Annotated in this window: 60 protein-coding genes, 1 tRNA gene and 2 pseudogenes (2 of these 63 running past the window's edge); 37 read left to right on the forward strand and 26 right to left on the reverse strand. The window is 63.9% G+C overall.

What is annotated here, in order from left to right:
* A protein-coding gene (locus IVB07_RS16010; RefSeq protein ID WP_247767740.1) for a hypothetical protein crosses the window boundary here: on the forward strand, positions 1-21 show its 3' end. Its footprint begins 147 nt before the window's first position; 21 of the gene's 168 nt are visible here — the last part of the coding sequence; its start codon lies off the left edge, out of view; the stop codon is at positions 19-21.
* Positions 18-509 carry a carboxymuconolactone decarboxylase family protein gene (locus IVB07_RS16015; RefSeq protein WP_247767741.1) on the forward strand — a complete coding sequence of 164 codons (492 nt, stop codon included), beginning with the start codon at positions 18-20 and terminating at the stop codon, positions 507-509. The genes IVB07_RS16010 and IVB07_RS16015 overlap by 4 nt, the downstream gene beginning before the upstream one ends.
* 146 nt (positions 510-655) lie before the next feature.
* Here IVB07_RS16015 and IVB07_RS16020 read toward each other — a convergent pair whose 3' ends face one another.
* From IVB07_RS16020 to IVB07_RS16030, 3 genes are all read right to left on the reverse strand, one after another.
* Positions 656-1,651, reverse strand: coding sequence for a dienelactone hydrolase family protein (locus IVB07_RS16020; protein WP_247392945.1), 996 nt, complete (start codon positions 1,649-1,651; stop codon positions 656-658).
* A 79-nt stretch (positions 1,652-1,730) separates the two neighbouring features.
* On the reverse strand, positions 1,731-2,324 hold the full coding sequence (locus IVB07_RS16025) for a hypothetical protein (protein WP_247392992.1): 594 nt from the start codon (positions 2,322-2,324) through the stop codon (positions 1,731-1,733).
* 140 nt (positions 2,325-2,464) lie between these two features.
* Complete coding sequence (locus tag IVB07_RS16030; RefSeq protein ID WP_247362385.1) at positions 2,465-2,869, reverse strand: DUF4260 domain-containing protein; 405 nt, start codon at positions 2,867-2,869, stop codon at positions 2,465-2,467.
* Between the two features lie 149 nt (positions 2,870-3,018).
* Here IVB07_RS16030 and IVB07_RS16035 point away from each other — a divergent pair, with 149 nt between their 5' ends.
* Both IVB07_RS16035 and IVB07_RS16040 read left to right on the forward strand, forming a co-directional pair.
* Positions 3,019-4,551, forward strand: a complete 1,533-nt coding sequence (locus tag IVB07_RS16035) for an acyl-CoA carboxylase subunit beta (RefSeq protein ID WP_247767742.1) — start codon at positions 3,019-3,021, stop codon at positions 4,549-4,551.
* A 124-nt stretch (positions 4,552-4,675) separates the two neighbouring features.
* Positions 4,676-5,023 (forward strand): hypothetical protein, encoded by a 348-nt coding sequence (locus IVB07_RS16040; RefSeq protein ID WP_247336092.1) that lies wholly within the window; start codon positions 4,676-4,678, stop codon positions 5,021-5,023.
* Positions 5,024-5,033: 10 nt separating this feature from the next.
* On the opposite strand, the gene IVB07_RS16045 is transcribed toward IVB07_RS16040, so the two are convergent.
* Both IVB07_RS16045 and IVB07_RS16050 read right to left on the reverse strand, forming a co-directional pair.
* Positions 5,034-5,186: a hypothetical protein gene (locus tag IVB07_RS16045; protein WP_018456483.1), complete on the reverse strand. Its 153-nt coding sequence runs from the start codon at positions 5,184-5,186 to the stop codon at positions 5,034-5,036.
* A 96-nt stretch (positions 5,187-5,282) separates the two neighbouring features.
* Positions 5,283-5,930: a glutathione S-transferase family protein gene (locus IVB07_RS16050; protein ID WP_247362387.1), complete on the reverse strand. Its 648-nt coding sequence runs from the start codon at positions 5,928-5,930 to the stop codon at positions 5,283-5,285.
* Positions 5,931-6,058: 128 nt separating this feature from the next.
* Here IVB07_RS16050 and IVB07_RS16055 point away from each other — a divergent pair, with 128 nt between their 5' ends.
* Together IVB07_RS16055 and IVB07_RS16060 are read left to right on the forward strand one after the other, a co-directional pair.
* Entirely contained in the window at positions 6,059-6,373 is a 315-nt protein-coding gene (locus IVB07_RS16055) for a hypothetical protein (RefSeq protein WP_247362390.1), read from the forward strand.
* Between the two features lie 129 nt (positions 6,374-6,502).
* A complete protein-coding gene (locus tag IVB07_RS16060; RefSeq protein ID WP_247767743.1) occupies positions 6,503-6,781 on the forward strand; it encodes a twin-arginine translocation signal domain-containing protein in 279 nt (92 codons plus the stop codon).
* 147 nt (positions 6,782-6,928) lie between these two features.
* Here the strand turns inward: IVB07_RS16060 and IVB07_RS16065 are convergent, their stop codons facing one another.
* The 3 genes from IVB07_RS16065 to IVB07_RS16075 all read right to left on the reverse strand — a co-directional run bounded on the left by IVB07_RS16065 (position 6,929) and on the right by IVB07_RS16075 (position 9,288).
* Positions 6,929-7,180: a hypothetical protein gene (locus tag IVB07_RS16065; RefSeq protein WP_247362394.1), complete on the reverse strand. Its 252-nt coding sequence runs from the start codon at positions 7,178-7,180 to the stop codon at positions 6,929-6,931.
* Positions 7,181-7,383: 203 nt separating this feature from the next.
* Positions 7,384-8,391, reverse strand: a complete 1,008-nt coding sequence (locus tag IVB07_RS16070) for an alpha/beta hydrolase (RefSeq protein WP_275995258.1) — start codon at positions 8,389-8,391, stop codon at positions 7,384-7,386.
* Positions 8,392-8,589: 198 nt separating this feature from the next.
* Positions 8,590-9,288, reverse strand: a complete 699-nt coding sequence (locus IVB07_RS16075) for a winged helix-turn-helix domain-containing protein (RefSeq protein WP_247362396.1) — start codon at positions 9,286-9,288, stop codon at positions 8,590-8,592.
* Positions 9,289-9,481: 193 nt separating this feature from the next.
* On the opposite strand from IVB07_RS16075, the gene IVB07_RS16080 reads away from it, so the two are divergent.
* Genes IVB07_RS16080 through IVB07_RS16090 form a run of 3 tightly spaced genes read left to right on the forward strand, consistent with a single transcriptional unit; the run spans position 9,482 to position 11,039 of the window.
* Positions 9,482-9,790, forward strand: coding sequence for an NIPSNAP family protein (locus IVB07_RS16080; protein WP_007603076.1), 309 nt, complete (start codon positions 9,482-9,484; stop codon positions 9,788-9,790).
* Between the two features lie 37 nt (positions 9,791-9,827).
* Positions 9,828-10,178, forward strand: a complete 351-nt coding sequence (locus IVB07_RS16085) for an antibiotic biosynthesis monooxygenase (protein WP_247767744.1) — start codon at positions 9,828-9,830, stop codon at positions 10,176-10,178.
* 51 nt (positions 10,179-10,229) lie between these two features.
* A complete protein-coding gene (locus IVB07_RS16090; protein WP_247362399.1) occupies positions 10,230-11,039 on the forward strand; it encodes an isocitrate lyase/phosphoenolpyruvate mutase family protein in 810 nt (269 codons plus the stop codon).
* Positions 11,040-11,096: 57 nt separating this feature from the next.
* Here IVB07_RS16090 and IVB07_RS16095 read toward each other — a convergent pair whose 3' ends face one another.
* Entirely contained in the window at positions 11,097-11,489 is a 393-nt protein-coding gene (locus IVB07_RS16095) for a hypothetical protein (RefSeq protein WP_027567464.1), read from the reverse strand.
* A 163-nt stretch (positions 11,490-11,652) separates the two neighbouring features.
* Here IVB07_RS16095 and IVB07_RS16100 point away from each other — a divergent pair, with 163 nt between their 5' ends.
* The gene (locus IVB07_RS16100) at positions 11,653-12,303 is read left to right on the forward strand and encodes a trimeric intracellular cation channel family protein (protein ID WP_247362400.1); all 651 of its coding nucleotides are present in this window, start codon (positions 11,653-11,655) and stop codon (positions 12,301-12,303) included.
* Position 12,304: 1 nt separating this feature from the next.
* Here IVB07_RS16100 and IVB07_RS16105 read toward each other — a convergent pair whose 3' ends face one another.
* Positions 12,305-13,531 carry a c-type cytochrome gene (locus IVB07_RS16105; RefSeq protein WP_247362403.1) on the reverse strand — a complete coding sequence of 409 codons (1,227 nt, stop codon included), beginning with the start codon at positions 13,529-13,531 and terminating at the stop codon, positions 12,305-12,307.
* Positions 13,532-13,810: 279 nt separating this feature from the next.
* Between IVB07_RS16105 and IVB07_RS16110 the strand changes: the two genes are divergently transcribed.
* The 9 genes from IVB07_RS16110 to IVB07_RS16150 all read left to right on the forward strand — a co-directional run bounded on the left by IVB07_RS16110 (position 13,811) and on the right by IVB07_RS16150 (position 26,969).
* A complete protein-coding gene (locus IVB07_RS16110; protein ID WP_247362406.1) occupies positions 13,811-17,302 on the forward strand; it encodes an indolepyruvate ferredoxin oxidoreductase family protein in 3,492 nt (1,163 codons plus the stop codon).
* Between the two features lie 402 nt (positions 17,303-17,704).
* The gene (locus tag IVB07_RS16115; RefSeq protein WP_085360843.1) at positions 17,705-18,862 is read left to right on the forward strand and encodes a thiolase domain-containing protein; all 1,158 of its coding nucleotides are present in this window, start codon (positions 17,705-17,707) and stop codon (positions 18,860-18,862) included.
* Entirely contained in the window at positions 18,862-19,251 is a 390-nt protein-coding gene (locus IVB07_RS16120) for an OB-fold domain-containing protein (protein ID WP_018456495.1), read from the forward strand. Before IVB07_RS16115 ends, IVB07_RS16120 begins: the two co-directional genes overlap by 1 nt.
* A 207-nt stretch (positions 19,252-19,458) precedes the next feature.
* Positions 19,459-20,319, forward strand: coding sequence for a MaoC family dehydratase (locus tag IVB07_RS16125; RefSeq protein ID WP_247362408.1), 861 nt, complete (start codon positions 19,459-19,461; stop codon positions 20,317-20,319).
* Positions 20,320-20,469: 150 nt separating this feature from the next.
* Entirely contained in the window at positions 20,470-21,348 is an 879-nt protein-coding gene (locus IVB07_RS16130; protein WP_247362410.1) for an SDR family oxidoreductase, read from the forward strand.
* A gap of 28 nt (positions 21,349-21,376) precedes the next feature.
* Complete coding sequence (locus IVB07_RS16135) at positions 21,377-22,330, forward strand: dihydrodipicolinate synthase family protein (protein WP_085384246.1); 954 nt, start codon at positions 21,377-21,379, stop codon at positions 22,328-22,330.
* A gap of 4 nt (positions 22,331-22,334) precedes the next feature.
* The gene (locus tag IVB07_RS16140) at positions 22,335-23,150 is read left to right on the forward strand and encodes an NUDIX hydrolase (protein WP_247362412.1); all 816 of its coding nucleotides are present in this window, start codon (positions 22,335-22,337) and stop codon (positions 23,148-23,150) included.
* Between the two features lie 80 nt (positions 23,151-23,230).
* The gene (locus IVB07_RS16145; protein WP_247362414.1) at positions 23,231-24,157 is read left to right on the forward strand and encodes an EamA family transporter; all 927 of its coding nucleotides are present in this window, start codon (positions 23,231-23,233) and stop codon (positions 24,155-24,157) included.
* Between the two features lie 124 nt (positions 24,158-24,281).
* Complete coding sequence (locus tag IVB07_RS16150; RefSeq protein ID WP_247362416.1) at positions 24,282-26,969, forward strand: PAS domain S-box protein; 2,688 nt, start codon at positions 24,282-24,284, stop codon at positions 26,967-26,969.
* 98 nt (positions 26,970-27,067) lie between these two features.
* Here the strand turns inward: IVB07_RS16150 and IVB07_RS16155 are convergent, their stop codons facing one another.
* The gene (locus tag IVB07_RS16155; protein WP_018455289.1) at positions 27,068-27,418 is read right to left on the reverse strand and encodes a GrlR family regulatory protein; all 351 of its coding nucleotides are present in this window, start codon (positions 27,416-27,418) and stop codon (positions 27,068-27,070) included.
* A gap of 256 nt (positions 27,419-27,674) precedes the next feature.
* On the opposite strand from IVB07_RS16155, the pseudogene IVB07_RS16160 reads away from it, so the two are divergent.
* Positions 27,675-28,023, forward strand: a pseudogene (locus IVB07_RS16160) (hypothetical protein).
* A 73-nt stretch (positions 28,024-28,096) separates the two neighbouring features.
* Here the strand turns inward: IVB07_RS16160 and IVB07_RS16165 are convergent.
* Positions 28,097-28,480: a VOC family protein gene (locus tag IVB07_RS16165; RefSeq protein WP_085351313.1), complete on the reverse strand. Its 384-nt coding sequence runs from the start codon at positions 28,478-28,480 to the stop codon at positions 28,097-28,099.
* A 178-nt stretch (positions 28,481-28,658) separates the two neighbouring features.
* Here IVB07_RS16165 and IVB07_RS16170 point away from each other — a divergent pair, with 178 nt between their 5' ends.
* From IVB07_RS16170 to IVB07_RS16180, 3 genes are all read left to right on the forward strand, one after another.
* A complete protein-coding gene (locus IVB07_RS16170; RefSeq protein ID WP_247362418.1) occupies positions 28,659-29,228 on the forward strand; it encodes a hypothetical protein in 570 nt (189 codons plus the stop codon).
* A 159-nt stretch (positions 29,229-29,387) separates the two neighbouring features.
* On the forward strand, positions 29,388-29,933 hold the full coding sequence (locus tag IVB07_RS16175; RefSeq protein WP_247362420.1) for a hypothetical protein: 546 nt from the start codon (positions 29,388-29,390) through the stop codon (positions 29,931-29,933).
* Between the two features lie 150 nt (positions 29,934-30,083).
* Positions 30,084-30,160: transfer RNA gene (locus tag IVB07_RS16180), tRNA-Arg, on the forward strand.
* Between the two features lie 48 nt (positions 30,161-30,208).
* On the opposite strand, the gene IVB07_RS16185 is transcribed toward IVB07_RS16180, so the two are convergent.
* The 3 genes from IVB07_RS16185 to IVB07_RS16195 form a co-directional block, all read right to left on the reverse strand.
* Positions 30,209-30,361 carry a hypothetical protein gene (locus IVB07_RS16185; RefSeq protein WP_247362422.1) on the reverse strand — a complete coding sequence of 51 codons (153 nt, stop codon included), beginning with the start codon at positions 30,359-30,361 and terminating at the stop codon, positions 30,209-30,211.
* A 154-nt stretch (positions 30,362-30,515) separates the two neighbouring features.
* Positions 30,516-31,481, reverse strand: a complete 966-nt coding sequence (locus tag IVB07_RS16190) for an AraC family transcriptional regulator (protein WP_247362424.1) — start codon at positions 31,479-31,481, stop codon at positions 30,516-30,518.
* Positions 31,482-31,918: 437 nt separating this feature from the next.
* On the reverse strand, positions 31,919-32,191 hold the full coding sequence (locus tag IVB07_RS16195) for a hypothetical protein (RefSeq protein ID WP_247362426.1): 273 nt from the start codon (positions 32,189-32,191) through the stop codon (positions 31,919-31,921).
* Between the two features lie 312 nt (positions 32,192-32,503).
* Between IVB07_RS16195 and IVB07_RS16200 the strand changes: the two genes are divergently transcribed.
* A complete protein-coding gene (locus tag IVB07_RS16200; RefSeq protein ID WP_247362429.1) occupies positions 32,504-32,965 on the forward strand; it encodes a host attachment protein in 462 nt (153 codons plus the stop codon).
* Positions 32,966-32,995: 30 nt separating this feature from the next.
* Here IVB07_RS16200 and IVB07_RS16205 read toward each other — a convergent pair whose 3' ends face one another.
* Positions 32,996-33,259, reverse strand: coding sequence for a hypothetical protein (locus IVB07_RS16205; RefSeq protein ID WP_247362432.1), 264 nt, complete (start codon positions 33,257-33,259; stop codon positions 32,996-32,998).
* Positions 33,260-33,549: 290 nt separating this feature from the next.
* Here IVB07_RS16205 and IVB07_RS16210 point away from each other — a divergent pair, with 290 nt between their 5' ends.
* From IVB07_RS16210 to IVB07_RS16220, 3 genes are all read left to right on the forward strand, one after another.
* Positions 33,550-33,996, forward strand: coding sequence for a hypothetical protein (locus tag IVB07_RS16210; protein ID WP_007603109.1), 447 nt, complete (start codon positions 33,550-33,552; stop codon positions 33,994-33,996).
* 101 nt (positions 33,997-34,097) lie between these two features.
* Positions 34,098-34,970: a DMT family transporter gene (locus IVB07_RS16215; RefSeq protein WP_247361829.1), complete on the forward strand. Its 873-nt coding sequence runs from the start codon at positions 34,098-34,100 to the stop codon at positions 34,968-34,970.
* A 98-nt stretch (positions 34,971-35,068) separates the two neighbouring features.
* Positions 35,069-35,815 (forward strand): hypothetical protein, encoded by a 747-nt coding sequence (locus IVB07_RS16220; RefSeq protein ID WP_247767745.1) that lies wholly within the window; start codon positions 35,069-35,071, stop codon positions 35,813-35,815.
* A gap of 56 nt (positions 35,816-35,871) precedes the next feature.
* Here IVB07_RS16220 and IVB07_RS16225 read toward each other — a convergent pair whose 3' ends face one another.
* Positions 35,872-36,186 carry a histone gene (locus IVB07_RS16225; RefSeq protein ID WP_247362436.1) on the reverse strand — a complete coding sequence of 105 codons (315 nt, stop codon included), beginning with the start codon at positions 36,184-36,186 and terminating at the stop codon, positions 35,872-35,874.
* Positions 36,187-36,252: 66 nt separating this feature from the next.
* The gene (locus tag IVB07_RS16230; protein WP_247362438.1) at positions 36,253-37,728 is read right to left on the reverse strand and encodes a deoxyribodipyrimidine photo-lyase; all 1,476 of its coding nucleotides are present in this window, start codon (positions 37,726-37,728) and stop codon (positions 36,253-36,255) included.
* 95 nt (positions 37,729-37,823) lie between these two features.
* Here IVB07_RS16230 and IVB07_RS16235 point away from each other — a divergent pair, with 95 nt between their 5' ends.
* The gene (locus IVB07_RS16235; protein WP_247362440.1) at positions 37,824-39,554 is read left to right on the forward strand and encodes a Cache 3/Cache 2 fusion domain-containing protein; all 1,731 of its coding nucleotides are present in this window, start codon (positions 37,824-37,826) and stop codon (positions 39,552-39,554) included.
* Positions 39,555-39,611: 57 nt separating this feature from the next.
* Here the strand turns inward: IVB07_RS16235 and IVB07_RS16240 are convergent, their stop codons facing one another.
* Positions 39,612-40,271, reverse strand: coding sequence for a peroxiredoxin (locus tag IVB07_RS16240; RefSeq protein WP_247362443.1), 660 nt, complete (start codon positions 40,269-40,271; stop codon positions 39,612-39,614).
* A 392-nt stretch (positions 40,272-40,663) separates the two neighbouring features.
* Here IVB07_RS16240 and IVB07_RS16245 point away from each other — a divergent pair, with 392 nt between their 5' ends.
* Complete coding sequence (locus tag IVB07_RS16245) at positions 40,664-41,236, forward strand: hypothetical protein (RefSeq protein WP_247362444.1); 573 nt, start codon at positions 40,664-40,666, stop codon at positions 41,234-41,236.
* Positions 41,237-41,293: 57 nt separating this feature from the next.
* Here the strand turns inward: IVB07_RS16245 and IVB07_RS16250 are convergent, their stop codons facing one another.
* The 5 genes from IVB07_RS16250 to IVB07_RS16270 all read right to left on the reverse strand — a co-directional run bounded on the left by IVB07_RS16250 (position 41,294) and on the right by IVB07_RS16270 (position 47,789).
* Positions 41,294-43,159 carry an alkaline phosphatase family protein gene (locus IVB07_RS16250; protein WP_204511441.1) on the reverse strand — a complete coding sequence of 622 codons (1,866 nt, stop codon included), beginning with the start codon at positions 43,157-43,159 and terminating at the stop codon, positions 41,294-41,296.
* Positions 43,160-44,059: 900 nt separating this feature from the next.
* Positions 44,060-44,371 carry a LuxR C-terminal-related transcriptional regulator gene (locus tag IVB07_RS16255; RefSeq protein WP_247362446.1) on the reverse strand — a complete coding sequence of 104 codons (312 nt, stop codon included), beginning with the start codon at positions 44,369-44,371 and terminating at the stop codon, positions 44,060-44,062.
* A gap of 48 nt (positions 44,372-44,419) precedes the next feature.
* Positions 44,420-45,643: an ABC transporter permease gene (locus tag IVB07_RS16260; protein WP_247362449.1), complete on the reverse strand. Its 1,224-nt coding sequence runs from the start codon at positions 45,641-45,643 to the stop codon at positions 44,420-44,422.
* Entirely contained in the window at positions 45,640-46,365 is a 726-nt protein-coding gene (locus tag IVB07_RS16265; RefSeq protein ID WP_247362451.1) for an ABC transporter ATP-binding protein, read from the reverse strand. The genes IVB07_RS16260 and IVB07_RS16265 overlap by 4 nt, the downstream gene beginning before the upstream one ends.
* Positions 46,362-47,789 (reverse strand): efflux RND transporter periplasmic adaptor subunit, encoded by a 1,428-nt coding sequence (locus tag IVB07_RS16270; protein ID WP_346658293.1) that lies wholly within the window; start codon positions 47,787-47,789, stop codon positions 46,362-46,364. Before IVB07_RS16270 ends, IVB07_RS16265 begins: the two co-directional genes overlap by 4 nt.
* Positions 47,790-48,432: 643 nt before the next feature.
* On the opposite strand from IVB07_RS16270, the gene IVB07_RS16275 reads away from it, so the two are divergent.
* The 6 genes from IVB07_RS16275 (at position 48,433) to IVB07_RS16300 (ending at position 51,385) form a co-directional block, all read left to right on the forward strand.
* Complete coding sequence (locus IVB07_RS16275) at positions 48,433-49,092, forward strand: response regulator (RefSeq protein ID WP_247362457.1); 660 nt, start codon at positions 48,433-48,435, stop codon at positions 49,090-49,092.
* Between the two features lie 165 nt (positions 49,093-49,257).
* The gene (locus tag IVB07_RS16280) at positions 49,258-49,659 is read left to right on the forward strand and encodes a hypothetical protein (protein WP_018455265.1); all 402 of its coding nucleotides are present in this window, start codon (positions 49,258-49,260) and stop codon (positions 49,657-49,659) included.
* Between the two features lie 119 nt (positions 49,660-49,778).
* Complete coding sequence (locus tag IVB07_RS16285; protein ID WP_204511438.1) at positions 49,779-50,171, forward strand: curlin; 393 nt, start codon at positions 49,779-49,781, stop codon at positions 50,169-50,171.
* A 32-nt stretch (positions 50,172-50,203) separates the two neighbouring features.
* Positions 50,204-50,581, forward strand: coding sequence for a curlin (locus IVB07_RS16290; RefSeq protein WP_247767746.1), 378 nt, complete (start codon positions 50,204-50,206; stop codon positions 50,579-50,581).
* A gap of 74 nt (positions 50,582-50,655) precedes the next feature.
* A complete protein-coding gene (locus IVB07_RS16295; RefSeq protein ID WP_276578208.1) occupies positions 50,656-51,078 on the forward strand; it encodes a curlin in 423 nt (140 codons plus the stop codon).
* 19 nt (positions 51,079-51,097) lie between these two features.
* Positions 51,098-51,385, forward strand: a complete 288-nt coding sequence (locus IVB07_RS16300) for a hypothetical protein (protein ID WP_247362465.1) — start codon at positions 51,098-51,100, stop codon at positions 51,383-51,385.
* A 53-nt stretch (positions 51,386-51,438) separates the two neighbouring features.
* On the opposite strand, the gene IVB07_RS16305 is transcribed toward IVB07_RS16300, so the two are convergent.
* The gene (locus tag IVB07_RS16305) at positions 51,439-51,723 is read right to left on the reverse strand and encodes a hypothetical protein (protein ID WP_247362467.1); all 285 of its coding nucleotides are present in this window, start codon (positions 51,721-51,723) and stop codon (positions 51,439-51,441) included.
* Between the two features lie 282 nt (positions 51,724-52,005).
* On the opposite strand from IVB07_RS16305, the gene IVB07_RS16310 reads away from it, so the two are divergent.
* Positions 52,006-52,446, forward strand: a complete 441-nt coding sequence (locus tag IVB07_RS16310) for a hypothetical protein (RefSeq protein WP_247362469.1) — start codon at positions 52,006-52,008, stop codon at positions 52,444-52,446.
* An 18-nt stretch (positions 52,447-52,464) separates the two neighbouring features.
* Here the strand turns inward: IVB07_RS16310 and IVB07_RS16315 are convergent, their stop codons facing one another.
* Entirely contained in the window at positions 52,465-53,307 is an 843-nt protein-coding gene (locus IVB07_RS16315) for a GNAT family N-acetyltransferase (RefSeq protein WP_247362471.1), read from the reverse strand.
* A 120-nt stretch (positions 53,308-53,427) separates the two neighbouring features.
* On the opposite strand from IVB07_RS16315, the pseudogene IVB07_RS16320 reads away from it, so the two are divergent.
* Positions 53,428-53,666, forward strand: a pseudogene (locus IVB07_RS16320) (SDR family oxidoreductase) (it continues 465 nt past the right edge of the window).

The following is a 53,666-nucleotide window of genomic DNA, read 5'->3' on the forward strand; positions in this document are numbered from 1 at the left end:
CCGCTCGGCGAGCAATCATGAAGGTCTCGAGCGTCGGCATCGGCGGTCCCTACAACCCGATGATCCGCAGCCCGGTGCTCGGCCAGCGCCTGTTCGACCTGTTCCATTATCTGCGCTGGGAAACCTCGGTCCCGACAAAACTCAACGAGTTCGCCATCCTGATCATCGGGCGGCAATGGCGCTCGCAGGTCGAGTGGTACGCCCATGCGCCGCTCGCGGCGAAGGCGGGCCTGTCGCCCGACATCATCGCGGAGCTGAAGGCCAATAAGCGGCCTGCGAACATGGCCGAGGAGGAGGCCGTCGTCTACGACTTCGTCACCGAGCTCACCACGACGAAGAAGGTCGGCGACGAAACCTATGCGCGCGCGAAGAAGGTCTTCAACGACCAGCAGATCGTCGACCTCACCGCGCTCGCCGGCAATTACGTGATGGTCGCGATGTTGCTCGCAATGGCCGAAGAGACCGTGCCGCCGGACAAGCAGGAGCCGTTCAAGCCGGGCGAGCCGTAGCGGAGGCAGTTTTGTTGCGGCCATCCATCGAGACGCCCGCTTCGCAGGCTCCTCAGGATGAGGACTTGTTTGCGGTAAGAAGACAGACCCTCATTGTGGGGAGCCCGCAAAGCGGGCGTCTCGAACCATGCAGGCCGAGATGCTTCTCAACCCAGCTTGAACAGCGCCTGCAAAAACTCCTCCAGGGCTTTACGTGACTCGGCGGCAGTCGATGGATTGCCGCCGACATGCGGATTGAGCTCGACACAGGAATCCTGGTAGGTGAACGGCGCTTTCGTATCGCCGTTCATCAGGACGCCGCCATCGCCTTCGCGGATCTGGCAGTTGCGCACCGTCTGCGCGCCCGTGGACACGGCAATCGTATTGACGCCGAGCAGCCCACTGTCAAAACCATGCGCACTATCAGGATATTCGGTCAGCACCACGTCGCGGCCGGCCGTCTTGAGCCGCTCGACGAAGGCCTTGCAGCTCTTGACGGGATTGTAGTCGTCGGGCGTGCCGTGGAAGATGCGGATCGGGCGCGCGGCGATCTCCGTGTCGTTCTGATAGGTGGTCGAGCAGTCGGGGTAGAAGGGAATGTAAGCGGCGAACTGGATGCCTGACTTGTTCCAGAGCTTGTGGAAGCGGTCGAGGCTCGCATAGAGCGTCGCCTGTCCGTCACGTGAAAAGCCCATCAGCACGATGCGATCAGGATCGACGCGCGGATGTTTTGCGAGGATCTCGAGCGAGCGGTAGATGTCGATGACGAGGTTGAGCCGGCCGAGGAGGGCCTGGTTCGGACCCACCACCGTCAGCCCGCGGCCCGTAAAGCCGTCGATCACGAAGGTCGAGATGCCCATGGCGTTGAACGCGTGCACCCAGGCTTCGGTCGTTGCGCCGACGCCGCTCGAGCCGTGCATCAGCACCACGACGGCGAGTTTTCCGCTGCCTTGCGCCACACGCAGTTCGCCGGCAACCGTCACCGGCTTGCCGGCCGCGGCGTCACCGCTGAGGAATTGCTGATCGGAGAGGGTGAGCGAGGGGATCGGATAGATCTCGGCGCGGGTGGCGACTTCCCTGGGAAGCGATTGTGCGTGGGCGCCCATGTCGACGAACAGCGTTGAAATGCAGAGCGCCATGGCGACGCGGTATGCCAACGGCATCGGATCCTCCCCCGTGATTTTCAGTGAGTAAAACAACAGGCCCGCGCGCTGTCAATTTGACGCAGGCCGGCGGTTCGCCTCAGGCGGTGTCAGGCTTCTTCACCGTCAGTGCCTGGTCGATCGCAAAACCGCCAATCTCGCTCATCGCCTGCGAGATCACGTCGCCCTTGCGGGCAAAGCCGGCGGAGAGGAAATCGAACTGGGTGCGCGCCAGCCGCAGCACCTCGATTGGCACGGAGATGACGGTCTCGTTGAAATGGTCGATCGAGGCGTGCAGCGTCTCCAGCTCGCTTGTGACTTGGCCGATATGGCTTTCCGCATGCTGCATCAGGCCGAGCAGCTTGCCGCGCTCGGCATCGAATGCCGCGCGCTCGGCCGCCGCGGCCGCGGTGACTTCGGCAAGCTGGCTGCGCAGCCCGTCGATTTGCTTGACCATGGCGTCGGACGCCATCTCTCCGGCCTCGCGCAATTTGCTGTTGCGCGTGTTCTCTTCGTGCTCCCGGTGATAGAGGCGTTCCGCCGACATCGCCCGCTGCGTCAGCGACTCGATCAGCGCGGCGGCGCGCAGCAGCATTTCGCCGTTCCGCCCCGACACCATGCTGGCCATGCGCCGCAGGAAGTCGGTGGTTTCGGACGACGAGTTCGGCGGCAGGGGAACGACCGTCGCGGACATGAGGTGATGCTTGCAGCCGGAAATGATGACCGCCGCCGTACCGACTGAGCTCACGCAACATTCGGCGCCTGATCGTAAGCCTTGAGCAAGCCTGAATCGCCGCGCCCGGTCAACCGGGCGGGACCAGATTTGCAATTGCGTCAGCCGCTCTTCTGCTGGCCGATCCGCCCGAGATGGGTGAAGCCGAACCCGGCCGAGTATTTGAGGCCATAGCCCAGTGCCCGGTCGATGCCGATATGGGCGAGCCAGATCAAGGCGATGGACAGTGTGAGCGGCGAGGCGAGGCCGAAGCCGAGCGTCAGCAGCGCGACCGGCGCCATGTAGCTGTGGGCGGCGTTGTAGACCATCGCGCCGAGTTTGGCGTCGGCAAGATAGGCGAGAAAGCTCAGATCGGGGACAAGGAAGAGCAGGGCAAAGACCAGCCAGGAGCCGTCCCAGGTCCAGTAGAGCATCACCATCCCCACAAACAGGGTCAGGCCCTCCAGCCGCAGCAGGATGTTGACGCCGCCCGTCGCCGCGCCGGTCTCCGCCGTTCCTTCGGTCATGCTCGCCTCCTACGCAAAACTTTGAAATTCCTTGCGCTTTCCCGCTGCGGCAAGGCAGCCCTGCTGGGCCGAAAGCCGCTTCCCGGCCCGCAAAATGCCGTGTTAGAACCCCCGGCAATCGCATTTAGGCTAAGAACTGGCGGGAGCAAATGAAGAATATCCTGGACGCCCTTGAAGACCGTCGTGCCGGCGCAAAGCTCGGCGGCGGGGAGAAGCGCATCGAGGCGCAGCACGCCCGCGGCAAGCTGACCGCGCGTGAGCGCATCGAGCTCTTGCTCGACAAGGGATCGTTCGAGGAATTCGACATGTTCGTCGAGCACCGCTCCACCGAATTCGGCATGGAGAAGAACAAGGTGCCCGGCGACGGCGTCGTCACCGGCTGGGGCACCGTCAACGGCCGCAAGACGTTTGTCTTCGCCAAGGACTTCACAGTGTTCGGCGGCTCGCTGTCCGAGACCCACGCACTGAAGATCACCAAGTTGCAGGACATGGCGATGAAGGCGAGGGCGCCCATCATCGGCCTCTACGATGCGGGCGGCGCTCGCATCCAGGAAGGCGTCGCTGCCTTGGCCGGCTATTCCTACGTGTTCCGCCGCAACGTGCTCGCCTCCGGCGTAATCCCGCAGATCTCCGTCATCATGGGCCCCTGCGCCGGCGGCGACGTCTATTCGCCTGCGATGACCGACTTCATCTTCATGGTGAAGAACACCAGCTACATGTTCGTCACGGGCCCCGACGTGGTGAAGACCGTCACCAACGAGGTCGTCACCGCGGAAGAGCTTGGCGGCGCTTCCGTGCATGCCACGCGCTCCTCGATCGCCGACGGTGCCTTCGAGAACGACGTCGAGACGCTCTTGCAGATGCGGCGCCTGATCGACTTCCTGCCGTCCAACAACACTGACGGTGTGCCGGAATGGCCGAGCTTCGACGACATCGGCCGCGTCGACATGTCGCTCGACACGCTGATCCCCGACAATCCGAACAAGCCCTACGACATGAAGGAGCCGATCCTGAAGGTCGTGGACGAGGGCGACTTCTTCGAGATCGCGGACGCTTTTGCCAAGAACATCGTCACCGGCTTCGGCCGCATCGCGGGCCGCACGGTGGGCTTCGTCGCCAACCAGCCCATGGTGCTGGCCGGCGTGCTCGACTCCGACGCTTCGCGCAAGGCGGCGCGCTTCGTGCGTTTCTGCGATGCCTTCAACATCCCGATCGTCACCTTCGTCGACGTGCCGGGCTTCCTGCCGGGTACCGCGCAGGAATATGGCGGCCTGATCAAGCACGGCGCCAAGCTCTTGTTCGCCTATTCGCAGTGCACCGTGCCGCTGGTCACCATCATCACCCGCAAGGCGTATGGCGGCGCCTTCGACGTCATGGCCTCCAAGGAGATCGGCGCCGACATGAACTACGCCTGGCCGACCGCCCAGATCGCGGTGATGGGCGCCAAGGGCGCGGTCGAGATCATCTTCCGCGCCGACATCGGCGACCCCGACAAGATCGCCGCAAGAACCAAGGAATACGAAGACCGCTTCCTCTCCCCCTTCATCGCCGCCGAGCGCGGCTACATCGACGACGTCATCATGCCGCACTCGACCCGCAAGCGGATCGCGCGGGCGCTGTCGATGCTGAAGGACAAGAAGGTGGAAACGCCGGCGAAGAAGCACGACAATTTGCCGTTGTGAGGGCGAACTTGTAGCCCGGATGAGCGTAGCGGCATCCGGGTTTGTCTATCCAAGTCCCGCATGTCGCTTTGCTCATGCGGGCTACCGATTCTGTTTCTGAGTTGGCATCCTCGATCCAAATCCAATGACCGAAGACGATCCGACCGACGAGATTTCAGACATCGAAGCGCGGATCGAGGCTTTGGCCGAGATCGCCGAGCGATGCCGCAAGTACATCCTGGCGTCCAAGCTCGCGATCGGGGGCGGCGGCGCGCTGTTGTTGATCACGATCTTCGGTTTGCTTGGGATGGGTCAGACCGCCGCGCTCGGATCGATCGCTCTGGTGCTCGGCGGGATTGTCTCGCTCGGTTCGAACGTCAGCACGCTGCGGCAGACGGAGAGCGCGATTGGGGATGCGGAGGCGCTTCGGTCTCAACTGATCAGCCGCATTGACCTTCGCGTGGTCGCCGATACGCCGATGAAGCTCGTGTAACCGAGCAGCCTTACGCCGCAGCCCTGCGCGACAGCACCTGCAGCTCCTCGCGGCATTCGGCTGCAAACGCCTGAAGCTGCTCCGCGGTTTGCCGGTCGAGGATCGCCTTTGCCAGCCGTTCGGCGCGGGCAAGCTGGTCTCTGAGATATGCGATGCGGGCCATGTGTCACCTTCCGCAGGGATGATTTGATCGCCGTAACCCTACGGCCATCGCCGGATTCATTATGTGAGGCACGTCACATCTCACGCGGGCGCGGCGTCAGCGGGTCGCGTCCGCCGCCGCAAAATGCGCCATCTGGTCGGCGTGGGCCTTGGCGAAGGCCGGGCGGGCGGTGGCGCGCGCGACGTAGGCGCGGCAGGCGGGACTGTCTGCGAGGCCATCGAACTGATGGACGATGCGCAGCACGTCTGACATCAGGATGTCGGCGACGGAGAACGTGCCTGCCAACCATTCGCGGTTGGCCAGCACCGCCTCCATGTGCTTGAGGCGGAGTTTTAGGAAGTCGTCGACGAATTTCCACGCGGCCGTATCGCTCGGATGACCCATGAACTTCGACATCGTCCAGGGCAGGCTCGCCATCTCCACCGAATTGAGCGCGGCGAACAGCCATTCCGTGGCTTCGTTGCGGCCGCGCGGATCTGATGGCATCAGCTTCGCGCTGAGGCCGCCGAGATGCAGCAGGATCGCGCCGCTCTCGAAGATCGAGAGATCGCCGTCGGTCAGCCACGGCACCTGCCCGAACGGCTGGTGCGCAAGATGCTCGGCGCCGCGCCCGTCGAACGGCGCGCTCGCGACGCGATAGGGCAATGCGGCTTCTTCGAGCGCCCAGCGCACCCGAAGGTCGCGCACGAAACCGCGCGGGGGCGGGGGAACCCAGTCGAAGGTGGTGAGCGTGAGGTCGGGCATGTGGTGTCTCCGTCTGCTGTTCAGGCATAGGACGGGTGAGAGATGCGCGTTCCGACACCGGTGCCGTCCTTTTTTGTCGTCGCCGACGTAACCGGCTAGTCTCACCCCAAACAACAGGAGGAAATCCGATGCCGTCAGCCTTCTTCGTCGTCCGCGCCGTCGTCACCGATGCCGGCAAGCGCGCCGCCTTCGACAGATGGTACGAGACCGAACATCTGCCCGACGCGATGAAGGCGTTCGGTGTGAGCAAGGCCTGGCGGTTCTGGAGCCTCGACGATCCGTCACTGCATCAGGCGATGTATCAGTTCGAGAGCGAGGCTGCGCTGCATGCCATGTTGAAGGGCGATGCGCTGACGCAGCTGGTAGCCGATTTCAACCGCGATTGGCCCGACGTGACGCGCACGCGCGAGTTGCTGGTGCTGGCGCAGGAGTTTGGCAAGTAGCGCCCGGGCGGCGGGCTGTCACCGTCGGACTCGCAGCGAAGCTGAACGCGCGATTCAGCTTCGGTTCATGTCGTCACCACGACACTCGCCTCTGCATCACTGGCACGACCATCCAGGAGGAAAGAAGTCATGGAGCGCCGGAACTTTTTAAAATTTGCAATCGGTGTCGCGGCCGGAGCTGCCGCGTTCACGACCGCCGCAAAGGCTGCGCCGCTGGCGCCGCAGCCGCTCGGTGACCCCCGCGTGCCGCAAGGCAATCCCGACGCTCATCCCGCAGTCACCAGCAGCGAAGAGGCCGCGCAGTTGAAGCCGGAGCAGGTGCACTGGCACGGCCGCCATCGCCATTGGGGTTGGCGCCGCCGTCACTGGGGCTGGCATCGCCGGCGATGGCACCGCCGCCATTGGTAAGCTTCGCGCACCAGGCTTGAACGGGGACCGCGATCGGCGGTCCCCGTTCTGATTCGAAACATCCCGGTGCGACGTCAGGCGTTCAAAAAGAAAATGGCCGCGCAGGCTTTCGCCGCGCGGCCATTTCGCAATGCGAAAAAAACGAGATCAGAACGGGCGGCAGCGGCCGGCGTACCAGCGGAAGCCGTAGGGGCACACACGCGCGCGCGGCACGACGACGACGGGGGCCGGCGCAACCATGATCGGACCCGGGCGGACAACGACCGGACCGCGCATCGGGCGGCAGCCGCCATAGGCGCCGCGATACCAGCCGGGGCCGCAACCGCCGGCGGCGCTGGCCGCCTCGCTGAAACCAACGACCGCGCTGGCGAGCATCACGGCGGCAAACAGGTATTTCATTTGATCTTCCTTCTCGTCCTTGGGTGTAGGTTTTGGGGGCAGGTAGGGGGGCTTGGCGCTTTTCGGCGCACCATGAATTAAAAGACACGATTCGACACGTTAAAATCCCAACATGCCGACACGACGCCAGCCAAATCTGCCAATCATGACCTGAATGCGGCATGAACATTCCCCGCACGCGGCTCCGGACGACAGCAATGACGCTAGCGGCCGAGAAAACCTAGCACCAGCTCCCTGTACTTCTCAGGCGCCTCCAGGAAGACGAGATGGCCAGTGTCCGGGATCACCTCGGCCTGCGCATTCGGCATCTTCGCCGCGAGTGCCTTCGCCAGCTCGGCGTTCTCTCCCATTTTCGCGCGCAGCGCCTCCGGCGCGTTCGGCCGGCCCGGAGCGTTGTGGTCGTCGGCGCCCATGATGAATAGCGTCGGCTCGGTGATCAGTGCGATCTCGTGCGCCACCGGCTCGCGATAGATCATCTGGCCGGAACTGACGAAGGCGCGCAGCCAGCGTGGATAGTCCGGGCTGCCCTTGATGTTGAAGCGGGCGTCGATGAACGGCGTGATCGCCTCAGCCGGCAGCTTGATGGCATAATTGGTCTGAAGCTGCTTGCGATAGCCATCGGCCGTGAGCTTGTCTTCGGTCTCGATCATCTTCTCGGTCGGCGTCGGCGGCACATAGAGGCGGTAATCTTCCAGTCCGATCGGGGCCGTCAGAACAAGGTGGGCGACGCGGTCGGGAAAGGCGCGGGCGATGCGGACGCCCAGCATGCCGCCGAGCGAATGGGCCACGATCTCGGCCTTGTCGATCTTCAGATGATCGAGCAGCGCGATGGTGTTGCGCGCCAGAGTGTCGAAATGGAGCTCGCCCGTCGGCTTGGAGGATTTGCCGAAGCCGATCTGGTCCGGCACCACGACGCGGTAACCGGCCTCGCTCAGCATCTTGATAACAGGCGCCCAGTAGCTCGACGGGAAATTGCGCCCGTGCAGCAGCACGACGGTGCGGCCGTTCGGCTGCGCAGGCGGCACGTCCATATAGGCCATGCTGAGCTGCTCGCTGTCATTGATCAGAGGCAGCAGGTGCACGGGATAGGGATAGGCAAAGCCTTCGAGCGCGATGCCGTAGGGTTCGCGCGGGGCGGTGTTGGCGGCGTGGGATGTAAGAGGAGCGGCGAGAAGAGCCGTGCAAAGCACGGCCGGGAGGAGGCGGATCATTGAAGGCTCTGAGTCATGTTAGCGCTAGGAGACACATTCTCCGTCATGCCCCGGGCTTGACCCGCCTGCGCGGCCGAAGCCGCTTCGGCGAGGCGAATGCCAGGGCATCCACGTGGTGCCGCGCAAACTGCACTAAAGATTGGGATGGCCGGGTCAAGCCCGGCCATGACGACGAGAGACGCTTACACGCGCTTGTGTTCAGTGCTTCGCAGTCCCGAACAAGGCGGCAAACTGCTTCTCGCCGGTGCGCGTAAAATTTACCACGCGGCTGCCGGGCGTGGCGTCGCGAGCGGCCCATTTCAGCTCGGCGAAACGCTGCATCATGGCGGCGCCCAGCGTGCCGGCGAGATGGTGACGCCGCTCGCTCCAGTCGAGGCAGGCCTTGCAGACCGGCCGGCGCGGATGGGCGAGCATGTCGGGCGAGATCTGCAAATGCTTCGCCAGGAAGCGCTCGCCCTCGGCCGTCAGCTCGATCTCCTGCTTCTTCTGCCTGACCAGGTTTTGCGCGCGGAGGGTGTCCAGCATCTGCACGCCGAGATCGCCGGCGAGATGGTCGTAGCAGATCCGGGCACGCCGCAGCGCCGGATCCTTCGGCCCGGTGCGCACGCGCATATGGCCGGTCCGCGCGGCGAGGCCCGCAAGCCCCTCCAGCACCCCGGCGACATCGTCGTCGGTGAGGCGGTAGTAGCGGTGGCGGCCCTGCTTCTCCGGCTCGATCAGGCCACCGGCCTCGAGCTTGGAAAGATGCGAGCTCGCGGTCTGCGGCGTGATGCCGGCCTCCTGCGCCAGCTCGCTCGCGGTGAGCGCGCGGCCGTTCATCAGCGCCGTGAGCATATTGGCGCGTGCGGGATCTCCGACGAGCGAGGCGATCATGGCGATGTCAGGACCTGATTTCATGCTTCGATGGTAGCCGAAGCATTGCGGTCGGGCAAGCGCGTAGCGTGGGTTGCTCGTTATTGCGAGGAGCCCGTGACAAAATTGCGAAGCAATTTTGCACTGGCGACGAAGCAATCCAGGCTGCCTCCGCAGAGGGATTCCTGGATTGCTTCGCTGCGCTCGCAATGGCGGTGTGGAACCAGAGGAGCCCATCATGTCCGTCACCGTCTTCATCCGCTACCAGCTCGATCCCTTCAAGCGCGCGCAGTTCGAGGAGTATTCGAAGCGCTGGCTCACCATCATCCCGAAATGCGGCGGCGATCTGATCGGCTATTTCATGCCGCACGAGGGCACCAACAATATCGCGTTCGCGCTGATCACCTTCGAGAGTCTGGCTGCGTATGAGGCCTATCGCGCCCGGCTGCGTCAGGATACGGAAGGTATGGCCAACTTCCACTTCGCCGAGGAGCACAAATTCATCCTCGCGGAAGAGCGCACGTTTCTGCGCCAAGTGGTTTTGTAAGTGGTATCGTAGGCCATCAACTCAAGGAGAGACGCCCATGATCGCCGTGATCTTCGAGGTCTGGCCGAAGCCGGAACACCGCCAGGATTATTTCGACCTCGCGGCCGACCTCAAGCCGATCCTGCAAACCATCGACGGCTTCATCTCGGTCGAGCGTTTCGAGAGCCTGACCGACAAGGGCAAGATCTTGTCGGTGTCGTTCTGGCGGGACGAGGCGGCCGTGCAAGCCTGGCGCAACACGATGGAGCATCGCCGCACTCAGGCCAAGGGCCGCGCAAAGATCTTCGCCGACTATCATTTGCGTATCGCCAGCGTCATCCGTGACTACAGCATGAATGATCGCGAGCAGGCGCCGAAGGACAGCCGCGCGGTGTACGACGCGCACTAGCGCTCGCGGCGGCACGTCCCCATCTCTGCGCGGCCAACAAGGGAGAGAAACATGCATGTGACAACTGCTGACAAGCGCGCGACCTTCAGAAAGATGCACGAGAGCGGCTGCTTCATCCTGCCCAATCCGGTCGACGTCGGCAGCGCGAAAGCGTTGCAGCATCTCGGTTTCAAGGCGCTGGCGTCGTCGAGTGCGGGCTTTGCCTGGACCATCGGCAAGGCCGACAACAAGGTCTCTGTCGAGGATGTCTGTCAGCATCTGGCAGCATTGAGCTCCTCCGTCGATATCCCCGTGAACGCGGATTTCGAGGGCGGCTTTGCGGTCGAGCCGGACAAGGTCGCGCACAATGTCGAGCGCTGTGTGCGCACCGGGGTTGCCGGCTTGTCGATCGAGGACTCCACTGGGGACAAGGACAAGCCGATCTACGAGCGCGCACTCGCAGTCGAGCGCATCAAGGCGTCGCGTAAGGCGATCGGCGATAGCGGCGCTCTGCTGGTTGGTCGCTGCGAGGCTTATCTGTGGGGCGTGACCGACCTCAAGCTCGTCATCGACCGGCTCACCGCTTACGCCGATGCCGGTGCCGACTGCCTTTACGCGCCGGGCCTGAAAACGCGCGAAGACATCGCGGCGGTGGTGAAGGCTGTCGCACCCAAACCGTTCAACCTGTTGATCGGCGGCTCCGGGCTGTCATTGCAGGAAGCTGCCGATCTTGGCGTGCGCCGGATCAGCGTCGGCGGTTCACTCGCTCGCGCCGCTTGGGGCGGCTTCATGCGGGCCGCGAAGGAAATGGCGGAGAAGGGGACCTTCGCGGAGCTGGCGAGCGGCTATCCCGGCGGCGAGCTCAACAAGATGTTCAGCTAAGACAAACGAAAGCGGCGGGATGTGAATCCCGCCGCTGTCGCATATTGTTGCAATTCGTTACTTCGCGCCGTCAGCCGGTGCCGGCGTATCTGGGGCCGGCTTGCTCGGCGCGGCGCCCGTGGTTACGCCCGGCCCGGTATTGGTGCGCGGCGTCACGTCGCGCATGCCGGGAGGTGCGGCCGGATTGGTAGCCGGTGCCTGCTGGGCGGTCTGCGTCGCCGGCGTGGTGCTGGCCTGGTTGCTGGTGCCAGTGTTGTTCAGGCCGTAGAATACGGCACCCAGCACCAAGGCGATTGCCACTGCGAACAGGGCTACCTTGCCGCTGGAGGCGGGGCCTTCGCCAAGCTCCGGGTCGACCTGAAGCTGGGCATCCCGTCGCGCCGCATTGCGATACTCATCATCGGCGAGATTCGGGCGGTACGGATCGTTGATAAAACGGTCGTCAGCCATCGATTGGTTCTCCTCGATTATTGCGGCGGGACAACCCGTGGATGCGAGATTCTGTTCCGCCCTCGTTAGTGCTTTCGTCGCATGTTGCGCCCGCGGGGAAATCGGGAACCTGTTCGCTGGGGAACCTGAAGCGTAAGCTCCGCTGACGGAAGGGAATAAAACGATGTGGGGCTTGCCGCCGAGCGATAGCGTGCTGCATCTGTTGTCGCTGGTTGCGGTCGCGGCGCAAGGCATGACCGCCGCGCTCGCTGCAGGCCGCCGCAGCATGGATTGGCTCGGCGTCTGCTTCCTCGGCTGCATCACCGCGCTCGGCGGCGGCACCTTGCGCGATCTCTTCCTGGGGCATTATCCGCTGGCCTGGGTGCAAAATCCCATCTACCTCGCACTCGCCGGGGGAGCTGCCTTCCTCACCATTCTGATAGCGCGGCTGGTGCACCGGTTGAAATTGGCCTTCATCGTGCTCGATGCCATCGGCCTCGTCGTCTTCACCATGACCGGCTGCGACATCGCCTGGCAGATGGATGCCACGCTGCCGATCGTCATCGTTTCCGGGATGGTGACCGGTTGTGCCGGCGGCGTCTTGCGGGACGTGCTCTGCAACGACGTGCCGCTGCTGTTTCGCTCCGAGCTCTATGCCAGCGTCTCGGTGGTGACGGGACTGTTCTATGCCACCGCGTTCGGTCTCAAGCCGAACGCCGAGCTCTGGACCATTTTGACATTCGCCCTCGGCATCAGCTTCCGCCTGCTCGCGGTGCGCTACAAATGGGAAATGCCGAAATTCGTCTTCACGGAAGAGGAGGAGCGGGAGCCTTGAGCTACGGCTCCTGCTTCCGCGCCCTCGCCACCTGCGCCGGCGTCACCAGCGGCGCGGCGTTGCCCCAGGAATTGCGGATGTAGTTCGTCACCGCCGCGACCTCTGCGTCGGACAGCTGGTTGGAATAGGCCGGCATCTCCCCGGTGTTGGGCGCGCGCGGGGTCGTCACGGTGTGGGCGCCGTCGAGGATGATGCGCAAGGTCGAGGACGGATTGACCGATTGCAGCAGCGCGTTGGCGGGCAGCGGCGGATAGATGCGCGGTGCGCCGGATCCGTCGGCCTCGTGGCAGGCGATGCAGAACTTGGCGTAGATGGCCTTGCCGGCCTTCATCTCGGCATCGTCAGGCGGCGTCACGATCGTCTCACGCCGTGCCGGCGGCAGGTTCTTCAGGTAAACCGCGATCGCGCGCACGTCGGCATCGCTCATCTTCGAAGTCGAATTGACGACCACCTCCGCCATCAGCCCGCTGGCATGGCTCCTGGCGTTGCGCCCGCTCTGAAGATATTCCGTGATGTCTTCGACACTCCACGATTTCAGCCCGGTGCGGGCGGCGCCATCGAGCCGTGGCGCGTACCAGCCGCCCACCTCGTTGCCCGCGAGGGCCTGCGCCTGCTTGTCCGCGCCAAAATAGTTCTTCGGCGTATGGCAGGCGCCGCAATGACCGAGCCCGGTGACGAGATAGCCGCCCCGATTCCACGCCGCGCTCTGGCTCTGGTCCGGTTCGAACAGGCCGGGTTTGAAATAGACCATGTTCCAGATCCGCATCAGGCCGCGATAGCCAAACGGCCAGCGTAGTTCCGGCGGCTTGTTGCGGCTGGTGACGGCCGCGAGCGTTCCGAGATAGGCCCGGATCGCCAGCGTGTCGTCCTTCGTCATCCGCGTGAAATAGGGGTAGGGGAACGCCGGGTAATAGTTGGAGCCGTCTGGGGCGACACCGGTGCGCACGGCGCGAGTGAAATCGGTGTCGGTCCAGGCGCCGATGCCGGTGTCGCGGTCCGGCGTCAGGTTCGGGGCATAGATCGCGCCGAATGGTGTGTCGATGCGCTTTCCGCCCGCGAACGGTTTGGCGGGATCGGCGGTGTGGCAGCCGGCACAGTCGCCGGCCTCCACCAGCGACTTGCCGTAGGCGATCAGCTCCGGTGACGGCTCGGCGGCGCCGGCCGCGCTCGCAACCGCACTGCACAACGCCAGGCCCACGAGAGCCAGGCCAGTGAGAATCGTCCGCATCAAAAGTCTCTCCTGCGACCCATCGACGCCGTCCCGGATGACGGGGCGTCAATTCGTTGCGCGACGGCGGGGGTATGGTGACACAAAATGAAAATCGCGGATGCCAATGCAGCCACGAAATTGCGATTTTTACCCGGCGCTCCCTTTGGTCCAGAATTGTGATGCGGAGCGTGAAATATCCGACATAGAGTGGCGGAAATGGTCGGCGCGCCCTAGCTAAAAACAACGGGCAGGCAACGGCTTAAGCAGCCAACGCTCAAAAGGGCGGAAGAGGACATAATGGGCATCAACCAGGGTCCGATCAGTCTCGATCAGAAATACACCCAGGACACCGGACATATTTTCACGACCGGCATTCAGGCTCTGGTCCGCCTGCCGATGGCCCAGATCCGGCGCGACCGTGCCGCGGGATTGAACACCGCCGGCTTCATCTCCGGCTATCGCGGCTCGCCGCTCGGCGGCTATGACCAGCAGCTCTTCGCCGCGCGCAACCATCTCGAGCAGTACAACATCAAATTCCAACCCGGCGTGAACGAGGATCTAGCCGCGACCGCGGTCTGGGGCTCGCAGCAGCTCAACCTCTCGCCCGGCGCCAAGTATGACGGCGTGGTCGGCATCTGGTACGGCAAGGGCCCCGGCGTCGATCGCTGCGGCGACGTCTTCCGCCACGGCAATGCCGCGGGCTCCGCCAAGAACGGCGGCGTCTTGTGTCTCGCCGGCGACGACCACGGCGCAAAATCCTCGACGGTCCCGCATCAATCCGACCACGCCTTCATGTCGGCGCTGATGCCCTATCTCTACCCGTCGAGCGTACACGAGATGATCGAGATGGGTCTTCTGGGTATCGCGATGTCGCGCTACTCGGGCTGCTGGGTCGGCATGAAGGTGATCACGGAGACGGTGGAGACCACCGCCGAGATCGACCTCACCGACGAGATGACGCCGTTCGTGATCCCGACCGATTTCGAGATGCCCGAAGGCGGCCTCAATCTGCGCTGGCCCGACGACCGCTTCGCCCAGGACCGCCGCCTGCAGGACTACAAGGGCTTTGCCGCGATCGCCTTTGCACGCGCCAACAAGGTCAATCGCATCACCATGGATTCGCCCAACGCCCGCTACGGCATCATGGCGTCCGGCAAGAGCTACGAGGATATCCGGCAGGCGCTGCGCGAGCTCGGGATTACGCCCGAGGTCGCCGCCAAGATCGGGCTTCGATTGTACAAGATCGGCATGCCCTGGCCTCTGGAGCCGGAAGGCGTCAGGCAATTCGCCGTGGGCCTCGAGGAAATCTTCATCATCGAAGAGCGCCGCGAGATCGTCGAGAACCAAGTGAAGCAGGAGCTGTTCAACTGGCGCGACGATGTCCGTCCCCGCATCATCGGCAAGATGGACGACCACGACAAGCGCTTCCTCCCCTTTGCCGAAGAACTCAGCGTCGCCTCACTGGCCAGCTCGCTCACCGAGCGGCTGCTTCGACTTGATCTCAATCCCGAAATTGCAACGATGCTGCGCGCCAAGGCCGATTGGTTCAACGGCCGCCAGGCGTCGCAAATGCAGGCGACCGCGCCTGTCGCCCGCACCCCCTATTTCTGCTCCGGCTGCCCGCACAACACCTCGACCAAGGTGCCCGAAGGCAGTCGCGCCTTTGCCGGCATCGGGTGCCACTTCATGGCACTGTGGATGGATCGCTCCACCGAGACCTTCACCCACATGGGCGGCGAGGGTGTGCCGTGGGTCGGCGTTGCCCCCTTCACAAAGGAAGAGCACGTCTTCGCCAATCTCGGCGACGGCACGTATTTCCACTCCGGCAGCCTCGCGATCCGCCAGGCGATCGCCTCCGGCGCCAACATCACCTATAAGATCCTCTACAACGACGCGACCGCGATGACCGGCGGCCAGCATGTCGACGGGGAATTGTCGCCGCAGCAGATCACCTTTCAGCTACACAGCGAAGGCATCCGCGAGATCTATCTGGTCTCAGAAAATCCCGACGCCTATCCGGCGAACGAGATCGCGCCCGGCGTCAAGACCGCGCATCGTGACGAACTCGACGCGGTCCAGAAGACCCTGCGGAAGGTCAAGGGCGCGTCCGCGATCGTGTTCGTGCAGACTTGCGCCGCCGAGAAGCGGCGCCGCCGCAAGCGCGGCACGATGGAGGATCCGGCGCGCCGTGTGCTGATCAATCCTGCCGTGTGTGAAGGCTGCGGCGATTGCTCGGTGCAATCGAACTGCATTTCGGTCGAGCCGCTCGAGACCGAGTTCGGCCGCAAGCGCGCCATCAACCAGTCGACCTGCAACAAGGATTATTCGTGCGTCAAAGGCTTTTGTCCGTCCTTCGTCACCGTCGACGGCGGCAAGATGCGCAAGCGCGCGCCGGCGGGCGTCGGCGATATCGGCGATCTGCCCGAGCCGGCATCGCGCCCCAACCTGGACAAGCCCTACAACATCGCTGTCGGCGGCGTCGGCGGGACCGGCGTGCTGACCATCGGCGCGCTGCTCGGCATGGCCGCCCATATCGAGGGCAAGGCCTCGATGATCCTCGATATGTCGGGCCTGGCGCAAAAGGGTGGGGCGGTGCTGAGCCACGTCCGCCTGTCCGATCATCCGGCAGAGGTGACCTGCTCGCGCATCGTCACGGGCACGGCCGATGTCGTGCTCGCCGCCGATGAGGTGGTCGCGGTTGCCAAGGACACCATCTCACTCTGCGACACCAGCCGCACCCGCGGCATCATCAACAGCCACGTCATTCCCACCGCCGACTTCGTTCTCAACCGCGATTTCAACTTCCAGACCCGCAAGCTGAACGGGCTGCTGGAAACCGCGCTGCACAAGGACTCGGTATTCTTCGACTTCACCAAGCCGGCCGAACAGCTGCTCGGCGACAGCATCGCCACCAACATGATGATGATGGGCTACGCCTATCAGAAGGGCCTCTTGCCGTTGTCAGCGGAGTCGATCGAGCAGGCGATCGAGGTCAACGGCGTCTCGATCAAGATGAACAAGGAAGCCTTCCGCCTCGGCCGCCTCGCGGTCGCCGATCCCGCACGGCTTGCCGGCATGCTGAAGGGAACGGATGAGGTCGTTGCGCCCAAGTCCCTGGACGCAATGACGCTCGACGAGGTCATCGAGCATCGCACCAGGCATCTCACGGCGTACCAGAACGGCCGCCTCGCGAAACGCTACCGCAAGCTGGTCGATCAGGTCAGCGACGTCGCCAGGCAGGGCGGCTATGACGAGGCGCTGACCCGCGCCGTTGCGGTCAACTACGCCAAGCTGCTGGCCTACAAGGACGAATACGAGGTCGCGCGCCTCTACACCGATAGCGCCTTCGAAAAGCAGCTCCGCGACCAGTTCGAAGGCGACTTCAAGTTCAACTTCAACCTGGCCCCGCCCATTCTGAGCAGGGGCGTCGATGCGCTCGGCCGCCCGAAGAAGCGCGCCTTCGGCCCGTGGATGCTTCCGGTGTTCCGCGTGCTGGCAAAATTTAAGTTCCTGCGCGGCACGCCGCTCGACATCTTCGGTCGCAGTGCCGACCGCAAGCTCGAGCGCGATCTGATCGCCGGCTACGAGAAGGACGTCGCCACCGTGCTCGGCCTGCTGTCGCCGCTGACGATCGATACCGCGGTGGAGCTGCTCTCGCTGCCCGACCGCATCCGCGGCTACGGCCCGGTGAAGGAGAAGGCCGTAGCAGACGCCAAGGCCCGCTACGCCCAGCTCGCCGCCGACCTCGCGAACCCGCCGCCGGCGCCGAGGCAGATCGCGGCGGAGTAGAATTTTCGTGGGGTGGACTCGCTAATCCACCCTGCAAATTCCTGTTTGAAATCAACCACCGTTCTACTGTGCATGGGGTTGTTTTCGCGAAAAAACATTTTTCGATAAAACGAAATCACTTGTGCCGTCGGGCAAAACACCTTTAGGGTTCTGCCCGTCGTTCCCATTATTGCGAGTGCAGCGAAGCAATTCCAGAATGCGTCCGCGGAAAGATTCCTGGATTGCTTCGCTACGCTCGCAACGACGACTGCGGCAGCAGGGCCTTCCACCGCATCTCGGATGATGCGGCGGCCATTTGCGCCAGCCCGCTGCCCTCTCGCCCGGCGGAATATTTCCGCGCTTGCCAATCAGCCCACTGCGGTTCAGAAAAAAGAGAAGAAGACACGCCAGCGGAGACCTTATTTGACCATCAAGGGCAAGGCCTACATTGCCGGGATCTACGAACACCCGACCCGGCACGCGCCGGACAAATCAACCGCGCAACTCCATGCCGAGGTCGCCAAGGGCGCGATCGAGGATGCCGGGCTCAGCAAGGACGATGTCGACGGCTATTTCTGCGCGGGCGACGCCCCGGGCGGCGCCTGGCCGATGGTTGATTATCTCGGGCTGAACACCAAAAAACTCCGCCATGTCGATTCCACCGAGACCGGCGGCTGTTCCTACATCATCCATCTCGGCCATGCCGCCGAAGCCATCGCCGCGGGCAAGTGCTCAATCGCGCTGATCACGCTGGCCGGCAAGCCGCGCACCGGGGCGATGCCGCCGCGCGCGGCCGGCGCTGAGGCCGATTTCGAGACGGCTTACGGCGCGACCACGCACAATGCCTATGGCATGTGTGCCATGCGCCACATGCACGACTATGGCACCACCAGCGAGCAGCTCGCCTGGATCAAGGTCGCGGCCTCGCACCATGCGCAATACAATCCGCATGCGATGCTCAAGGACGTCGTGACCGTCGAGGACGTCCTGAACTCGCCGATGATCTCTGATCCCTTGCATCGCATGGATTGCTGCGTGGTCTCCGACGGCGGCGGCGCGCTGATCGTGACCACGCCTGAAATCGCCAAGAGCCTGAAGAAGCCTTTGGTCAAGCTGATCGGACATGGCGAGGCGATGAAGGGCCCGCGCGGCGGCAAGGATCTCGACCTCACATACTCCGCCGGCATCTGGTCCGGCCCGCGTGCCTTCGAGGAAGCTGGCATCACGCCGAAGGACATCAAATACGCCTCGATCTACGACAGCTTCACCATCACCGTCCTGATGCAGCTCGAAGACCTCGGCTTCTGCAAGAAAGGTGAGGGCGGCAAGTTCGTCGCCGACGGCAATCTGATCTCGGGCGTCGGCAAGCTGCCGTTCAACACCGATGGCGGTGGCCTCTGCAGCAACCATCCCGTCAATCGCGGCGGCATGACCAAGATCCTCGAGGCCGTGCGGCAACTGCGCGGCGAGGCGCATCCGAAGGTGCAGGTCAAGAATTGCGATCTCGCCATCGCCCACGGCACCGGCGGGCTTTTGGGTGTTCGCCACGCCGCCTCGACGGCCATTCTGGAGCGCGTGTGATGAGCGAAGCCAAGAAATATCCGGCCCCGGTGACGAACCCTGAGACAGCCGCGTTCTGGGATGCGGCCAAAGAGGGCAGGTTCATGATCAAGCGCTGCACCGCGTGCGGCGAGGCGCACTATTTCCCGCGTGCGATCTGCCCGTTCTGCTACTCCGACAAGACGGTGTGGGAGCAGTCTTCGGGCGAGGGTACGATCTACACCTACAGCTTGATGCGGAAGTCGCCGACCGGCCCTTACGCGATCGGCTACGTCACGCTGAAGGAAGGCCCATCGCTCCAGACCAATTTCGTCGATTGCGATCTGACGACGTTGAAGATCGGCCAGAAGGTGAAGGTGGTGTTCAAGCCGACCGACGGCGCGCCGCTGCCGTTTTTTACGCCGGCGTAGTCGCTTTCTTCCCTTCTCCCCTTGCGGGAGAAGGTGGCGCGAAGCGCCGGATGAGGGGTCTCTCTCCACCGAGAGATTGTTCGATGCGGAGCGAACCCCTCACCCAAACGAGTTTGTTGCGAGCACCTTGGAGCCCTCTCCCGCAAGGGGAGAGGGCGCATCAATGGGCGCCGCCACCGCTGAAACTGCCGGGAGGAATTAACAAAAATGTCCGCCAGATACGAAGAACTCAAAGGCCTCAAAAACCTCGGCCAGAAATATGCCTACACCGACCGCGAAGTGATGCTCTATGCCTACGGCATTGGGCTTGGCGCCGATCCGATGGACGAAAACGAGCTCGCCTTCGTCAACGAGGGCACGCTGACGCCGCGACCGCTCAAGGTGGTGCCGACTTTTGCATCCGTCGCCGCGTGGGGCGCGGGGCCTGGCGAGATGAACCTCAACCGCGTCATGGTGGTGGACGGCGAGCGCGACATCACCTTCCATCAGCCACTACCGGTCGCCGCGCACATCACCGCCGATTCCTCCGTGGTCGAAGTCTACGACAAGGGCAAGGACAAGGGCGTGGTCATCAGCCATCAGACCGTGCTCAAGAACGAGAAGGGCGAGAAGCTGGCAACTCTGGTCGCCTCCCGCTTCGCCCGCGGCGACGGCGGCTTTGGCGGGCCGAACCTGACCCAGCCGGATCCGCACAAGAGCCCGTCCCGCGCACCCGACACGACCATCGACATCGTGACGCGTCCCGACCAGGCGCTGGTCTATCGTCTCTGCGGCGATCGCAACCCGCTGCACTCCGACCCTGAGTTCGCGAAGAAGGCCGGCTTCCCGCGTCCGATCCTGCACGGCATGTGCACGTACGGCATCACCTGCCGCGGCGTGCTCCAGACCTATGCCGATTACGACGCTTCCGCCTTTCGCCAGCACGTCGCGCGGTTCTCCTCGCCGGTCTATCCCGGCGAGACCGTGACCATGGACCTCTGGAAGGACGGCAGCGTGATCTCGTTCGAAGCCAAGGTGAAGTCGCGCGGCGTCACCGTGATCAAGAACGGCAAGACGGTGCTGGGGTGATGATGCCGCTCGACGCGCTCTGAGTTATCTCGTCATACCCGGGCTTGTCCCGGGCATCCACGTTCTTCGCGCGGTTGGCGATCAAGTTCGTGGATGGCCGGGACAAGCCCGGCCATGACGGAGCAAAAAACAAAACAGGGAGACGCCACCATGGGACTACTCGACGGCAAGGTTGCGCTGATCACCGGCGCGGGCGGGGGGCTCGGTGAGGCCTACGCAAAGCTGTTCGCGCGGGAAGGGGCCTCCGTCGTCGTCAACGACCTCGGTGGCCCCCGTGACGGCTCCGGCGCCGACACATCGATGGCGCAGCTCGTGGTGGATGCGATCAAGGCCGAAGGCGGCAAGGCGGTCGCCAACGGCGCCGACATCTCCACCATGGAAGGCGGCCAGTCGGTGTTCGACGACGCCATCAAGCATTTCGGCCGCGCCGACATCCTCGTCAACAATGCCGGCATTCTGCGCGACCAGACCTTCGCCAAGGCGTCTGAGTCCGACTGGGACAAGGTCATCAAGGTGCATCTGAAGGGCACCTTTTGTTGCACCATGCCGGTATTTCGCTGGATGCGGGAAAACGGCGGCGGCGTCATCGTCAACACCTCGTCGACCTCGGGCCTGATCGGCAATTTCGGCCAGAGCAATTACGGCGCGGCCAAGGGCGGCATCTGGGGCCTGTCCAACGTGCTGGCAACCGAGGGCCGCAAATACAACATCCGGATCTGGACGCTTGCGCCGGGCGCGCTGACCCGCATGACCGCAGACCTGCCCCGCTATAAGGAGAACCCCGGCGCGGCGATGGGGCCGGACGGCATCGCGCCGGCCGTGCTATACATGGTCAGCCACTTGTCCGGTGACCAGACCGGCAAGGTGCTGGGCGTGTCCGGGCCCCGCGGCGTGCGCGAGATGCGGATGATGGAAATGGACGGCTGGAAGCCGCCGCACACGGGCTGGAAGGCCCAGGACATCGCCGATCATGCCAAGGAGATATTCTTCTCCGAAGAGCAGATCAAGATGGGGGCGCGGCGGTTTTAGCCATCGACAGAGAGAAACAAGGACAACGATGAAACTTACCGCCGACGCCAAGGGCACCTTCGCAATCGCGCCGACGCCGTTCCACGATGACGGCCGGATCGACGAGCGCTCGATCGACCGCCTGACCGATTTCTACGAGGAGGTCGGCTGCGACGGCGTCACTGTGCTGGGCATCCTCGGTGAGGCCCCGAAGCTCGATGCCGCCGAGGCCGAACAGGTGGCGGTACGCTTCGTCAAGCGCGCCAAGAAGATGCAGGTGATCGTCGGCGTCTCCGCGCCGGGCTTTGCCACCATGCGCTCGCTGGCGAAGGCCTCGATGGATGCGGGCGCGGCCGGCGTCATGATCGCGCCGCCGCCGTCGTTGCGGACCGACGACCAGATCGTCGGCTATTACAAGCAGGCGGCCGAGGCCATCGGCCCCGACGTGCCCTGGGTGCTCCAGGACTATCCGCTGACCTTGTCGGTGGTGTTCACCCCGGCCGTGATCCGCAAGATCGTCACCGACAATCCGAACTGCGTGATGCTCAAGCACGAGGACTGGCCGGGGCTGGAAAAGATCTCGACGCTGCGCAATTTCCAGAAGGACGGCTCGCTGCGGCCGCTTTCGATCCTCTGCGGCAATGGCGGGCTCTTTCTGGACTTCGAGATGGAGCGCGGCGCCGACGGCGCCATGACCGGCTATGCCTTCCCCGAACTCCTGATCGACGTCGTGCGGCTTTCGAAGGAAGGCAAGCGCGACGCCGCCCATGATCTGTTCGACGCACATCTGCCGCTGATCCGCTACGAGCAGCAGCCCGGCGCGGGCCTCGCCGTGCGCAAATACGTGCTGCAGAAGCGCGGCATCATCGCCTCCAGCGCCCAGCGCAAGCCCGGCGCCACCATCACGCCGGCGGCGAAGGCAGAGGTCGAGTACCTGCTGTCGCGCGTCGCCCGCGTCGACAAGCGCGCCAATCTCGGCCCGCAATCCAGCGCCGCAGGTTAATCGAATGGCCGAGGCATCAGCATCACGCCCTGCGTCGACGATCCTCCTGCTGCGCGACGGCGCGAAGGTCGACGGCAAGAGCCGCGACGAAATCGAAGTCTTCATGATGGTCCGCCATCATCAGATCGAGTTCAATTCGGGCGCGCTGGTGTTTCCGGGTGGCAGCGTCGATGCCGGCGATCAGGAGATCGTCAAGCGCTCCGACTTGTATTCAGGCGGCGAGGGCCTGAGCGAAGCGGACCGCGGCTTTCGGATCGCCGCGATCCGTGAGACCTTTGAGGAAAGCGGCATCCTGCTGGCGCGCTCGAAGGACTCGGGCACGCCTGTTGACGCCAAGCGCGCCGGCGAAATCGCCGATGCGCATCGCGTCGCGCTCAACGAGCACAAGATCAGCTTCCTGAGCATTCTGGCCGACAACGGCCTCCAGCTCGCGCTCGATACGCTGGTGCCTTACGCACACTGGATCACGCCCGAGGGGATGCCAAAACGTTTCGACACTTGGTTCTTCCTTGCGGCGGCACCGCCCGACCAGCTCGGCGCGCATGATGGCCGGGAATCGACCGACTCGATCTGGGTCTCGCCACGCGAGGCGGTGGAGGGCGGCGAGAGCGGCCGCTTCAAGCTGCCGTTCCCGACAACGCGCAATCTGATCCGGCTCGCCAAGCAGGGCAGCGTGAGCGCCGCGCTCGAGCACGCCCGCGGCATGTCCGTCATGACGGTGATGCCTGTCATGACCAAGACCGAAACCGGCCGTCAGCTCCGCATTCCCCGCGAGGCCGGCTATGACGGTGAGGTGTTCGAGGTCGGGGCCATCGGCTAGGACACTTCGATACAAAGCGAAGTATCGGCGAGGGCAGACGCGCTAGGTTCCGTCCCTGACAGCGGGATCGAGCGCGCGACATGGACAACCGACAGGGCAATCGGCAGGACAATAATATCGCCGTCGAGCTGGCGCTGCTGCTGGCGCTCGCAACGCTCTGGGGCGGCTCCTACACCTTCATCAAGCTCGGCGTCGCCACCATTCCGCCGATTACGCTGATCGCGGCGCGCACCACGATTGCGGGCCTGCTGCTGCTCGCGATCATGTGGGCGCGGGGCATCAGGATGCCGACGGACGCCGCGACCTGGCAACGCTTCGCCTTCCAGGCCGTGCTCAACAGCGTGATCCCCTGGACATTGATCGCCTGGGGCGAGCGCCATGTCGATGCCGCGCTTGCGACCATCCTCAACTCGGCCGGCCCGATCTTCACCTTCCTGCTCACGGCCGTTGTGACGCGTCACGAGGCGACGACACCGCGAAAGCTGGTCGGGGTGGTTGCCGGCATGGCCGGCATCCTGCTGATCGTCGGCGTCGATGCCTTCCATAATGTTGGAAGCGGCCTCGTCGCGGAGGCCGCTATCGTTGCCGCCACCATCTGCTACGCCTGCGCCGCGATCTTCGGTCGCGGCTTCAAGGGCCTCGATCCCATGGCGCCCGCGGCCGGCTCGTTGCTGGCGGGGGCGGCGGCGCTGCTCCCGGCCTCGCTCATCGTCGAGCAGCCCTGGACGCTGTCGCCCTCGCCGAGTTCCGTGCTGGCGCTGCTCGCGCTGGCGACCTTCTCGACCGCCGCGGCCTTCGTGATCTATTTCCGCCTAATCCAGACCCTGGGCTCGGTCGGCACCACCGCGCAGGCCTATCTCCGCGTGCCGATCGGGGTTGCCATCAGCGTCGCCTTCCTCGGCGAGAGCCTGAGCCGGACCGCCTGGATCGGCCTTGCCTGCGTCGTCCTCGGCGTCGCCGCCATGACCATCCCGGCGCGGCGGCCGGCCGGCGTCAAAACGTCATAAAACCGGGGCAAGGAGGCCGGCAGGGCTTTCAACATTAAGGATATTCGGCGGCCAGACGCATGTTCCCCCGGGACTGCAATACGTCGTATATTGGAGCTCCAATGGCCCGGTCCCCACATCACCAATGTCCGCCGAATTGACGCCGACCCCTGAGAAAAAGCGAACATTCTCGCTCTCCATCGGCCAGCTCACGTTCGGCAGCTTCCTTCTGGTGCTGGCGGTGATCATCGTCACCTCGACCGCGAGCGTGATCGCGATCCGGCACATCGATATGACCTTCGCCGAGCTGCAGCGGCTGCAGAGCGTCGGCGACCTCGCCGAGGACATCGACCGCCGCATGAACGAGCTGCGGCTAGCCGCGCGCGACTTCGTCACCGACCCCGGCGCCGGCATCCAGTTCAAGCAGGTGGGCGAGGCGGCTTCGACGCTCAGTGACATCCTGAAGAAGACCCGCATCGAGCTCGTGCCCGAGCAGCAGGATATGATCGACGGCGTCAGCGAGCGGCTTGCGACCTATCGCAGCGGCCTGGAGCGGATCTCGACCTTGATCGACCGCCGCGCCCAGCTGCTTGCCGGGCTGCCGCCGCTCCGCGACCAGTTCGACGCAGCTGTCTCTGGCACTGCGGACCGAGAGCTGGCGTCCCGCCTGTCGGAAGCGCAGAGCCGGATCGCGCTTGGGTTGCTTGCGCGCAACCCGTCCGCGGCCGAGCAGGCGGCGCAGAGCATGCGGGCGATGGGCGTCACTGATCCCAAGCTCAGATCGGCGGTCAACGAGTACGCCGAGGCGATCATCGCGGTCGCGGTCCGTGAACGGCAGATCGCCGACATCGACCGCGAGGTGCTGGGAACCGAGGGGCGGCTGATCGGCCGCGTCACCGAATTGCTGCGCGAGGTCAGCGCCCGGCGCGGTCACGTGCTGTCGCGCGACTTTGCCCGCACGCTGACGGAGGCGCGCTGGCAGAGCATCGTGCTCGGTACCATCGGTGTGCTGATCGGCATTCTCGCGGCCGGCTTCGTGGTGCGGCGGACGGTCCGTCCGCTCGCCCAGATCGCGCGGTCGATCCGCGCGCTCGCAGCCGGCGAGAAGAACACCTCGATCCCGTCCGCCGACCTCGACAACGAGATCGGCGACATCGCGCGGGCGGCCGAAGTGTTCCGCCGTGCGCTGGAGGAAGCCGACACGGCACGCGAGGCGGCGGTGCGCGCACTGACCGAGCAACGCCTTGCCGAAGAGAGCTACCGGAAACTGTTCGAGGGCTCGGTCGACGGCATCTATGTCACGACGCCGGCCGGCGACCTCCTCAACGCCAATCCGGCGCTGGCGCGGATGATGGGCTATGACAGCCCCAAAGACCTCATCGACAGCATCAACGACATCGCCCACACCATCTACGTCAATCCCGAGGCGCGCGTCGAATATCAGCGACTGATGGCACGCGACGGCATGGTGCGCGAGTTCGAATACCAGGTGCGCCAGCGCGGCGGCGACATCCTCTGGCTGTCCGACAGTGCCACCGGCGTCCGCGACGAGGCGGGCAACATCGTCCGCTACGAGGGCACGCTGCGCGACATCACCGATCAGAAGCGCGCGGAAGACGCCATCGCCGAAGGACGGCGCCTGCTCCAGCAGGTCATCGACACCGTGCCCGCGGTCATCAACGTCAAGGACCGCAACCTGCGCTACGTGCTGATGAACCGTTACATGGCCGGCATCTTCGGAATCGAGCCCGGCGATGCGCTCGGCCGCACCACGGCCGACCTGATGTCGCGCTACGGCGCGGCCAAGTCCGACGAGAGCGACAAGCGCGTGCTGACGCTGCGAAAAGGTCTCGGCTTCTACGAAGAGGAGTACATTGATTCTTCCGGTCACATGCGGCAATGGCTCGTCAACAAGCTGCCGCTGCTCGATGCCGAAGGCGAGATCGAGCGGATCGTCACGGTGGCGCTTGACATCGGCGAGCGCAAGCGCGGCGAGCAGGAGATGCGGAAAGCCAAGGAAGCCGCCGAGACCGCGCTGCGCAATCTGCGCGAGACCCAGGCCTCGCTGATCGAGGCGGAGAAGCTGGCGGCGCTCGGGCGCCTCGTCGCCGGCGTCGCGCACGAGGTCAACAATCCCGTCGGCATCAGCCTCACGGTCGCCTCCGCGCTGGAGCGCAAGACCGCGATGTTCACCGCCGAAGTCGAACGCGGCGAGCTGCGCCGCTCCACGCTCAACGACTTTCTCCATACCAGCCGCGACGCGTCCTCGCAGCTCGTCGCCAATCTCAATCGCGCCGCCGAGCTGATCCAGTCGTTCAAGCAGGTCGCCGCCGACCGCAACTATTCGGACCAGCGCAGCTTCGATCTCGGTGACCTCACCGAGCAGGTGGTGATGAGTCTGCGGCCCGGCCTTCGCAAGCACAATCTGACGCTCAACGTCGAGTGCCAGCCTGATCTGACCATGAACAGCTATCCCGGACCCTACGGCCAGGTGCTGACCAATCTGTTTCTCAACGCGGTGGCGCACGCCTTCCCGGACGGCCGGCCGGGGACCATCGACATCCAGGTGCGCGAGTCCGGCAAGGACAATGTCGAGATCATCTTCTCCGACAATGGCTGCGGCATGTCGCTCGACGTCCGCCGCCGTGCCTTCGATCCGTTCTTCACGACGCGGCGCGACCAGGGCGGCACCGGTCTCGGGCTGCACATCGTCTACAGCATCGTCACGAACAGGCTGGGCGGACGGCTCGATCTGGACTCCGAACCGGGCAGCGGCACACGTATCCAGATCATCCTGCCCCGCGTGGCGCCGCTCGAGCAGGCCGCGGAATAGCTAGCGCGTTTTCGAGCGAAGTGGATGCCGGTCCGCGTGAGCAAAACGCGTCGAAACAACAATTGAGAGCTTTGGTTGATTCAATCAGAACCGAAGCCCTAGTCGACCTCCGCAAGCTTGTGCAGTGTCGCGCCGAAAATCTGGCTGGCCTTGCCGACCAGCGCGGTGCCCGTCATGTCCCCGCGCGTCTCCGTGAACGTGCCGCTGACGCCGATGCCGACCGCGGCAGGCCCGCCGAACAGCGGATTGTCGTCGCCCCGCGGCGAGGTGTGACGCTGGACCAGCACCTCACCCTTGAAGGTGTTGTCCTTCACCGTGTAGCTGCCGGTGTAATAGAGGTACGCATCGCCGCCAAGAATCTTGCCGTCGCGAAAAAGAATCACGCCGCTGCCCTTGCCGACGCGACCATCGAGCAGGTTCACGTGAATCGAATAGAGGCCGTTCTTCATAACGTCCCGAGGCCGGCCGCCATCGCCCAATGGCGTAACCGGTAGAGCATTTATGCCAAAGCGGATGTGCCCACGCAACGCGGGAGTTTGGCCGCCGGCCTTGTGAGCCTGCCGTGAGCCGTAGTTGTCCCGGCTTGTCTATGACACCGCCATGACGGTCTGATCACGAAGCGAGGCCAGTTATTGCCAATCAAGTTGGCCCGCGAAATGCCTAACCATTGTTGCACTGGCCGCGGCGTGCTGGAGCAAGACAAACGTGAGCAACTGGATCGATTCCGGCGGCGAGAAGCCGCGTCTGTACAGTGTGCGTCCCACGATTTGCGAAACACGACAACGGCGGATCGGCGGCGCGGCACGCTGGCGAAGCGTGGCGAGCCTCGGTTGCGCCCTGGCCCTGATCGCACTCGCAGCCCCCTTCGGGCAGGCGCGCGACCGCGGCCAGTTCGTCAACACCCATGCCCCGAATTGAAGGCCTGGTTCGATGGACTGCGAAGCGGCAAGGGGTCTTGCTGCTCCGATGCAGACGACTCGGCGCTCTCGGATACCGACTGGGACGCACCATGGTCTGGCCGATCTACGGCTACATGGGCGTCGCCGTCCGCTGATTCATGCCCGGTAGCATGACTTAGGCGCACCGGGCGGCACGACGACCGGTGAGCCGATGCGGCGCGCGCCTTATCAGGTGTATTTCTTGTCGCGCTCGAGCAGCTCGATGGAGATGCCTTCGGGTCCGCGGATGAAGCAGATGCGCACGCCGGGGCGGATCGTGGTCGGTTCGCGTGTGAATGTGACGCCCTTGGCCTTGATCTCGGCGGCGACGGCGTCGATGTCCTTCACCGTGAGACCGAAATGGTCGAGGCCCTGATGCGGGTGCGGCGGCGGCGGGTTGACCACGTTGTCGCCCTCGAGTGGAGCAATGAAGATCCTTGCGCCTCCAAGATTCACGTCGATCCGTCCGGGCGCTTGCACGATCTCGCCACCAAGGATGTCCCGCAGCCAGGCCGCCGTGGCCTCCGGATCAGGGCTGCGCAGATGGACGTGATCCCAAGTGACGACTGGCATTTCATGGTCTCCCGACGGGTCTTGATGTTGCAGCGCATGTTAGCGGCCTCGGCCGCCGACCGCCACCGCTCTTCCCGACTCGACAGTGCGCGGGAACCTTAGTTCGTCTTCCGGATTAAGGTAAGCAGTGGCGGAATCCGTTGTCGAACGTGCTCCGGCCGCGGGCGGTGAGGCAACCATGAACGCTGGGTTTGACCGCATCGGGTTAGGGCGATTCGCCGGGACCGGCGAACGACTGGCGCGGGCGGTGACGATCGCGAGCGTTTCATTTGGGCGAGGCCTGCTCTGGCTGTTGGCGGCCACCATCGTCGGTTGCGGCATCTGGATGCTGCTCCCTCTTTCCAGAGGCAACGGCGCCGAACCGGTGAGGTCTGACGTGGCAGCGGTGGAGACGGCGCCTTCACGCGATGCGGCCGCCGTGTCGCCGGCTTCCGAAGCTCAGATTCCGACAATGGCAGAACTCGGTCGGATCAGGATTTCATCTCAGACCTGGCGCCGCGGCGGCCTTGGCTCGAAGGCACTGGTGACGCTCACGCTGCGCAACGACAACGACTATGCCGTAAAGGATGTCGAGATCGTCTGCGCTTTTGCGCGGCGCGATGGTAGTCATCTCACCGACCGCAGCCGCGTTCTGGCGGACCCCGTCAGCATGAAGAGCCGCAAGACTTTTGCGCGCATTCCTGTCGGCTTCGTCAACGTCAATGCCGATCAGGCGAAGTGTTCGCTTGTGGCAGCACGCCGGACCTAAGGCCGGCAGTGCCGGGTAGCGGAAAAGTTACTGTCCTGGGGCCTTGGCCAAAAATTTGGCGTCGCCATTTGAACCGAACGGCTGGGCCAGGAACCAATTAAATAATCGCCTGTTAAGGCGGAGAGCCCACGCGGGGATGCGGCGGGCGGAGCGTCGCCCATGCCCATCTTTCGGTATTTCATCTTTGTCGGTGGAGCCTTGCTCGCACTGCTGTTCGCAGCGGACTACGTTCTGCCGACTTCGCCCGTGACACAGGCCATCGCAACCGCAAGCAACGAACAGCCATTGATCCGGATCCGGTCCGATCGCCACCTGCCAGAGCGCGTGGTGCTTGACACCAGTCAGCCGACGCTTGCCGCCCCTGCGGTGAACATCGCCGCCGTCGCGGCTCCCCAGCCGCCCGTGGAGGGCATGTCACCCGCTATGGCCGAGATATCAGCCAAGGCGCGGGTCCGCGAGACGTTCGCCCAATTCACGCCGGCCGCAAAGGCCGACGCCGCTGCGGCCAAGAAGACCGAAACCAAGACGCAAGTTCAGCCGCAGGTTCAGGCGCAGGCCCAGCTTTCTCAGGCCCAGCCCGCTCGGACCCCGGCGCAGCAGCCCAAGCGCAAGGTCGCCAGAACTCATCCGATGCCGCAGCAAGGTGGGCCGATGATGGTGATGGCGCAGCAGCCGCATTTCGGCTTCTTCAACAGCACCTGGTAAGGGCGGGTATGACCCGTCTCGAAGCGGGGTGGAAGGGCTTTTTATTGGCCGGCCTCTCTGCTAATTCAACCCATCCGAACGTCGCCCGGCCTGCTGGCTCGCCAGCAGCGATCTGGGGCGTGTCGGTTGCGGCCCAATCTCTGGGCCAGGGCGCTCGTAGCTCAGCTGGATAGAGCATCGGATTTCGATTCCGAGGGTCGGGAGTTCGAATCTCTCCGAGCGCGCCAATAGTCAGGCCAGAATATTCGGATCTGGCGGGAGGCCGTGAGCCGCCTCTATTTGCCCTGGATCTTCAGCCCGTTGGGACCGACATTGATTTGCAGGCCGTCGGGCTGCTTCTTCGTCTGGTAAAGATTGTAGCCGAGCACGGCTGCCGTGACGACCAAAGCACCGATGACCAGAAACAATAGGTTGCGGCTGATAGACATTTTTTTCTGAACCACTTGGTTGACGGCGAGAAAAACCCCGCGTGTGAACGCGGGGTGCCTTCAGTGCGCCGCCGGCGCACTGCTTGGATAATGCGGTTCGAAGGAACTGGTTCCCTTGAGGCTCGCCGCGTCGGAAAGGCCGGAGCCTATCTGGTCAGCGTGCCGTCGGGCCGGCTTGCCGGCCCCGTGCCAGCGTGTCGGACGGCGCTTCGTGGAAGGTCGCGCGGTAAGCTGCGGAAAACTCCCCCAAATGGTGAAAGCCTTGGGCGCGCGCGCATGTGGTGACGGTGGCGCCGCCGCCTTTGAGAAGGCGAGACCGGGTCGCCCACAATTTTTTCAGGCGAATGTACTGGTGCAGGCTCATGCCACGCACCTTGCTGACGGCGCCGCCAAGCGTCCGGATCGAGACGCCAAACTCGCCGGCGAGCTCGGCGGTATAGATCGGGGCAGTCGGATGTGCTGCGACATAATCGTCGATCCGCTGCACGAGCTTGATCGACCGCTCGCCCTGGACGGAGGCACTCCGGTCTGAGAGCGAATCGATGCGAAACAGATCGTCGAGCGCGAGCAGCAGGCCTTCCTGGAGATGGGCGGCGACCTCGGTCGTTTCGAACAAGGCCGGCTGCACCGACGCGGTTCGCAGAATGTCGAGCAGGAGCTGCCGTGCGTGGAGCAAAGCGGGGCGGTTCGCGCCATAGGTCCGCAAATCGTCCGCCTGATCAAACCAGCCCCGGTCACTCAGGCCGGGTGAGAAGATGATCATCGCATGATGATTGGTCCGCCGCTCGACGAAATGGCATTCATCGCTGCCGCGGAGCGCGATGAAGAAACGCGCGTCCAGATCCATGCCCTTGGAATTGACCTGAAGGTCGTCCGTCATGGGCAGGATCACCATCCCCCCGGGCATACGATAGGCGCCGTCGAGGATGCGCGCGAACGAGCGCATCATGACGATGCGGCAGCCGGGCAGAGAGACGACAGCGCGGGCCGCCGCGAAATTCCGGACGTCGAGCGGAATGCTTCTCGCATCCTCCATCGACTCGATCGGCCGAAACGCATCGACGTCGGCAAAGCCGATCAATTGAAGCGCCGAGGATGGGGCGAGGGCGTCGAACAACATGCGTGCGACCGGCTGCTGCAATATGACAATCAAATGAACGTCGGAACATCGCCATCAATGGCGAAACATCGCGCTTCAGTAAACCGGATTCCGGGCCGTAGTATTGCGGACATCATGGCATGAAGCCCGGCGGATCGATGTCGTCTCAACGATCTCGAGTCATCGGCCGGCTGGAGGCGAGGTCGATGAAATGCAGCCGCGTGCAGGCGGGACAGGCGATGGAGGCAAAGCTCTGCGCCTCCTGTGTCTGTTGCTTCTCAAAATGTGTCTGCACATTCATGCCCGTCTGGGGACATCGAAAAACGATCAAATCGACCATCGTCGGAGAATGACGGCGTGGCGGATTGCGTCTTTGATCTAGATCAGTTTTGGAATGACTCCAGACCAACATCCTTGATCTCGCAAAAGCGAAGGGGCCCCGAAGGGCCCCTTTAGAATCACCAGCGGCGATAGCGTGGTCCGTAATAGCGAGGGCCACCGTAAAAGCGCGGTGCATATCGGGGACCGTAATAGGGCCGCGGGGCGTAGTATCCATAGTAGTTCGGGCGCCAGAAGCAGCGTCCCCAGGCGTCACAGACCATGCGGACCTGCTCGACGTCGGAAACCTGCGGCGTCGCAGGAGCAGGCGCGATGGGCATGGCGGACGCCGCCGATGATGCGACCAACGCACCCAACAGGGACGCGGCGACGAGGCCAATTCTAAGCTTCATGATGTCTTTCTCCGCTTACGCAATACAGGGATATCGAAGTTTGTTCTGATCAAATTGTGGCGGGACCGAAATGTAATGCTGATGAACAGGTCTTCAGCCCAGCCCGCCGCAGGCCTGACCTTTAGCTCCGCCAGACTATCCCAGGTTCGCGCTCTTGACCAATGGCGCGCTTGCTTTGCGCTCCGCAGGACATCGCCGCCATCCTTGATCCCGCGCAATTCGTTGGTGCAGCTTCGTCCCTAATTTTGGCGTCGTGGCCAGCTTTCGAGCATTTCGATGAGCTGGCTCGCGAGGTCGCTTTGGAGCTGTGCAATGGACAAAATGAGAATCGACAAGGGTGACTGGCTGGTCGTGTGCGACGGGCGCAAGGCGCTTATTCTGGAAAACCTCGGCGACGAGATGTTTCCGAACCTCCACACCAGGGAGGTGCACGAACAGCCCAATCCCTCGACCGGTGCGCAAGGGACCGACGCGCCGGGCAGGCTTCACGGCGCGGCCGGTAGCACGCGCAGCTCGGTGGAGCAGACTGATTGGCACGACGAGGCCGAGCGCGCCTTCCTGCGCGGCCTGGCCGGACGGCTCGATGCCGCCGTCAGCTCAGGCGAGACCTCGGCCTTGACCATGGTGGCCTCGCCGCGTGCGCTCGGGATGATTCGCGCCGATTATTCGGATTTGGTGCGCAAGGCACTCCAGGGCGACGTCGGCAAGGACCTCGTCAAACTGCCGGTCTACGAGATCGAGAAGCAATTGCTGCTGTCCGGCGCCGCCAAATAGCGGCCCCCGCAGAGGACGCGCCTGCACCCCTCAGAAGCAGGGGTGCCGACGGCGGTCCTGGCCGACATAGGCGGCTGCGCTCTGGTAGCAATGGTTGGTCGACGGGCCGTCGTAAAAGGCGAACGTCCCGGGCGTGATGCCGGGCCCGTAATTGTGCAGATAGCTGATCGGGTAGGGCAGCGGGTTCGGGTAGTGGCGATGGTACCGGTGGTATCCCCGCGCCTCTGCGAGGCCAGGGGCAAGGATTGCGGCCGACAGGGCTGCAATCGCGGCTACAAGCTTCAACTTGCTCATCTCGAATCTCCGGAACCCGCACGAATAGGTCGGCTGTTTATAGCCAGTTCGGGCGGCCGGAACACCCGTCTGCAGCCCGGAAATCGACGCCAATCCCGCAGATTCCCGGGTGGGTGTGACAGAATTGCCGGTTCTGTGGTCCGGACTTGCCCATATTTGGCCTTTTCGAGATGCTTAACGAATTCCCCACACAAGTATGACCAAAAGGGAATTAGCTCAAGACTCCTGTTGCCGGCTTCTCGGGGTTCATAGACCGGTCCATTCCTGAAGGCTTTCGCCGTCACCTCGCCATGCGCATCACGCTTCTGAGCCTGCTGTTGCTCTCGGTCGTCGCCGCCACGCCGGCGCGGGCCGAACTGCATATTACCCGCGACCACGGCGGCTATGTCGAGGAATACAAGGCCAAGTACAAGCGCGTCCGCGAGAAGGGCGAACGCGTCATCATCGACGGCATCTGCAACTCGGCCTGCACCCTGGTGCTCGGCATCGTGCCAATGAACAAGATCTGCGTGACGCCGCGCGCCAGCCTCGGCTTCCACCAGGCTTACTACGACAAGGCCTTCACTTTCGGCATCAAGGTCACCAGCGCGGAGGGGACGTCCGACCTGATGGCCTACTACCCCGACACGGTGAAGGACTGGATTCGCCGCAATGGCGGGCTCACCACCGACATGAAAAAGATCAAGAACGGCGTCGAGCTCTGGAAGATCATCGATCCCTGTCCGGACGAATGGTGAGCGGCTGAGCCGTCCGGTCCGTCGCAGCGCAGCATCGTCCGGACGAATTTGGCCGAAATTCGCATTGCCGCATTGGCCCCCGGTGGGGCAATGAGGCGGCAATGAATCATAATCAAGAAGCCCTGACCGCCCGCGCCGCGCCGATCCTGTTCGTCCTGCTTTGGAGCACGGGCTTCATCGGCACCAAATACGTCGTCAACAATGCCGATCCTTTGACCTACCTCGCCATCCGCATGGCGTTCGTGGTCGGTCTGATGGCGATCATCGTCGCGATCGCGCGACCGAAATGGCCGGACCGGATCGGCATCGCGCACAGCGCCGTCGCCGGCATTCTCGTCCATGGCTTCTATCTCGGCGGCACCGCAATCGCGATCGCGCACTCGATTCCGGCCGGGCTCTCCGCGCTCATTCCGGGCCTTCAGCCGATCCTGACCTCGACCATCGCCAACCGCTGGCTCGGGGAGAAGGTGACGCCGGTGCAATGGGCGGGGCTCGTCCTTGGCCTCGGTGGCGTCGTGCTGATCCTGCACGGCCGCCCCATGACCGGCGAAGCCGGGCTCGGCTGGCTCGCCTCCGTCGTCTCGCTGATCAGCATCACGCTCGGCACGCTCTATCAGCGCCGCTACTGCAATCACATCGACTGGCGCGCCGGCAATCTCGTGCAGTACGTGTCCGTCACGATCTTCTTCGCGATTGGTGCGTTCCTGTTCGAGGACCGCGTGGTGCACTGGACGCGCGAGTTCATGCTCGCGCTGGCCTGGCTCGCCGTGGCGCTTTCGATCGGTTCGATCGGACTGCTGTACTGGCTGATCCGCCACGCCGCCGCCACGTCGGTTGCAAGCCTGTTCTATCTAGTGCCCGCCGTGACGGCGCTGATGGCTTATCTGCTGTTCGGAGAAAAGCTCGATGCGCTGGCGATCGCGGGCATGGTGATGTGCGCGGCCGCGGTGTTCGTCGTCAACCGACGCTTCTAGGGTTGGCGGGCCAAGCCGCTCGAATACATCCCTGACGTGCGCGGCAAGATCGTGCTACGGTCCGCGCATTTCAGTGCCTCTTTCACAGGTGATTTTGCATGAAGAAGGCGAGACGCGCATTGCTTGGCAGGTCCCTGAAGCCAGTCCGGATTGCCTGCATTAATTATGCAGAGGAGATGATGAGCGAGCAGGTGATGGCGCGGCTCACGGCCGCGCTGCAGAAATGCTATGACGAGCACTTCCTGCCGGTCTGGGGCTACCCCGTCGATCTCGACGTTACCCGCAAGCCGAAGCCCACTGACTGGCAGTTGGTCTATTTCGACGATGCGACCCACAAGAATTTCCTCGGGCGGCATGAATTGACGCATCGGGGTCAACCGATCTCGAAGATCTTCCTCAAGGCGCTGTCCAACGACGATCCGGTCAGTCTGGCAGCCTCGCATGAGTTGTTCGAGATGGTGCTCGACCCTATGGCCAATCTGTGGGCCGACAAGACCCGGCACACCCAATATGCCTACGAGGTCTGCGATGCAGTGGAAGAGGACGCCTTCGTCGTCAACGATCTCCCGATGTCGAACTTCGTTTATCCGTCCTGGTTCGAACCCTTCAAGCATCCCCGCGGCACGAAGTTCGACCACTTGGGATTGCTCAAGGAGCCGTTCTCGATGACCGAGGGCGGCTACGTCATAAAAAAGGTGAACGGCAGGAGATTGATCAAGCAGTTCGGCTCGCCCGAGAAGCGCCGGCGCTTCAACGCCGAGGACCGGCGCGGCCATCGCAGCGAATTTCGCGATCCGCAAGGCGAGCATCACCCGGGCCGTCGCGCAGCCAAGCGGCGAGGGTAGAGTATCGCTGGAGCCGTCTCCGGGCGCGTCCGCCCCCGGAGACCTGAGCGTTGCGATCAGCGCTTGGCCTTCGTGGCCTTCTTTTTCGACTCGCCAGCTTTCTTGGTGGCCTTCTTTGCTGTTTTCTTGGCCGCCTTCTTCGACGACTTCTTTGCAGCTTTCTTCGAAGTCTTCTTGGTGGCCTTCGAAGTTTTCTTCGGAGCTTTCTTGGCTTTCTTCTTGGAAGCCTTCTTCGGCGCTACCTTCTTCGCAGCCTTCTTGGCGGCTTTCCTGACCTGCTTCACCGCAGTGACAGCGGCGTCCTTGGTCGCTTCCACGGCGGTGGTGATCGTGTCCATCGCCTGTTCGGTGATCGGCTTGTCGTCGTCCATATCGTCCCCCACGGTTTGCACGGAGCGGCGACGATAGCGCGTTTCATGATTGTGTCAAAGCAACGCTCAACCTTTGCGGATCTTTGCGTAGGCGGCGAGCGCGCGCTCTCGTCCCTTGGCATGATCGACGATCGGATGCGGATAGCTCTTGCCCAGCGTGACGCCGGCGCTCGCAAGCTCGATCGGTGTCGCCTGCCAGGGCTGATGGATCAGCTCGGGTGGCACATCCTTCAACTCGGGCACCCAGCGTCGCACATAGGCTCCATCCGGGTCGAACTTCTCGCCCTGGAGCACCGGATTGAACACGCGGAAATAGGGCGCCGCGTCGGCGCCGCAGCCCGCGACCCACTGCCAGTTGGCGGGATTGCTGCCGGCATCCGCATCGACCAGCGTGTCCCAGAACCAGCTTTCGCCGGCGCGCCAGTCGATCAGGAGGTGCTTGACTAGGAACGAGGCGACCACCATTCGGACCCGGTTGTGCATCACGCCAGTGTGCCAGAGTTCGCGCAGGCCGGCGTCGACGATGGGATAGCCGGTGCGGCCGCGCTGCCAGGCGGCGAGCGCCTTGGCGTCGGGCTTCCATGGGAAGCCGTCGAAATTCGCTTGCAGGTTTTCGGAGGCAAGGTTGGGATGGTCGTGCAGCAGGTGCCGGCAGAACTCACGCCAGCCGAGCTCGCTCAGGAACTTGTCGACGCCGGGTCCGATCGCGGGATTTTCCGCCGCGGCGAACCGCGCGGCGTGCCAGACCTGGCGCGGGCTGAGCTCGCCGAATCTCAAATGCGGTGACAGATGTGAGGTGCCCTCGCGGTCCGGGCGGTCGCGATCGCCGACATAGCCTTGTGCGGTGTGCTTGAGGAAGTCGCGCAGGCGAGCGCGGGCGGAAGCTTCGCCCGGGGTCCATGTCTCGCGCAGGCCGCCGGCCCAATCTGGCTTGCCAGGCTCGAGCTTCCAGGTTTCCAGCGTGTCACTGGTGACCGTCGGCGCAGGACGCAGGTCCTTCGGCGCCGGCAGGGGCTTTGGCGGATCGCCGAGCGCCAGCACGCGCCGCCAGAATGGCGTGAACACGCGCAAGCCGTGGCCTTCCTTGTTGCGGATTACCGCTGGCGGAACGAGCAGGTCGCCGGGGAAACATTGCGAGTCCACGCCGATCTTTGCCAGCGCGGATTCGAGCTGCCGCTCAACCGCCTGATGCGGCGCCTGTGCGATCCCGTTCCAGTGGACCGTGCGGGCTCCGCTCTCACGCGCCACCTCCGCGATCACCCTGGCTGCCGGCCCCTTGCGCAGGATCAGCGATCCGCCGCGCGTGGCAATGTCGGCGTCGAGCGCCCGCAGCGACTGCGCCAGCCACCAGCGCGCCGCGGCGCCCGGCGCTCGCCCGGCCGAGTCGTCCAACACATAGAGGCAGATCACCGGCGCGCCGGTCTGCGCAGCAGCCTTGGCAGCAGCGTGGAGGGCGGGATGGTCGGACAGGCGGAGGTCGTCGCGAAACCAGACGACGATGGGCGGAGCGCTTGGCGTGGTCAGGGTGTCCTCGTTTACCATTTGGAAAGCATTGGCGTCCGGCGATTGGAACCGCCGTTAATGCGACCGTAAGCCGATTGCACGAACATGCAGGAATTACAGGAGTCATTCCATTCATGTACGGACGAGCGACGGCGAAGTTTCTGCCGCAATTCAAACTTGGCACCAAGGCGCTCCTGTGCGCGGTGCTGCTGATCGCCATGAATACGGCGCTCGTGGTTGGCGCCGGCTATTGGTCGCTTAGCTCCGCTTTCAACGATCGCGCGCTCCGCGACATCGAGGTTAGCCTGCGGACGCTGGCGCTGGCCTTTGCCGAGATCGTTCCCGATGCGAAGATCACGATGCGGGATGGCGCGGTGGCGCGCGCCGAGATTCCCAAGATGCCGGACTTTAGGGATCACGCCATCGTCGATCGCGCGGTGTCCTATGTCGGCGGTAACGCGACCCTGTTCGTGTTCGACGATGCGAGCGGGCAGTTCGTGCGGCGCTCGACCAACGTGAAGAAGGAAAACGGCGACCGCGCCGTCGGGACCCAGCTTGCCGCCGATCATCCGGCGCAGGCGCTGCTGCGTCGTGGCGAGGCCTACAAGGGCCCGGCCACCCTGTTCGGCAAGTCCTTTATGACCGCCTATTTCCCGGTCGCCGACGCCAGCGGCAAGGTCGCCGGCATCCTCTATGTCGGCATCCCGATGGCGCAGTTCGAGAGCATGCTAACCCAGACGATCGAAAGCATGGCGGCCGCCGCCGGCCTCGCCGCGCTGCTGGTGCTGGTCCTGACCTTGCTGGTCGTCCGCCGTGTCACCAAGCCGCTCACCTCGGTGACGCGCTCGCTGACGGCACTCGCCGAAGGTCAAAGCGACGTCGAGATCGATTGCGAGAATCGCGCCGACGAGATCGGCGAGATCGCCCGTACGGTCGCTGTGTTCAGGAGCAATTCGCAGGAGCGGGCGCGGATGCGCAGCGAGCAGGCGGCGGCTTCGGCTGCGGCCGCCGAGCAGCGCAAATCCGAGCTGCGCAATTTCGTCGAGGAGTTCCGTGGCGGTGTTGGCGGCATTCTCGACAAGGTGCTGACATCGTCAGGCGAATTCGAACGGACGGCGCGGCAGCTCACCGACACCGCGCGCTCCACCGCCGATCTGTCGGCGCGGTCGGCGGGAGCTTCCGAAAATGCCTCCGAGCACGTGCGTTCGGCGGCGTCGGCCTCGGACGAGCTGTCGCAATCGATCTCCGAAATCACCCGGCGGGTGCAGGAATCGAACGTCATTTCCGCTGAGGCCGTGCGGCAGGCCGAGGCGACCGATCAGCGCATCGCGCAGCTCTCCGAGGCGGGCGCGCGCATCGGCGATGTCGTCAAGCTGATCACCTCGATCGCCGAGCAGACCAACCTGCTGGCGCTGAACGCGACCATCGAAGCCGCGCGCGCGGGCGATGCCGGCCGCGGTTTTGCGGTGGTGGCCCAGGAGGTCAAGACGCTCGCCGGCCAGACTGCCAAGGCAACCGACGAGATCTCGAACCAGATCGCCAGCATGCAGCTTGCGACCGAGGAATCGGTTGTCGCCATCAAGGCGATCAGCCAGACCATCGAGCGCATCAGCGGCATCGCGGGCTCGATCTCGGCGGCGGTCGAGCAGCAGAAGAGCGCGACCCAAAACATCGTCGCCAGCGTTCGCGCGGCGGTATCGGGCACGGCCGATGTCGCCGTCAACGTCCGTCAGGCCGCCGAGGGTGCGAACGAGACCGGTGAGACGTCCAGCCGGATGTTTGCTTCCGCTCAGGCGTTGTCGGGCGAGAGCCTGCATCTGAAGGCCGAGGTCGAGGGCTTCCTCGAACGCGTGCGCGCGGCGTAAGAGCTAACGTCGTCGTTCCCGGGCGATGCTGACGCATCGCCCCGGATGACGATTGGGTTATTTCGGCTGCGGCACGATCCGGATGTAGGGCTTCGGCTCCTTCCAGCCCTGCGGGTAGATCGTCTTGGCCTCGTCATTGGAGACCGAGCCCGCGATGATGACGTCGTCACCCTGCGACCAGTCGGCCGGGGTCGCGACGCGGTGCTTGGCGGTGAGCTGGAGCGAGTCGATCACGCGCAAAATCTCCTGGAAGTTCCGGCCCGTCGTCATCGGATAGACCAGCACCAGCTTGATCTTCTTGTCCGGCCCGATGACGAAGACGTTGCGGACCGTCTGATTGTCAGCGGCGGTGCGGGAGAGGGGATCGCCCGAGATCGCGGCCGGCAGCATGCCGTACAGCTTGGAGACGTTGTAATCGGTGTCGCCGATCATCGGATAGTTCGGGGCCGCGCCTTGCGTCTCCTTGATGTCCTCCGACCATTTGGCGTGGCGGTCGACCGGATCAACCGAGAGGCCCATCAGCTTGACGCCGCGCTTGTCGAATTCCGGCTTCAGCTTGGCGAGCGCACCGAGCTCGGTCGTACAAACCGGCGTGAAGTCCTTCGGGTGCGAGAACAGCAGCGCCCAGCTGTTGCCGATCCAGTCGTGGAACTTGATCTTCCCTTCGGTGGTCTCGGCTTCGAAGTCGGGTGCGGTGGCGCCGATCGGAAGTGTCATGGTTCTACCTCATCTCATTGAATTTACTTGCAAATTCATCTTTGACCGTCGCGACCATTATAGGGTCTCCGCGATCCCAAGTGAACGCAAACTGAACCGCTTCAAGTAAAATGTGAATTCCTTCTTTGAAGGCCTGATTTCCTAGCACCTTTTTGTTACAGCCGCGCCTGCGGCGAAACATCTCCACCGGGGCTATACGGGCGTGATTGCCCCGAGAAAGCCTTTTATGACTCCCATCACGCTCGCCCGTCGCTTCCCAGAACCAAAATGGTCCTGACAGCGACCAATTGGCAACTATCTCGAAAAGTCGCGATCCCCGTACCGAATCATTAACCACCCCTTTACGCCGGCATGAAAATGCTGGCCGATCAGAAGAAATCTGGAAGTGAACTATGTCTGCCGCTGCGCATAAGTCTGTTGAGTCGCCGTCCCTCGAACCGTCCTGCCGTGATACCGCGGCCCATGCATTGACGATCGTGCGCGACGGCGTGATCACGGGCGAAGGCCCGACCACCAAGGGAAGGGTGCACTTCTCCCGCTCGCTCGATGCCGATGACACCGCCTGGTGCGCCCGCATTCTGACCGCCACGGCCGTCAACGACCAGCCCGTCAGCCGCGCCGAGGCCGAAGTGCTGTTCGAGATCAACGAAGCCGCGACCGAACGCACCGATGGCGGCCGGTTCGACGACCTGCTCGCCAAGGCGGTGGCCCATTATGCGGCGAGCGCCTCCGGCCTGAAGGTGCCGCCGCGCAGCGTCGCGCTGTCGGCCGAATCCGATATCGAGGGCTGGGCGCCGTCCTATGCCTCCAAGGTCAACAGCGAAATGCTGGAGTGGATCGCCGGCCAGATGCGCGGCAAGCGCCACAACAACCGTCGCCTGATGGCGATGGTGGCGACCTTCCTGGGCGCCACCGCGCTGCCTCTGGCGGGCCAATTGCCGAACGTGTTCGACATCGGCATGTAAGATTTTGGGCATGTAAAATTCTGCGCCTTTCACGAAGGACGCATTTGAACGGCGGGGTTATTTCCCCGCCGTTTTTTGTTTGCCGGCGTCCGGCTCCAGCCCGAGCGTGCGGCCGGGGAAGCCGGCCGTGTCGAAATAGCGCTGGCTGCCGACGCGCTGGAAGTTCAGCACGGTCTGCAGGCCGTTCTCGGACTTCTTCGACTTCTCGACCCCCTTGTAGGCCTTCGGCACGATGCCGTTGGGCAACGCCTCCGACATCACGCGGCCGACGAGACCGCCGTTCTGAGAAGCGCGCAGACCGAGGAGCTGGGCGGCCGTCATGCCGACGTCGGCATTGCTGACCGGGATCTCGCTGACATAGCCGGCTTTGAAGTCCGGACCGACCGCGGCCATGAAGTTCATGGTGTCGCCGCGGCTGAAGCTGCCATGCATGCCCTGGCCCTGGCGCAGCACGGTGTCGGCGACCTGCACCGAGCAGTTGGTCGGCGCCTCGCCGCAATCGCTGGCATAGGAGCGGAAGTTGACCACGATCGCCGGCGTCGGCGTCGCCGCCTTGCCGCGCAGATTGATGCTCGACAGCGGCAGCGTGCCGGGGAAGCGGCCGAGCGAGTCATCGACGAACAGGCCGGAGACGTAATCCTGCTCAAGCAGCAGCTTGACGGTCTTGGCCGCCAGCTTCTTGTCTTTGGTCGGCAAATAGATCAGGTCAGAGCCGCCATTGGTGGCGACGACGAGATCGGGCTTTTCCGGATCCTTGCCGAGCACGCCGTTGCCGGCCTTGGGATGCTTGTTGCCCTCGACCTTGGCGTTCTTGTCGTTGGGATCGAACAGCGGCAGGTCGAGCGCCTTCGCCAGATCGAGCGCCAGAAAACCCATCGGCAAAAAGTCCTTCGGCGTGTCGTCATAACTGACCTTGGCCGAGGGGCTGGTCTTGCTTTCCTTGGAGATGGTCGAGAAGCCGTGGTCGGCCTGGACCATGATGTTGGTGGTGGCGGCAAGGCCGAGCTCGTCCAGCGCCTTGCGGAGCTGGGCGAGGTTGTTGTCGGCATTCTTGATGCCGGCCATCGAGGTCGGCCCGTTGATGCCGGGCATGATCTGGTTGAGGCTGTCGCCGGTGTTGTGCTGACTGCCGTCGGGGTCGCGCGACCAGAACACCAGCACGAACGGCTTGTTGCGCGCCTTGAACATCGGCAGCACGACCTTGGCCGCGACATCGGCGAAATAGGCCTGCTGCGCGACGTTGGCCGCCGTGGTGCCGGGCGTCTTGGCATCGCCCGCCTTGGAGTTGTCGCCGCGCGGCGGCGTGGCGAGGGGCAGGCCGGCCTTGGTGAGAGCGGCCTTGACCTCGTCCGACAGCGCCACGCCGTTCTTGCCGCCGGTCGCATCGTCGAACACGACCGAATGCAGGCCGGCCTTTTCGGGCTTGTCGGTGTGGTCGAACTGATAGGTCGGACCATGCTTGCCGAGCGCGGCGGTGCTGTAGCCCTTGTCGCGGGCCAATTTCAGGATCGTGTCCTCGTTGAGGTAGTCGCCCTTGAAATGCTCGTCGATGTCGCCAAGCACGGCGTCGTTCTCGATGAAGGGGACCACGGTGTCGCCGGCGGGTACCGAGGTGTAGTTGGTCCAGATCGTATTGGAGAACACGCCGGTATCGCCGAGATAATGGCCGGTCGACATCGCCGAGCCGTTGGCCATGGTGAAGGTCGGGAACAGCGAATGCGAATTCTTGAAGTTGACGCCCTTGTCGCGGATTTCGGCCATTGCGGGGGCGGTCTCAGGCGTGACCTTCAGCGCCCGCAGACCGTCCGGAATGAACAGGATCAGGTTACGGGGCGTGTTGTTCTCTGCGGAGGCAGGTCCGGTCGAAAATCCTGCGGACAACACTGTCAGTCCGGCTGACAGCAAAACCAGCGAACGGCGCATCAAAATCTCTCCCTGCGAGGCGGCTTGGCCGCCAACCGCGGCCCCCGGCTTCGTTTAGTTTCGCTGCATGACGGTTTTGTTACAAGAGCGGAGCGCCATGTAAAGAAGGACAGGGGCCCCGCTCTGCGCGGCGTCCGGCGGCACGAGATCGCGGTGTCGGCACGCGCTGCTTCAGCATCGTTATTGCGAGCGCAGCGAAGCAATCCAGAATCTTTCCCCGGCGGCAGACTGGATTGCTTCGCTGCGCTCGCAATGACGGAGTGAGTGGCTGGCAGCGTCGCGCTTCGATTCGCATTCCGAGCGGCAGACACACCTTCGCCCTCTCGCGGCGCATTTCGCCCGAGCTTTGCTTGGTCGCCTCACCCTCAAAATGAAAGAGGGCGCAGGGAAGACCGGGTGCCGGCTGGCACCCGCGGTCCACTGTGCGAGATTGTCGTAAGAACAATGCACAGCGGCATACAGGTGAAGCCCAACATCCGGCCTTCCCTGCGCAGTGGCTTTACGGCTTATGTCGTGCTCTCCCCGGGGAGCGATGCACTATTGCCCCCGTCGCCTTGCGGATGGCTGATGCGTGTGCCCGGTTGGGCAACCCACATCACCGCAACGCTTGACGCACAGACCCCGGGCGTCAGGACCACACGATTTTGCCGTACGCCGATCGCACCGGTCGTGTGCGCGACGCCTTCGCTCACGGTTAGCCGCCCTGCGAAGCCATTCGCGCCGATGTGACTAACGTCCACCGCCGTCCGGCCCGCGTTCGTGACGATCGCGATACGCCCCTCTTCCTTGGGCCCTAACAAAAATCCGAATTCTAATAAAGAGAAATGTTTTGTCGCCGTTGCGTTGACCCCGGACTTGGGTGTTTCGCTCGAAATGACGCAAGGGATTGTGGCCGAGCGGTCAATCCGGTGCCGTCGGCACCGGCGTATTCTCAGCGACCGCCCGCGCGGCCGTCGTGAAATTGCGGCCGCCATTGGCCAGGTTGCGGCGAAGCGATGGCGGCGCCGCCTGCAGGGCAAAGATGATCGCGATCTGGGTCCGGTTCTGGAGACGGTATTTGCGCATGATATTGCCGATATGCGCCCGCACCGTGTTCTCCGAGATCTTGAGCTCGTACGCGATGTTCTTGTTCTGCATTCCGCGTGCGATCAGCATCATCAGGTCCCGCTCGCGTGGCGTTGGTGTGATCGAATGTTTCGGATCCGGACTCATAACTGCTCCTCCGTGGCCATTGGTCGATGCGAACACTCCAGCATGTTCTCACTCCGTCTTGAGTGCCTCGATCGGGCTGAGCTTGGATGCCTTGTGGGCGGGATAAAAACCAAAGATCAGGCCGGTCGCGATCGAGAAGGCGAGGGCAAGGCCGATCGCCTGACCGTCGATCGAGGTGATCCATCCTGCCATGCGAGCGACCGTCATCGAGAGCGTGACGCCGGCACCGACGCCAATCGCGCCGCCGAGCAGGCAGAGCACGAGGGCCTCGCAGAGAAACTGAAGACGGATGTCCCGCATCCGCCCGCCAAGCGCGCGGCGGATTCCGATCTCGCGCGTGCGCTCGGTGACCGAAACGATCATGACATTCATGATGCTGATGCCGCCAACGAGCAGCGAGACCGAGGCGATAGCGACGAGCAGGAGCGCGACGGTGCGGATCGCTCCCTGCTGCGCTTCCATGGCGGCGGCCGGATCCTGGACCTTGAAGTCGTCCTCCTGGCCAGCGGGAATACGATGGCGCTGCCGCAGCAGGTTTTCGATCTCCGTTCGCGCCCCCGCCATCTGTCCGTCCGCAGCCACCTTGGCGATGATGTAGGCGACTGAATCCCGGTTGATGTTGCTTGCGCTGCCGAGGAAGCGCAGCTTGGCCGTGGTGAGCGGCACGAAGGCGACGTCGTCCTGCGCCGGCCCCTTGCGATCGAGGACGCCAACCACTTCGAGCGGCACCTTCATGATCCTGATCTGTGCGCCGATCGGGTCCTCGCCGGGCGCGAACAGCTCATGCGCCACCGTGCTGCCGAGGATCACGACCTTGCCGGCGCCTGCTTCCTCGGTGCCGGAGAAGTAGCGCCCGGTCGCAAGCTGCCAGTCGCGCACCATGAAGTGCCCGGTCGTCGTCCCGTTGATGGTCGTGTTCCAGTTCTTGCTCTCGTGAATGACCTGGGCCGTTCCTGCAATCGAACCGGCCGCTGCCTGGATCTCGGGGATCTGTTCGAGGATCGCCTGCACGTCACTCTCGGTCATGGTCAGCTTGCTGCCATCCTTGAGGCGCACGCCGCCCTGGTAGACGGCACCGGGGTTGATCATCAGCACGTTGGCGCCGATCGAGCGGATCTGCTCCTGAAGGCGAAGCTGCGCGCCGGACCCGATCGCAAACACCGTCACGATGGAGGCGACGCCGATCACGATGCCGAGCATGGTGAGGATGCTGCGCAACGGATTCAGGCGCAAGGCGTGCAAAGCGATCTGAAAGCCCTGGAGCATGGTCATGGCGCAGCGTTCCGTTTCGGCAGGATCGGGACCAGCGTTTCGTCCGCGACGAGCTCGCCGTCGTGCAGGCGGATCGTGCGCCGGCACTGGGTCGCGATGCCAGGGTCATGCGTGATCATCACGATGGTCTGGCCGGTCCGGTTCAGCGCGGCGAACAGGGCCAGTATCTCGGCGCCGGTACGGCTGTCCAGCGCGCCGGTCGGCTCGTCGGCGAGCACGATCAGCGGGGAGGCGATCAGGGCGCGCGCGATCGCGACGCGCTGCTGCTCACCGCCCGAGAGCTGTCGCGGGAAGTGGTGGGCCCGGTGCACCATGCCGACGGCCTCCAGGCTCCGCTCGGCGCGGGCCAGACGCTCCTTGCGGCTGATGCCGCAATAGACCAGCGGCAGCGCGACGTTCTCAATCGCGTTGTGGCGAGCGAGCAGATTGTAGGACTGGAATACGAAGCCGATGCTGCGGGCGCGCAGGGACGACCGGTGGTCTTCCGAGAGATCGGCGACGTCGGCTCCCTCGAGATAGAGCGCGCCCTCGCTCGGTAGGTCGAGCAGCCCGATCATGTTCATCAGCGTCGATTTTCCGGAGCCCGAAGGCCCCATCACCGCGACGATCTCGCCTCGTTCGATGTCGAAACTGACATTGCGCACCGCAGTCACCGCTACTCCGTCGGCGCGATAGGTCCTGGAGACCGACTGCAGGCTGATGAGGGGCGGGAGGGCCGTCATGATCCGAACCTGATGCCGAGAAATTCCATGCCGGCCGGCCGGATGGCCTGACCCACTGCGACCTGGCTGCCCTCGACGAGGTCTCCGCTCCTGAGTGCGACCTGTTCGGTGCCGGCCGCGCCGACGGTCACCGGAATACGCCGGAGTGAGCCGCTGGCGGTGCGCGCCCACACCCCGCTGCGTGCCGCGGCATCCGGCTGCGTGCCCGAGGGCTGGAAGCGCAACGCGGCAAGCGGCACTTTCAGCACGTCGTCCTGCCGCTCGATCACGATCTTTACCAGGGCGGTCATGCCGGGCAGCAACGCGCCGTCGAGATTGGATGTCGCCAGGACGACGGTGTAGGTCACGACGTGCTGCTGGTTCTGCGGCGCCTTGCGCACCTGCCGCACCATCGCCTCGAAGCGACGGTCCGGGTAGGCATCCACCGTGAAATGGGCGCGCTGGCCGGGGGCGATGCGCCCGATATCGGCTTCATCGACCTGCGCGTGAATTTCCATGTCCTCCAGTCGGTGCGCGACCACGAACGTGGTGCGCGATTCCAGTCCGACCGCGAGGGTCTGGCCCTCGTTGACGAACCTGCCGACGACGACGCCATCGATCGGCGAGCGGATCACGGTGCGGTCGAGATCGGCCTGGGCCGCAGCGAGAACGGCCGCCTTTTCCGGCACGGCCATGCGTGCCTGCTGCAATTCCGCCTCGATCCGGCGGACGTCGGCCTGCGCCCCATCCACTGCATAGGAGTTGAGGGACATCAGAACCTCGGCCTCGCGTTCCTGGGCCAGACGCGCGGTGAACTCCGTCTGCGCGTCGTCGACCGTCGTCGTGGCCACCACGTTTTGCGACTGGAGTGCCTGCTTCCGCTGCAAGGTCTTTTGCGCCGAGCTCTTGACTGCCTGGGCGCTCTCGAGCTTGGCGGCGAGCACGTCCCGGCTACCCCTTGCGTTTTGCAGATCGATCCTGGTGCGATCGAGCTTGGCCCGCGCGACGTCGACCAGAGAATTGGCAACGGCCAGAGAGGCCCGGGCTTCGTCGACCTTGGCCGCAAAGCTGCGCGGATCGATCAGGGCGAGCGGCTGATCCTTGCTGACCGTGTCGTTGAAATCGACATAGACCCGGGCGAGCTGCCCGGACAGCTGGGAACCCACCTCGATCGTCTTGACCGGCTGCAGGGCTCCGGTGACGGTGATGGTCTGCTCGATGCTGCCGCGCTGGATTGAGGCAAAGCGGAATACGGGGGCGTCCGATCCGAAGCTCCGTGCTTCCAGCCCCACGGGTCTGAGCAGCCGTTGGCTCGATGCGTAGGCGAGGGCCGCCTTCTGCGCCGCGGCCCCGGCCGCGTCGGTGATGACGGCCGGCCCCGCGGCGTAGACCGCGGCGAGGCCACATGCAGTTCCGAGCAAGGCAATAACTGGCACAAATCGCATATCAAAAACCCGCCTCTTGAAATGGCATCGTTGGCGGCAAAGGCAGAGATCGCGCTATAGTTGTAAACCCGCTGTGGTTGTAAATCTTGAAAAACGCAGGCGATCGTCAGTGTGTCGCCGCTGCCGGGGCGACGGTCGGGTGCGCTTGATGATCCAGAAGTAAAGTCCGCGGGTGCTATTTTTCACGACTTGCCCGAAATGCATACGGAGCGTATCGATATGACGCGCGCGGTATCGAACTCGACAAGCTGACTGAACGTCTCGTCTGCTCTGGCCGAAGCGGCCAGCGCCCGGCGTTCAAGTCGGCACGTGGGTGGCGACGCCATGACGCACTCGGCGATACCGAAGTTCCCACGCCAGATCGTCGCGTTTCCGGTCGTCGCATTCCCAATCGCAGCATTGCCGATATCGCGCCTCGCCATGATGCCGCAGGTCGCGAGGGCGCATCCCCGCAATCACGAAACCCGATGTGTGAACACCTTCACTCGTCTTGAACGGGTGTTGGGCCTAATACGTCGAAGCGGCGGATCGGAGCGACTCGCTCGATCCCCGCGAATTCATCCAAGCACCTTGATCTCGCTTGCAAGAAGAATGGATGGCTCGTTGCTTGTTCATCGAGCCCCAATCCGGGGAGCGCGTTTCCATGAGTTCAGGTCAAGCCACAGTTTATGTCATTGACGACGAGATCCAGATTCGAACCGCGATAGGAAGTCTCTGTGAGGAGACCGGGCATCAGGTGAAATTGTTTGCGTCGACCGACGAGTTTCTCGGGGAGACTATTTCCGGCGGGCCTTCATGCCTTATGCTCGACGTCCGCTTTCCCGGCACGGCGCCGACCGGCCTTGAGCTTCAGCGCCGGCTCGCCGAGACGGGCGTGCTTATCCCGATCGTCTTCATCAGCGGCCATTCCGACGTCCGCGTCTCGGTAGAGGCCATGAAGCGCGGCGCAGTCGAGTTTCTTCCAAAACCCTTTCGCGAACAGGAGATCCTCGACGCGATCAGGCACGGCATCGAGCGCGACCGCAGGCGGCTCGAACGCGAAGATAGCGTGCGCGAAGCGCGCCAGCGCGTCGAGACGCTGACGGCGAGGGAGCGGGAGATCATGCTGTTGATGGCCGAAGGTCTCGTCGCCAAGCAGATCGCGGCGAGGCTCGGGGTGAGCGAAGTGACGGCCAAGGTCCATCGCACCAGGATGATGCGAAAGCTGGAGCTTCGCTCGCCGATCGAGGTGGTGCGGTTGGTCGACAGCATGGGACGCGAAGAAGAGACGACACGAACCGGCACGGGACAACCGTACAGCTAGTGCCGCAGGCACCAAGGCGCCGCGCCACGTCTAGTCCGTACCGATTAGCATGAACTGCAGTCTGTCGCACGCAGCACGATCGGTTCAAAGTCGGTCCTGCGATGTCGGCCTCCTCCAAGACGGCATCCGAACCCAGTCAGAGATCTTAGCCAGAAAGGATATTCCATGCGCAAATTGTTTTTTGCTTCCGTTGCCGTGCTCGCCCTCTCCTCCGCCGCGCAGGCCGCCAACACTGCGACCACGGTGCAAGTGGGCGTCGTGAACGGTTCCAGCGTCTCGCAGCAGGGCCTCACCAACGACAGCTCGTCGACCAGCCAGCTCGGCATCATCAACAGCGCGACCACGATGCAGGGCACCAGCGCGGCCTCGCTCAACAACGGCAGCACGGTCAACCAGGTTGGCGTGCAGAACTCGGCGACGACCGGCCAGGTGGCGTTCGGCAACAACGGCAGCGCGATTACCCAGAACTCGTTCGGGCCTGCCGCGCTTCAGAACAACGCCGCCGCCGTCGGACAGCTCAGCGTGTTCGGCGTCAACAGCAGCACCGTCTCGCAGACGGCGCACTAAGCCAGCCCCGTTTGGCCGGACGCGTCATCTGCGGCGCGTCCGCGCCATCCTTGAAAGCACCGCCTCGGGCGGGACGACTCGGTGAGAGCTTGTCCGCCGACTTTCGCGGAGGAAATGTCATGCATCAAAAATATCTCGTTGCCACGATCGTCGCGTTCGGCTTGCTGACCGCTGTCGATGCCCAGGCCGGCAACTCGGCCAGCGTGCTGCAATTCGGCACCACCAACAACTCCTTCATCTCGCAGAGTGGCGGCACCAACAACAGCGCCACCACGATGCAATTCGGCGCCACCAATACTGCGACCACCCTGCAGACGGGCTCGCTCCTGACCGTCAACACCTCAGTGATCGGGCAGGGCGGCACCACCGCGACGGCGTCCAACACCGCGTTACTCGGCCAGGCCGGTGGCTCCAATTCGAGCCTGATCGGCCAGATCGGCGCGAACAACGCGGCGGCCGTCGGACAGCTCGGAATCCTGAACGGCTCGACGATTTTGCAGCAGACTCCTTGATCGCAAATCCATTTTCAGTCGCGAGGCATGTCATGAGACATTTTTCCGGCGCCGCCTGCGGCGCGTTTCTCACCTTGTGTTGCATAGGCGCCGGATCGGCCGGTGCCCAGACCGCCGACATCAAGACCATCGTGTCGCTCGGCGGCCCGCCGGTCGTGCTGAACCAGAACAGTCAACTCAACATGGCCGGCGTGTTCATGATAGGCAGCAGCACCAGCGCGACCCTCACTCAAAACGGCACGAACAACGCGACCGGAATCCTGCAATTCGGCGGGACGACGTCGGCATCGGTCGGGCAGGCGGGCGTGAACAATGTCGCGTTTGTCGGCCAGGCCGGCCAGTCGACCAGCAGTTTCCTGTCCCAGTTCGGTGCGTTCAACTCGGCGACTGTTGTCCAGAATAGCCATTGAGTTGGGCGCGACCTCAGCGTCGTCAGAAATGCAATGGGGGCAAGGCAATGATATGCGGTAGACTGCTCCTGGCATTGGCGGCATTGCTCGCCGCCGTCAGCGTCGCGTCCGAGGCATCCGCCGGATCCGTCCAGCGCGGCGTGACGAACCGCAACGTGAGCATCGAAACGATCGTGCAATTCGGCAACGACGTCCAGCCGGTCACGATCGAGGAGAACAGCAGCATCAATATTGCGCGTGTCATCCAGATCGGTGGCATGGGAACGGTCGATGCGACGATCATCCAGAACGGCACGCGAGATTATGTCGATGTGATCCAGGTGGGTGGCACCACCAATTTGGCGATCGGTCAGTCGGGCGTGAGCAACATCGCCGATATCACTCAGGTCGGCAATTCCACCAATGCCCTCCTGCTCCAGATCGGCGATATGAACACGGGAACGGTGCGACAATTCGGGCGCTTCAACTGGCTGTCGATATTTCAGTTCAGCCGGTGATCAGAAGGTGAGGTGCAACATGAGGTTCATCGTACTTGCAGCAGGAATGAGCATCATGACGGCGATGACAGCCGGGCCGGCCGGAGCTGGCGAGTCAGGTGACGGCCATACCACAATGGTTCAGGACGAGAATGGCACATCCGTCATCACCCAGAGCGGCGATCCGGCGCAGGCTGAGGTCAAGATCGAGAAGGAGCCTGGGCGCACGACGGTCTATCGTCGCAGCGGCGGCAACACCGCCATTGTGACGCAGGGCACCGGAAATCCACAGGACATGGACTGGCTACGCAAGCAGCAGGGCCGCTGACGCACGAAGGCCCATCGTCCGTGATGGACGATGGGCCTCATCGTGAGCGGGCGTTACCAGCTGCGATAGACGCCGGTCAGGGTGCCGTTGTTGTTGCCCTCCGGGCCGACATCGCCCTGCGTCGAGCTCGGCGCGGGATGGTTGGTGCCGTTGAGCGTACTGTAAGGTCCGGCCACATCAGGATAGTACGCGCGTGGCTGAACCGGTTGGTAAGCGGGGGCGGTGCGATCCCAACCCGCGCGGGATCCGTTCCAATCATAGCCCTGGGCCGAGGCGGCCGTCGTGCCCGCGACGAGGGAAGCCGTGATCAGGCAGAGGAGTTTCGATTTGTTCTGCATTGGAGATGCTCCTTGCTGGTGTCGGGAGCCAACGACCGCAGTGCGGGAGCGTTCCGGGTGTTGTCGGCCGAAGCGATCAACTCCGATCAACTGGTTATGAAGTCCGTTTCCCGGGAACACGAGCGACATCAGCCGGAATCCCGGGCGTCTTGCCGCAGCTTGTTCCCTGTTCATCCCGTGCCTTAACCAATAATTAATTATACGTTTGCGGGTGGGCGACAGCCCGGCCTAGCGTGCGGTGGGGAGCCGCTATTCGCGAAGCCAAACGAGTTGGTGCGTATCATGATGTCGAGATCATTTGGGGCGTTGCTCGCCTCGCTCAGCGCAGCCGCGCTGCTCCTTGCCCCCAGCGCCGGTTTTGCCAGGCCCGGTGGCACCGTCGCGCATGCCGCCACGCCTTCCGGTCCGGCGGCGCGTCCGCCGATTGCGCCGGGCGCTAGGTTCCGTGGCCGCAACACGCCCTGGGTCTACTGGCCGGGTGGCGGCGGGTTCTACTATGACAATGCTGGCTACGGCCAGCCTTTCGCCGAGACCGCCCAACCCGTCTCCAGCGACGTGCGCTACACCTATACGTACGACGTTCCCTGGGACTGGACGCATCGCTTCCCGCCCAACGTGGTGCCGTCAGACCGGCCCTACGTGCCGAGCTGTCCGACGGAGCAGGTGACTGTGCCCGGCCGGGGCGGCGGAGAGCACACCGTCAACATCATGCGCTGCTACTGAGCAGCGCGTTCGGCTTAGCTAGCCCAGCTCAAAACTGATCACGCCGAACACGCGGTCGATCCGCAGCGGCGCGATCGGCCCCGTGTACATCCGCGCCGTCTCCAACACCGGCTTCAGCCCGAGCGATTCCGCGAGTGCAATCGCCTCGCGATTGACGGCGGGAACGTCGAGGAAGATTTCGCCGCCGTTTGCGCTCGCCAGCAAGGCCTGCACGATCGCGTCCGCCGCCGCGCGGTCGTCGGCGACGAGCGGGCCGATCTTGCGGCCGGTCCGGCACGGCCGGATCACGCCCCATGCGGCGAGCTTGCCGTCGCGCAGCAGCGCGCGACCGACATGTCCTGAGGTACCGATCCAGGCACGTAGGAAAGCGCTGCGCGGAGCCGGGAACACCGTTTCATCATCGGCTTCAACGAATGCAAACGGGATCGTGTCGAGCGCAACGACATCGGCGGGCGGCCTCGATGGCGCGGCGACGATGCCGCCGTAGCGGATATTGGCGTGAGCAAGCTGGAAGCGGGACTTTCTGTAATTGTCCTGCTGTGCCACGACGCCGTCGAGGCCGATCACGCGAGCGCCCGCATGCGCGATCGCCGCGTTCCACATGCGCAGGCCGTGGCCTCTGTCGCGAAAACCCGATCGCACGATGTAGAAGCCGAGAAACGCGAAGCGATCGTCGTAGTTGACGCAGGAGACGGTCGCGACCGGCTCGCCGTGGATCTCGCCGACGAAGAAGCCCTTCGCGTCCGGGATCGCGAAACAGGCGGCGTCGGAGAGGCCCGGATTCCAGCCCTCGGCCGCGGCCCAGTCGACGGCGATGGCGATCTCCTCGGGGCGCAAATTGCGGATCTCCAAATCGCTCATCTTTCAAGTCGCCTTCGACGGTGGACCTTCCGGCCGGTCCGGCGGTAGAAGGCCTCATGATAGGCCGGGCCCACGGCTCGCCTCCACGATATCAAAGGATGATCGCTCATGGCAGCAGAGATGGCAGCAGAGAAGGTCGCACTCGTGACCGCCGGCGGCAGCGGCATGGGGGCTGGGGCTGCGCGCCGGCTCGCAGCCGACGGCTTTCGCGTCGCCATCCTGTCCTCCTCCGGCAAGGGCGAGGCGCTGGCAGCCGAGCTCGGCGGGTTGGGGTCACCGGTTCCAACAAATCGAACGACGATCTGAAGCGGCTTGTCGATGGCGCGATGGCCAAATGGGGACGCATCGACGTGCTCGTC

It is taken from the genome of Bradyrhizobium sp. 172 (assembly GCF_023101065.1).
Classification (GTDB): Bacteria; Pseudomonadota; Alphaproteobacteria; order Rhizobiales; family Xanthobacteraceae; genus Bradyrhizobium; species Bradyrhizobium canariense_D.

Bases quoted from the DNA above. Each gene is read 5' to 3' on its own strand.
- IVB07_RS16015 (WP_247767741.1), top strand. From the start codon at position 18: ATGAAGGTCTCGAGCGTCGGCATCGGCGGTCCCTACAACCCGATGATC.
- IVB07_RS16020 (WP_247392945.1), bottom strand. From the start codon at position 1,651: ATGCCGTTGGCATACCGCGTCGCCATGGCGCTCTGCATTTCAACGCTG.
- IVB07_RS16025 (WP_247392992.1), bottom strand. From the start codon at position 2,324: ATGTCCGCGACGGTCGTTCCCCTGCCGCCGAACTCGTCGTCCGAAACC.
- IVB07_RS16030 (WP_247362385.1), bottom strand. From the start codon at position 2,869: ATGACCGAAGGAACGGCGGAGACCGGCGCGGCGACGGGCGGCGTCAAC.
- IVB07_RS16035 (WP_247767742.1), top strand. From the start codon at position 3,019: ATGAAGAATATCCTGGACGCCCTTGAAGACCGTCGTGCCGGCGCAAAG.
- IVB07_RS16040 (WP_247336092.1), top strand. From the start codon at position 4,676: ATGACCGAAGACGATCCGACCGACGAGATTTCAGACATCGAAGCGCGG.
- IVB07_RS16045 (WP_018456483.1), bottom strand. From the start codon at position 5,186: ATGGCCCGCATCGCATATCTCAGAGACCAGCTTGCCCGCGCCGAACGG.
- IVB07_RS16050 (WP_247362387.1), bottom strand. From the start codon at position 5,930: ATGCCCGACCTCACGCTCACCACCTTCGACTGGGTTCCCCCGCCCCCG.
- IVB07_RS16055 (WP_247362390.1), top strand. From the start codon at position 6,059: ATGCCGTCAGCCTTCTTCGTCGTCCGCGCCGTCGTCACCGATGCCGGC.
- IVB07_RS16060 (WP_247767743.1), top strand. From the start codon at position 6,503: ATGGAGCGCCGGAACTTTTTAAAATTTGCAATCGGTGTCGCGGCCGGA.
- IVB07_RS16065 (WP_247362394.1), bottom strand. From the start codon at position 7,180: ATGAAATACCTGTTTGCCGCCGTGATGCTCGCCAGCGCGGTCGTTGGT.
- IVB07_RS16070 (WP_275995258.1), bottom strand. From the start codon at position 8,391: ATGATCCGCCTCCTCCCGGCCGTGCTTTGCACGGCTCTTCTCGCCGCT.
- IVB07_RS16075 (WP_247362396.1), bottom strand. From the start codon at position 9,288: ATGAAATCAGGTCCTGACATCGCCATGATCGCCTCGCTCGTCGGAGAT.
- IVB07_RS16080 (WP_007603076.1), top strand. From the start codon at position 9,482: ATGTCCGTCACCGTCTTCATCCGCTACCAGCTCGATCCCTTCAAGCGC.
- IVB07_RS16085 (WP_247767744.1), top strand. From the start codon at position 9,828: ATGATCGCCGTGATCTTCGAGGTCTGGCCGAAGCCGGAACACCGCCAG.
- IVB07_RS16090 (WP_247362399.1), top strand. From the start codon at position 10,230: ATGCATGTGACAACTGCTGACAAGCGCGCGACCTTCAGAAAGATGCAC.
- IVB07_RS16095 (WP_027567464.1), bottom strand. From the start codon at position 11,489: ATGGCTGACGACCGTTTTATCAACGATCCGTACCGCCCGAATCTCGCC.
- IVB07_RS16100 (WP_247362400.1), top strand. From the start codon at position 11,653: ATGTGGGGCTTGCCGCCGAGCGATAGCGTGCTGCATCTGTTGTCGCTG.
- IVB07_RS16105 (WP_247362403.1), bottom strand. From the start codon at position 13,531: ATGCGGACGATTCTCACTGGCCTGGCTCTCGTGGGCCTGGCGTTGTGC.
- IVB07_RS16110 (WP_247362406.1), top strand. From the start codon at position 13,811: ATGGGCATCAACCAGGGTCCGATCAGTCTCGATCAGAAATACACCCAG.
- IVB07_RS16120 (WP_018456495.1), top strand. From the start codon at position 18,862: ATGAGCGAAGCCAAGAAATATCCGGCCCCGGTGACGAACCCTGAGACA.
- IVB07_RS16125 (WP_247362408.1), top strand. From the start codon at position 19,459: ATGTCCGCCAGATACGAAGAACTCAAAGGCCTCAAAAACCTCGGCCAG.
- IVB07_RS16130 (WP_247362410.1), top strand. From the start codon at position 20,470: ATGGGACTACTCGACGGCAAGGTTGCGCTGATCACCGGCGCGGGCGGG.
- IVB07_RS16135 (WP_085384246.1), top strand. From the start codon at position 21,377: ATGAAACTTACCGCCGACGCCAAGGGCACCTTCGCAATCGCGCCGACG.
- IVB07_RS16140 (WP_247362412.1), top strand. From the start codon at position 22,335: ATGGCCGAGGCATCAGCATCACGCCCTGCGTCGACGATCCTCCTGCTG.
- IVB07_RS16145 (WP_247362414.1), top strand. From the start codon at position 23,231: ATGGACAACCGACAGGGCAATCGGCAGGACAATAATATCGCCGTCGAG.
- IVB07_RS16150 (WP_247362416.1), top strand. From the start codon at position 24,282: ATGTCCGCCGAATTGACGCCGACCCCTGAGAAAAAGCGAACATTCTCG.
- IVB07_RS16155 (WP_018455289.1), bottom strand. From the start codon at position 27,418: ATGAAGAACGGCCTCTATTCGATTCACGTGAACCTGCTCGATGGTCGC.
- IVB07_RS16165 (WP_085351313.1), bottom strand. From the start codon at position 28,480: ATGCCAGTCGTCACTTGGGATCACGTCCATCTGCGCAGCCCTGATCCG.
- IVB07_RS16170 (WP_247362418.1), top strand. From the start codon at position 28,659: ATGAACGCTGGGTTTGACCGCATCGGGTTAGGGCGATTCGCCGGGACC.
- IVB07_RS16175 (WP_247362420.1), top strand. From the start codon at position 29,388: ATGCCCATCTTTCGGTATTTCATCTTTGTCGGTGGAGCCTTGCTCGCA.
- IVB07_RS16185 (WP_247362422.1), bottom strand. From the start codon at position 30,361: ATGTCTATCAGCCGCAACCTATTGTTTCTGGTCATCGGTGCTTTGGTC.
- IVB07_RS16190 (WP_247362424.1), bottom strand. From the start codon at position 31,481: ATGTTGTTCGACGCCCTCGCCCCATCCTCGGCGCTTCAATTGATCGGC.
- IVB07_RS16195 (WP_247362426.1), bottom strand. From the start codon at position 32,191: ATGAAGCTTAGAATTGGCCTCGTCGCCGCGTCCCTGTTGGGTGCGTTG.
- IVB07_RS16200 (WP_247362429.1), top strand. From the start codon at position 32,504: ATGGACAAAATGAGAATCGACAAGGGTGACTGGCTGGTCGTGTGCGAC.
- IVB07_RS16205 (WP_247362432.1), bottom strand. From the start codon at position 33,259: ATGAGCAAGTTGAAGCTTGTAGCCGCGATTGCAGCCCTGTCGGCCGCA.
- IVB07_RS16210 (WP_007603109.1), top strand. From the start codon at position 33,550: ATGCGCATCACGCTTCTGAGCCTGCTGTTGCTCTCGGTCGTCGCCGCC.
- IVB07_RS16215 (WP_247361829.1), top strand. From the start codon at position 34,098: ATGAATCATAATCAAGAAGCCCTGACCGCCCGCGCCGCGCCGATCCTG.
- IVB07_RS16220 (WP_247767745.1), top strand. From the start codon at position 35,069: ATGAAGAAGGCGAGACGCGCATTGCTTGGCAGGTCCCTGAAGCCAGTC.
- IVB07_RS16225 (WP_247362436.1), bottom strand. From the start codon at position 36,186: ATGGACGACGACAAGCCGATCACCGAACAGGCGATGGACACGATCACC.
- IVB07_RS16230 (WP_247362438.1), bottom strand. From the start codon at position 37,728: ATGGTAAACGAGGACACCCTGACCACGCCAAGCGCTCCGCCCATCGTC.
- IVB07_RS16235 (WP_247362440.1), top strand. From the start codon at position 37,824: ATGTACGGACGAGCGACGGCGAAGTTTCTGCCGCAATTCAAACTTGGC.
- IVB07_RS16240 (WP_247362443.1), bottom strand. From the start codon at position 40,271: ATGACACTTCCGATCGGCGCCACCGCACCCGACTTCGAAGCCGAGACC.
- IVB07_RS16245 (WP_247362444.1), top strand. From the start codon at position 40,664: ATGTCTGCCGCTGCGCATAAGTCTGTTGAGTCGCCGTCCCTCGAACCG.
- IVB07_RS16250 (WP_204511441.1), bottom strand. From the start codon at position 43,159: ATGCGCCGTTCGCTGGTTTTGCTGTCAGCCGGACTGACAGTGTTGTCC.
- IVB07_RS16255 (WP_247362446.1), bottom strand. From the start codon at position 44,371: ATGAGTCCGGATCCGAAACATTCGATCACACCAACGCCACGCGAGCGG.
- IVB07_RS16260 (WP_247362449.1), bottom strand. From the start codon at position 45,643: ATGACCATGCTCCAGGGCTTTCAGATCGCTTTGCACGCCTTGCGCCTG.
- IVB07_RS16265 (WP_247362451.1), bottom strand. From the start codon at position 46,365: ATGACGGCCCTCCCGCCCCTCATCAGCCTGCAGTCGGTCTCCAGGACC.
- IVB07_RS16270 (WP_346658293.1), bottom strand. From the start codon at position 47,789: ATGCGATTTGTGCCAGTTATTGCCTTGCTCGGAACTGCATGTGGCCTC.
- IVB07_RS16275 (WP_247362457.1), top strand. From the start codon at position 48,433: ATGAGTTCAGGTCAAGCCACAGTTTATGTCATTGACGACGAGATCCAG.
- IVB07_RS16280 (WP_018455265.1), top strand. From the start codon at position 49,258: ATGCGCAAATTGTTTTTTGCTTCCGTTGCCGTGCTCGCCCTCTCCTCC.
- IVB07_RS16285 (WP_204511438.1), top strand. From the start codon at position 49,779: ATGCATCAAAAATATCTCGTTGCCACGATCGTCGCGTTCGGCTTGCTG.
- IVB07_RS16290 (WP_247767746.1), top strand. From the start codon at position 50,204: ATGAGACATTTTTCCGGCGCCGCCTGCGGCGCGTTTCTCACCTTGTGT.
- IVB07_RS16300 (WP_247362465.1), top strand. From the start codon at position 51,098: ATGAGGTTCATCGTACTTGCAGCAGGAATGAGCATCATGACGGCGATG.
- IVB07_RS16305 (WP_247362467.1), bottom strand. From the start codon at position 51,723: ATGCAGAACAAATCGAAACTCCTCTGCCTGATCACGGCTTCCCTCGTC.
- IVB07_RS16310 (WP_247362469.1), top strand. From the start codon at position 52,006: ATGATGTCGAGATCATTTGGGGCGTTGCTCGCCTCGCTCAGCGCAGCC.
- IVB07_RS16315 (WP_247362471.1), bottom strand. From the start codon at position 53,307: ATGAGCGATTTGGAGATCCGCAATTTGCGCCCCGAGGAGATCGCCATC.